The organism is Acinetobacter sp. BSP-28, from assembly GCF_044130285.1.
Classification (GTDB): domain Bacteria; phylum Pseudomonadota; class Gammaproteobacteria; order Pseudomonadales; family Moraxellaceae; genus Acinetobacter.
On sequence record NZ_JBIQOB010000010.1, the window covers coordinates 57,672 to 115,342 of the forward strand.

Here is a 57,671-nt window from a genome sequence, read left to right on the forward strand (position 1 = left end):
ATCACGGCTTTATTATGAATACTGTTCATAGTGTGATATTGAATTAAATCATTTTATTCATAATAGTTTTCGGGTTATGTTGTTGTAAAGATCAGATAATATATATTTTGAGGGAATTGGCCATGTTTGAGTTATCAGCACGTGCACAGGATTATATTGAAAGAACAAAAAAGTTCATTAAGGAAGAAATTGAACCGGTTGAAACCGAGTTTTGGAATGATGTTCATGAGCTCAATCAAGGGGGAGACTGGACAACATGGCAATGGCCCACTCAACTTGAAATATTAAAAAATAAGGCCAAGGCAGCGGGTCTTTGGAATATGTTTTTGCCTGATCCTGTTTTAGGGCAAGGACTTTCAGTTCAAGAATATGCACACATTGCCGAGCTTTCCGGTCGTAGTTTAATTGCGCCAATCGTATTTAACTGTAATGCACCTGATAGCGGTAACATGGAAGTATTATGGCGTTATGGTTCTGAACAACAGAAGCAACAATGGTTAACGCCACTACTTGAAGGAAAAATCCGTTCAGTGTTTTGTATGACTGAACCTGCTGTGGCATCCTCTGATGCCACCAATATGCAGGCGACGGCGGTGATCGACGGTGATGAAATTGTTTTAAATGGTCGCAAATGGTGGTCGTCAGGTTTGGGGGATCCAAATGCCAAAATCATCATTTTTATGGCTCATACTCCTGATGAAAGCAAAGACCGTCATCATCAGCATTCCATGGTTTTAGTTCCGATTGATACAATAGGGGTAAAAATTGAACGCATGCTGCCTGTATTTGGTGATTATGATGCACCACATGGACACGGCGAAATCAGCTTTAACAATATTCGTGTGCCAGTAGCCAATTTTATTGGTGGTGCAGGTCAAGGCTTTGAAATTGCCCAAGGTCGTTTAGGGCCAGGTCGTATTCACCATTGCATGCGTTGTATTGGGGCTGCGGAAAAATCTCTTGAACTGATGATTGATCGTGGAATGAGCCGAACTGCATTTGGCAAGGAAATTTTAAAACTGGGTGGCAACCTGGAACGCGTTGCAGAAGCACGTGTCGCGATAGATCAAGCACGTTTACTTACACTTTATGCTGCTTATAAGATGGATACTTTAGGTAATATGGCAGCATTGACTGAAATTTCAGCAATTAAAGTGGTTGCGCCAAGTGTGCTGGAAAAAGTCGTGGATATGGCCATGCAAATACACGGCGGTGCTGGTGTATCACGCGATACACCATTAACGGGGTTCTTTGCTCAAGCACGTTCACTACGTTTGGCTGATGGTCCAGATGAAGTTCATAAAGGTATGATTGCCAAACTAGAGCTAATGAAACGTGGCTATGGCACACGTCGTAAAAAAGATTAAATTTAGTCATATTGGTCAATACTTCTGAGAACCTGCCTGAAACTTTTGCTGTTCATCAAAAAAAGAATCAGGCATATATAAGTGAATAAAGCAGTCTTTTGAAATTGAAGATTTAGGGAAATAAGAATGTCAGTTATTGATGTGGGTGGAAATGTTCGTAAAGGCGAAGAACTTGACGTCGTTGCGGTCGAAAATTGGCTAAAAGCACAAGGTGTTGATCTACAAGGTCAGGTCGAAGTCACTCAATATTCAGGTGGGGCATCAAACTGGACTTACCGTTTAAAATCTGACAATACGGATCTGATTTTGCGTCGTCCACCGAAAGGCACCAAAGCCAAGTCAGCGCATGACATGGCACGTGAATACAATGTGCAAAAAAATCTGGCACCTTTCTATCCGGTATTACCGGAAATGGTTGCACTATGTCAGGATGAATCCATCATCGGCTGCGACTTTTATGTGATGAAACGCGTTGAAGGTATTATTCCACGTGCCAATTTACCCAAAGAGCTCAACTTTAATGAAGCTCAGGTCCGTGAACTGTGTACCAATGTCATTGATAAACTGATCGAGCTACATCAAGTTCCTTATCAAGGGACAGAGCTGGAAAAATTGGGCAAGGGCGACGGATACTGTCGTCGTCAGGTCGAAGGCTGGGATGCCCGTTATGAAAAAGCCAAAACCTTAAATGTGCCTTCGTTTAAATATGTCCGCAACTGGCTAAAAGACAATATTCCTGCCGATTCAAAAATCTGCGTCATTCATAATGACTGGCGTTTTGATAATGTCATCCTAGATTCAAACAATCCAACGCAAGTGATTGGTGTGCTAGATTGGGAGATGGCAACTTTGGGTGATCCTTTAATGGATTTGGGTTCAGCCCTTGCATATTGGGTTGAAGAAAGTGACAACCAAATTTTTAAAGCCACCCGTCGCCAGCCAACCAATTTAAAAGGCATGTTCACGCGTCAAGAAGTGGTGGATTATTATCTGGAAAAAACGGGCTTGCAACCCCAGAACTGGACCTTTTATGAAGTGTTCGGCATTTTCCGTTTAGCCGTAATTGCACAACAAATCTATTACCGCTACTACCATAAACAAACCAATAATCCAGCCTTTAAGGATTTCTGGGTTGTGATCCATGCCTTGCATATTCGTGCGCTTAAATTAATTGGCCTACAAAAACTTGAGGCCAATGAACTGGCACAAAAATATATTGCTAAATTTAAGGAATTGATGCCAACATGACCACAATTTATCTGATTCGTCATGGACAAGCCTCTTTTGGGGCAGAAAGTTATGACCAACTTTCTCCCAACGGTGAATTACAGGCGAAATTATTAGGGCAATACTTTGACCAGATTCTAAAAGAGGCACCTTATGTGGTGTCAGGTTCGATGCAGCGGCATCAACAGACGGCCAATCTTGCTTTAGAACAATGTTTTCCTGAAGCTGAAATTCAGATCGACAGTGCATGGAATGAGTTCAATCACCAGCAGGTTTTTGCCAAGTACGAGCCACATCTTTTAAAACAGGATGTCTCCAAGGAAGATAATCCGCGTGCTTATTTGGCTAAAATTTTTGAAGGGGCAATCGAGCGCTGGACGGGTGGTGACTATCATCATGAATATGATGAATCCTGGCCACATTTTAAAAACCGGGTGGAAACAGCATTGCAAAACTTATGCGATGAACTGGCCAAAACCAAACCTCGTTATGCCGTGGTATTTACTTCTGGTGGGGTGATTTCCGTGGCTGCAGGAAAATTACTCGAACTCAATGCCAATCGGACTTTTGCCTTAAACTGGGCAATCGCCAATACTAGCATGACCACATTGCGTCTGGTGGGAAATGAACCGCAATTACTGAGCTTGAACGAACATCATTTTATCAAGGCCGAAGACTCCAAGTTACTGACCTGGATCTGATTAAAGAAAAATAGCAAAGGAAAAAACATGGCAAAAACAATTTTAATTACCGGGGCAAGTTCAGGTATTGGTGCAGGTATGGCACGTGAATTTGCACAAAAGGGTTATAACCTTGCCATCTGTGCCCGTCGTCTGGAACGTCTTGAAACTTTAAAGCAAGAACTCGAAAGCAAGTATGGCGTAAAAGTCATTGCAAAAACCTTAGATGTGACCCATTACGATCAGGTATTTGAAGTGTTTCGTGCGTTTAAGCAGGAATTTGGCACTATCGATCGTATTATCGTGAATGCCGGTGTTGGTGAAGGTCGCCGGATTGGTAAGGGTAATTTTGAAATTAACAAAGCAACGGTCGAAACCAACTTCATTTCAGCCTTGGCACAATGTGAAGCAGCAGTGGAAATTTTCCGTGCGCAAAACGCAGGTCATCTGGTGATGATTTCATCCATGAGTGCGATGCGTGGCATGCCGAAACATTTAACCGCGTATGGCGCGAGTAAAGCAGGGGTGGCACATCTGGCTGAAGGTATTCGAGCTGAACTGATTGATACACCCATTAAAGTCACTACCATTTTCCCGGGTTATATCCGTACAGAACTGAATGAAGGTGCGAAAAAACTGCCTTTTGAAGTGGATGAAAAAACCGGTTCACATTTACTGGTTAAGGCCATTGAAAAAGCACCGGTTAAAGCCTATGTCCCGCAATGGCCTTGGTTACCACTGGGTTTAGCAATGAAAGTATTACCGCTTAAATTGGTGAATAAACTGGGTTAATGGAAAGGCTAAATTTTAAAGGGTTTCATTGAGTCTTTAAAATTATGGATCAAATCATCAACTAGTATTCAGTGATTTGATCCATTCGAAATAAATCTAATTAAGCACAAGCCAGACCATTTTCCTGATTCAGACTTTTCACTTATTGATTCCCAAAGAAATGCAGCAAAGCATCCTGTAAAATCACTTGCCAAATGGCATAAGAATGTCCACCGACATAAATTTTATAGCTTACATCATGACCTTTGGCTTTTAAATCCTGTGCCACTATAGGCGAAGTTTCTAAAATACTTAGATCATTATTATTACGTGATGATTCATAACTATTTGCAGAAATATACCAATGCTGCTCAGGCTGGTTGGTTGTCTTGGCAATCAGCTGGCTCATGCCATTAACCTGATCTTCAGTCTTTGGCGCCCACCAAAAAGAACCCGACAAAGGTACAACGTGGCTAATCTGCTGAGGATTTTGCAGCGCCAGATAGGCAGAACTTAAACCTCCCAGACTTGAACCAAGCAATACAGTTTTTTGTCGATCACGTGAGTGAGGCACATGAGCATCGATCCAGGGCAGCAATTCATCCTGAAAAAAGGCTGAAAATTCAGGATTTGGTGTCAATTCATTTGGACGTAGCTGCTCATTGGGTGGAGAAACAAAAATGGCTTGAATCGGTGGAAGTTTGCCTTGTTCTACTAGAATATCCAGAGCTTTGGGGACATTCAGCAATTGGGCATATTGTTCGCCATCAAAGAAAATTGCAGTAATGTAAGCCTGTTTCGAATCTATTCTTCTGGATTGATAAACTTGAATTTTACGTTGGTTTTTTAAGATTTGACTGTTTAAGGTAAAAGTTTCCAGTTTGGGCTGGGCATGATTAGGAAAAAGTTTCGGATTGATATATTGCGGTGCCTGGGCTAAAGCCACAGTATTTTCATTTCTGAACTGGTTTTGAGTTAAATCCGCAAAAAAGCGATTTGGATTATAAGGATCCAGTTTTTGTACCTGTAAAACGGCACGGCGTTGACTACGAGATTCTTTTAGTTTCGGATTCAACTGGGGACAATAATGGCTCAAATAGTCATCAATCATGGGTAAATCCACACCAAAACTATAACTCCCAATAAATGAATCTTGAACAATCGCTTCTTTAAACCAGATATCACTATTTGGTAGACGGGTAAGCCATGCATGATCATTGCTTGGACCACCAATCAGAGGGGAATTATGCGCTGCACCACGCCATAAAAAAATCATGCGGCTACGTTCTGCATCTAGCTTTTCAATATAGGGCGTACCATGCTGTGCAACATCTTTCCAGAAACTGTTTAAAAGCTGTTCTTTTTCTTTAGGCTGATTTTTAAGTTGACCCTGGATTTTTTTCAGTAAGTTACTTTGTGGAATCACAGCTTCGCAGGGCGCGGCATATTGGTGTTGAAGGTGAGTAGTAAATTCCGCCTGAACCCAAGGTGAAAATAAAATGGCAGTACAAAATAGGGGGAAGCAAACAGATTTAAACATGCAGAAGATTAGTTATTTTTAAGTTTTTAAATGATAATGATTATTAATATAAATATCCAGCATTCGTACTGAAAAACTGAAATCGTTTCAAAAATTTAAAGCAGTTGAATTAAAAACAATATTTGCAGTACTTTGAGTATTTGATTAAAGGTGATTTGGTCAATGCTTTTCAAGCCATAACAACATATATTGATCATGACTTCGCAGTGACTTCAATGATTTATGTTATTAAAAATTTCAACCATCATTCTGATTCCATCGCTGATCATTCAAGGCAATGCCGTTAAGAAAAACACTCTACGTTTAGCAGAACCAGAAGGTCAACGTCAGGGGACTGTTGGAACTGGAAAAATGCTGTCTGTTTTAATTTTAGGAGATTCGGCTGCGGCTGGAGTCGGTGTTGTAACTCAGGAAGATGCTTTACTTGGTGCTGTCTTGCAGCAGTTAAAAGATGGCTATGAAATCAGTTATCAACTGGAAGCAACAACAGGTCATACCAGCAGACAAGTGATTCAGACTGTAAAGAATATGCCCAATCAACACTTTGATGTGGTCATTACTTCTGTCGGGGTAAATGATATTACCAAATTGATGCAGCCTAAAGACTGGATTCAAAAGCAGCAGCAACTGTATGCAGAAATCAATCAGAAATTCACGCCTGAATTGATTATTGCCTCTGGTGTGCCGCCAATGAACATGTTTCCTGCATTGCCTAATCCGCTGGCCTGGTTATTTGGACAATATGCGAAAGGCATGAATAAAAATCTTACGAAATTTGTTCGGCAGAACGGCAATATGCAATGGATTGAATATGATCTGCAGCGTTTTAAAAGCCTTAATCTGGAAATGGCAAAAGATGGTTTTCATCCCAGCAAGGAAATTTATACACTTTGGGGTGAACAGGTGGCAGATAAAATTCGTCAAATGTTTTAAATTATCTTCGATATTGATGAATAGATTGTTATGTTGACTGAATCAGAAATTGAAACCCATCCACTGAAACCTTTTTTGCCTGAACATGCCAAGTTGCTGATGATGGGTAGCTTTCCGCCCCCTAAAGCTCGCTGGAAAATGAAATTTTATTATCCCAATTATCAAAATGATATGTGGAAAATTTTTGGTCTAGTGTTCTTTGGCAATAAAGAACATTTTTTAGATATCGCCAATAAAAATTTCAGGGAACAGCAGATCCGTGATTTTTTAATGGAAAAGGGCATCGCAATTTTTGATACGGCGTATCAAATTATCCGTTTAAAAGGCAACGCTTCAGATAAATTTCTGCATATTGCTCAAGCGACTGATTTAGCCAAGCTGCTACAGCAGATTCCTGAGTGTCACAGCATCATGACAACTGGAGATAAAGCCACCGATACCTTGATGCTTTCAATGCCTGAAGCTACGGAAAAACCGAAAATTGGACAGTCCTCCAAAGCTTATTTTGCTGAACGCGAGTTGACTTTATACCGGATGCCATCTTCATCCCGTGCTTATCCACTTGCTTTGGAGAAAAAAGCCGAAGCATATAGTCAGTTATTTAAAGAAATAGGCTTACTATAAGTAAGTTTTAGCAAGTCTATTCTTAAGAGAAGGGCATCATTTTAGGATATTTGACCCATCTAAAAGAATGCACGCTAAAATCACGCACATGGCTAAAATCGGACCAGATGAGCTGACTGCCTTTCGTCCATTTTAGGCTTTGAATACGTCGTGAAATTTGAGCCAGTTCTTCGGTATTGGCAAGACGAAGATCACCTATTTCCACATATAGCCGAACGCCAGGAAAATCACTAAACTCACCTTTAAATAAAGATTTTAACCAAAATAAACGGCTACTATTGACTGCCTGAATACAGGCCTTGCTATTTTGTTGTAAATTCTGTTGCAATGATTCCGTATACGTATCAAAGAAAAAACCGCTTGGATTTTCTCTAAGAAACAAAGTTCCTATCGGAGTTACAGTAGGCTGCAAGTTTGCATCTACCGTAGCAATAGAACAGTGCATGGCAGCTTTTTGAGCGTCATTAACCACTTTACGAATATGTAGCCATTGTTGGGTCGTGATCATTGAAGTTATTATTTTTGTAGTCAGTTCAACTTTAATCTAACAGATTTATCCATTGAAGAATTGACAGAAATAGACTCATAGACGGGCAGAAAAATCAATTTTAACCTTTATCCATCATATTCCACATAATCCCATAAATTTAACCGGGCTTTAATCTCTTTACGGATATTCGGCAACATTGGCAGCAGGGTTCCGTCAATCCACAGGCTTAAGGCCTGAGCAGAAATCACCTGCTGATTGGCATCTATAATTTTTGCGCGTTTGATCATCACCAGAGTTTCTTCACTCGCTGCAGTTTCAATGCCTTTAAACAGGACTTGGAGTTCAAAACCGGTATCTTGAATCAGCCACTCCAGTTCAAGTTGCACATTTTCATTGGATTTTAAAACAGCCTGACCTTCAACGATCTCAGAATCTGACTGACAATCGTGCTCAACCCGAACTTTAGATAAAAACCATTCTTGAGAACCTAAATCCTCAAGCGTTTTATAAGGCGTTAAAATATCACTTAAATTGAATTGACGGCTTAAATCAAAAAATTGCATTACAGATAATCACGATAGGGAGATGTGTGAGTTAAATACTCGAAAAATGGAATGTTAAAGCAAAGCAGAGAGTGAGTAAAACCTTTGCATAGATTGATCGATTTTTGTATAAATAGTCTTCAATAAGCTATAACTCAGCATGAAGAAAAATGTCGATAAAAGAAGTACCGAGTCCAATTGATCTTAGAAACCCTGAAGATGCAGTGCAGTGGGCCAAAGAAGTCAATCTGAAAAGACCGTGGAGAGCCCAGTTTTTTGATTACTACGCTGAGCTGATCCAGCAGCATCAAATGATCGACATTCTAGACATAGGTGCAGGACCGGGAGATTTGGCAAAACATTTATTAGCACGTTGTCCTGATATTCGCTACCACGCTTTTGATTTTTCCGAAGCGATGCATAAGCTGTCTAGAAGTAAGTTACCAGCTCATGAGTTAGATAGAGCAGATTATATTGTGGGTGACTTTAAGCAGTTAGACTGGGCAGATACATTACAACAATATGATCTGGTGATTATCCACCAAGCCTTACATGAATTACGCAACAAAGCTTATGCACAGGATTTTCACAGCACTGTGAAAAACAAATTATTGAAAGCAGGTGCAATCTATTTGGTTTGTGATCATTTGTTTGCAGATGGTGCCATGACGAATCATGAACTTTATATGTCCAAACAGGAACACCTAGACAATTTACAGCAGGCAGGTTTTGAAATTGCCATTCCAATGGAAATAAGAGGCCTCTGTTTATTTCAATGTCATTAATTTGTCATTACATCATCCATTCAATGGGAAGATAGGACACCGCTTGCATGCTAAAACGCTGAAATCTGGTCGATTGGGGATCATGTGAATACTCTGTGCGAGTTCCATCTTTATGATGCTCTATCCAAATCAATTCACCTTGTGGATTAAGTTTTAATTCATAGGCAATAAGCGGTAAGTATTTATCTAAAGAGTCGGAAATTTGTTGTTGTAAGATAGTGGATTCGACCATCAGTCCTACTTCGCTATTCAAATTGGCAGAACGGGGATCAAAATTGGCAGAACCAATAAACACCATGCCATCTATATCCAAAAACTTGGCATGCAAACTGGAGGCATTTTTACCTTTAGCTGGAATGACGTTACCTGTCATCACTTCATACCAGGTCCGTTTATTGCGTTCTATATAGGGCTTAAATTCATATAGTTTTATCCCGTTTTTCAGTAAATCATGGCGATATTGTCTATAAAAGGCATGTACCAGAGGAACGTCATTGGCGAGGAATGAATTGGTCAACACTCGAACATTCACGTTGTTTTGTGCTAAACCCGTTAAATAATCCCTGCCTTTCTTTGTGGGGACAAAATATGCAGAGACCAGTTCCAGATGTTGTTTCGGTTCTCCCATAATCTGGAAGATCTGACGGTAAATCATTTGATCATGAGATGCCTGACCGTGAATTTTATCAGGAGAATCTGCAACAAAGTGTGCTTTTGCCCAATTAATCGGACGATCTTTTAGATGTTCAGTGATCTGTTTTTCAGCCAGTTCAATCCGCCTTTTTAGCTGGTCTTTTTGTAAGGCAGTCAGCTCATAATATCGACGTAATTTGGCAAGCTGTTCTGGACGGCTTTTACCCAACAGCAGGGGTACAGGATAACTTAAATCATCACTCCAAAAGTCCTGAAATACTTTGTTGGCATGTTTCACGGCAGTGCCATAAAACAAAATGTCCATATCGGTAAACTGGAAAGACTCACTGGCTTCAAAGTATTCACGGCTAATGTTGCGGCCACCGGTCACCGCTATGGCACCATCGGCAATAATCAGTTTATTGTGCATACGGTGATTGATCTGCTTGAAACGAAAAACATAATCAAACACGCGTAATTTTCTGGCTCTAAAGGTATAAGGATTAAAGATTTTAATTTCAAAATTAGGGTGCTGTGCCAGTTGTTTTAAGGTTGCATCGAGTTGAGAACCGTTCTGGTCATCAATCAACAAACGGATTTTGACCCCACGATCTGCCGCCTTGAGCAATTCAGCCAGCATCAGATGACCAATCGAGTCATCTTCCCAGATGTAATACTGCAAATCGATATTATATTGTGCTTTATTAATCAGATGCAGCCTTGAAGCAATACTGCTAAAAGCATCATCTAAAGCGAGATAGGCGGTGAGGCCTTGGTTAATTTGTGCATCTACATTGGAACCGTTTAACCAGTGTTCGGCATGAACCTGAATGGGAGACTGCTTTTTTGATTCATTCATCGGCAAACTACACCCCGTCATCATAATGACCGTAAAAGAAAACATGACAGCACGCATGGATGTTCTAATCTGCATAATTGTTATGAAGTCATAAAGTTATAAGTACATATTATCATCATGTTATAGGTTGAATCGGACAATAAAAAGAGGTTACTGTAGCTCATCTGTTAAAGAACTAAACAAAGGATGAATCATTCATGAAATCACGTGCAGCTGTCGCATTTGGTCCCGGTCAACCTCTGGAAATTGTGGAAATTGATGTGGCTCCACCTAAAGCAGGTGAGGTTCTGGTAAAAATTACCCATACCGGCGTATGTCATACCGATGCTTTTACTTTATCGGGTGATGATCCTGAAGGCGTGTTTCCAGCAGTCTTGGGTCATGAAGGTGCAGGTGTCGTGGTCGAAGTCGGTGAAGGCGTAACCAGCGTAAAACCAGGTGATCACGTTATTCCACTGTATACAGCAGAATGTGGTGAGTGTTTATTCTGTAAATCGGGTAAAACAAACCTGTGTGTAGCAGTTCGTGCAACACAAGGTAAAGGCTTGATGCCAGATGGCACTACACGTTTTTCTTATCAAGGCCAGCCAATTTATCACTATATGGGCTGTTCAACCTTTAGTGAATATACCGTGGTGGCTGAAGTGTCTTTGGCAAAAATTAACCCTGAAGCGAACCACGAACATGTCTGTTTGCTAGGCTGTGGCGTAACCACAGGTTTAGGTGCAGTCAAAAATACCGCCAAAGTCCAGGAAGGCGATACCGTAGCCGTATTTGGTCTGGGTGGTATTGGTCTAGCTGTGGTTCAGGGTGCCCAAAAAGCCAAAGCCAGCCGCATTATTGCCATTGATACCAATCCTGAAAAATACAAACTGGCTGAACAGTTTGGTGCGACAGAGTTTTTAAATCCAAAAGATTATGACAAACCGATTCAGGAAGTGATTGTGGAAAAAACCGGCTGGGGTGTTGATCATTCTTTTGAATGTATTGGCAATACCAATGTCATGCGTTCAGCACTGGAATGTGCACACCGTGGCTGGGGGCAATCCATCATTATTGGTGTGGCAGGTGCAGGTCAGGAAATTTCTACCCGTCCATTCCAGCTGGTCACCGGTCGTACCTGGAAAGGCACCGCTTTTGGTGGCGTTAAAGGTCGTTCACAATTGCCGGGTATGGTAGAAGAAGCCATGAAGGGTGATATTCAGCTTGAACCGTTTGTAACTCATACCATGGGACTGGACAAAATTAACGAAGCCTTTGATTTAATGCATGAAGGTAAATCGATTCGTTCAGTGGTGCATTTCGAAGATTAAGGTTTTCAAATAAAAAACGGGCAATCTGCCCGTTTTTTATATCAGTTTGTTCAAGCGGTTGCTTTGATGACTTGGGCAATAGATTCAGCCACATAATCAATATTGCTTAAATTAAGGCCCGCAGCACACATACGGCCACTACGCACCAAATAAATGCCGTATTGATCTTTTAGAATATCGACCTGTTCAGCAGTCAGACCAGTATAGCTAAACATGCCTTGCTGTTTGACCAGATAGCTAAAGTCTCGCTCCGGTAAGGCCTGACTGAGTTTATCTTTTAAAATGTGGCGCATTTTAATAATACGTTCACGCATTTCTTTCAGTTCAGCTTTCCATAATGCTGTCAGCTGTTCATCATGCAGCACATTCTCCACCAATAATGCACCTGTAGTTGCCGGACTTGAATAAATACGGCGTACAGTCGCTTTGAGCTGGCCCAATACTTTTTGTGCAGTGGCCTGATCATCACAGACAAAAGTTAAGCCGCCCACACGTTCACCATAGAGCGAGAAAATTTTAGAGAAGGAATTGCTGACAATAAAATTCATGCCCGCCTGATCGAGTGCACGAATGACATAGGCATCTTCTTCTAGTCCTTGACCAAAACCTTGATAGGCAATGTCGAGGAATGGGATAAGATCCTGTTTTTTCAAGACTTCAATCACCTGATCCCATTCTGCAGGAGTTAAATCTGCGCCCGTCGGGTTATGACAACAAGGATGTAATAACACAATACTTTTTGCCGGAAGCTGGCTTAATTTTTCCAGCATCGCTGGCACATTGACGCCATTGGTCGCTGCATCAAAATAAGGGTAGAAGTGTGAGTGAATACCGGCACCATTAAAAATGGCAATGTGGTTTTCCCAAGTCGGCTGGCTGACCCAGACATCAGATTCAGGAAAATATTTTTTCATAAAATCCGCACCGACTTTCAGTGCACCAGAACCGCCTAGAGTCTGAATGGTGACCGCACGTCCATCACGGCGCGCCGGACTATTTTCTCCCAACACCAGGGCTTGAGTTGCCTGATTATAAGGTTTTAACCCATCCATCGGTAAATACAGCTTGACCTGGTCATTGCTCGCTTCAATATTCTTATACGCTGCTTTAACCGCTTCAAGTTGAGGCACAATATTGTCTTCATTGTAATAAAGCCCAATACTTAAATTCACTTTTTGAGTCCGTTCATCTTTAGCAAATTCTTCCATCAAAGAAAGAATCGGATCACCTGCATACGCATCAACATATTGGAACATGAATACATCCTTCGTTATATGGAGTAAAACAAATCAAGCCTTCGGTATAGAATACATTTTATCTTTTAATGCCAATGGATGGTCTTTTATTTTGATAGAAACTGCTCAGCAGTATTGAAATATTCAAAAATTATCTAAAGCACGTTAACAATAGAAAAGGATTAGATTTTAAGTCAGAAGCCAAGTTTTATTTGTAAACAATGTATAAGTAAAAGTTTAATGATTAATGTCTTTTTATTTTAAATAAAACTATTGTCAAATATGGCAATACAGCGTATTTTAATTTCAAGACACATACTTTTTTGAAGAAATAAAGATGTTAAAGCAACCGATGATCTCAAACGCAACTTATTATTTTTGGCAATTTAGATAATTGCCTGAACGCGTTCGGGCAAGAAAAGGTTGCCCACCAAGTTTATAACCTGATCGGCAACCCTGATCAGGTTTTTTTATGCTTTATTTTTCTTATACTTTTTGGAGTTCACTCATGCAAACATTAAATTATTCATATTTTAGCAACTCTTATTGGTTTTACTTTAGTCAATTGATGACTCTTGCCTTGCAATCCATTAGACCCATAACGCTCAAATAAAAGATCGGACTGAATAGTCCCCAGGAAAAACCAATGAATGCTTTAAATACTGCTTTACAACAAACTCAAACAACTGCAAAAGAAACCCTTTTAACTTTGCCTCAGCAATTGAAGGCGCAATTGCCATTATCGAATAAACTGGCGCAGCAAATTGCTGATCAGCGTCAAACCATTGAAAATATATTAGCAGGCAAGGACCACCGTTTGATGGTCGTAACCGGCCCATGTTCGATTCACGATCCCGTTTCTGCACTTGAATATGCACAGAAATTACAACAATTACAAAGTCAGGTATCAGATCAAATTTTCCTGGTAATGCGTGCCTATATTGAAAAACCACGTACCACCATTGGCTGGAAAGGCTTCCTCTATGACCCAAATTTAGACGGCTCATCCAATATGCAGTTGGGCCTAGAAAAATCACGTGAGTTGTATTTACAAATTATTGAAATGGGTTTGCCGATTGCAGCTGAAATTTTAAGCCCAATGGCAACAGCTTACTTCGATGATTTACTGGCATGGGGAGCCATTGGCGCACGAACCAGTGAATCGCAGATTCACCGTGAAATCTCAAGCCATATGCCATACAGCATCGGTTTCAAAAATGGTACCGATGGCTCCATTCAAATTGCACTGGATGCCATTCAATCTGCATCGCATCCTCATCAATTCTTGGGTATGAGCCAATCCGGTTTACCTTGTATTTTAGAATCGCAGGGCAACCCGAAAGCACATTTGATTTTACGCGGTGCAAATTCAGGACCTAATTACCAGCTGGCTGAAATTGAAAAGATCAAAGAAAAATGCAAAGGTGAATTACCGGCTTTGGTGATTGACTGCAGTCATGGCAATAGCCACAAAGATCCGCTTTTACAGCCCGAAGTACTGCGTACCATTGTGGCAGAACGCAAGCAAAATCATGTTCGAGGCGTAATGCTGGAAAGTCATCTGGTCGATGGTCAGCAAAAGATTTCTTGTGAGATGACTTATGGTCAGTCTGTAACAGATGGCTGCCTAGGTTGGGACAAAACTCAGCAACTTTTGCTGGAGGTGGCAGATTCACTACGTGTTTCTCAGTTAAAACGTAGCGCCTGATTTTCTATGAAAAATTTATAGATCATCAAAAATCTATTCATCATGATGCGAAAAAGCCCCTGAATTTAAGGGGCTTTTTCTTGCTACAGAACTATTTGTGTTATCTGGTTAATTTTAAATCATCTGTTTATTGATGCTGTTTGCAATTTTTATTAATACTTTTAACCAGTTAAAAATAACAAATTTGAGCAGTTTACTTTGTTTATGCACAATAGTGAAAAATAGCAATCAATAAAGCATGAATTGTTTCTTCAACTACTGAGATAAGCATTTAAATCAACAAACCAATCTCAGTATGAGCGAATCATAGGAACAATTTACATCGGGGAAAATATGTATAGTACAGAATTACTGGAAGAAGCACGTAAAATAATGTTCCATATGCTGACCAAGGTAGTGGAATATGGCGGCTCGGATTTATTTATTTCAGCAGATTTCCCACCCAGTATTAAGCATCAAGGCTTAATGAAACCGATTGGCCAACAGGCATTGACGGCAGACAAGACCAAGCTGTTTGCCTATAGTTTGATGAATGAAAAACAGCGGCAGGAATTTGAAACTGAGCTGGAATGTAACTTTGCCATTAGTGTGCCCAATGTTTCGCGTTTTCGTATCAATGTTTTTCAGCAGCAGTTACAAGTCGGTATGGTGATACGAACCATTACCGCAGAAATTCCAAATTTTACCCAGCTCCAACTGCCTGAATCCTTAAAGCATGTGATGATGGCAAAACGCGGCCTGGTACTTGTGGTAGGTGCTACTGGCTCAGGTAAATCGACTTCTTTAGCTGCCATGATTGATCATCGTAATGAAAATTCTGCCGGACATATTATTACTGTCGAAGATCCGGTTGAATATGTGCATAAGCATAAGAAATCGATGATTACCCACCGTGAAGTCGGGGTGGATAGCCATTCATGGCACAATGCCTTAAAAAATACCTTACGTCAGGCACCGGATGTAATTTTGATTGGTGAAATCCGTGATACTGAAACCATGGAACATGCCATTGCCTTTGCCGAAACCGGACATTTATGTTTAGGTACATTGCATGCCAACAATGCCAATCAGGCGCTGGACCGAATCATTAACTTTTTCCCGGAAGAACGTCGAAATCAATTATTGATGGACTTATCTTCCAATATGAAAGCGATTATTTCACAGCGCTTGGTGCGAACTCAGGATGGACGCGGACGTCGTGCAGCGATTGAAATTCTGCTGAATACGCCATTAATTGGCGATCTTATTCTGAAAGGCCATTTTCATGAACTCAAAGAAATCATGAAGAAATCCCGTGAATTGGGTATGCAAACCTTCGATCAGGCTTTATATGATTTATATAATGAGGGGGCGATCAGTTACGAAGAAGCTTTGCGTAATGCTGATTCCATGAATGAGTTGCGCTTGCAGATTAAATTGAAAAGTAACCGACAGGATGAAACGGTTCCAGGTTCAGCTGCATCTTTCAGTATGGTGCAGGACAAGGCTCCAGAAGAGAATCAAGCTCAGACTGACCAAGAAGCCTCTTAATTCAGATAAATCTTTTTATAAAAATAGGCATTAATCGCTTTGGGTTAATGCCTATTTTATTGATTTAAAGCTTTATTTTTGTATTATGCAGACTTGGGTTGATCGATAAAAAACTTATAGAAAACCAGACTCAGTGCGGTGATTGCTGCACAAAGCAGATAGGTAAAACTATAACCTTGATGGGCAATGACAATCCCTAACAAGATTGAACCAATTGCGATGCCAATATCGTAAAAGGTAAAAAAGGTGGAGGTGGCATGTCCAATGCGGTCTTTGGGTGAGCGCTGAATGGAAATGGTTTGTAAGCAGGGTTGAGCCGAACCAAATCCCATACCGACAAAAACTGCAGCCAGCATTAATCCGGTCACTGTATTGACTTGGCTTAAAACCATCAGCCCAATAGCAAATAAGGCAATAGCGGGATAAACCACGTAATTTGCACCTTTTCGATCATAAATTTTACCGGTAATAGGACGTAAACTCATCATCGAAATGGCAAAGATCACAAAGAATAAACTTGCATAAGCCAGTAAATTTTTTGACTCTGCAAAGGTCGAAATGAACGACATAATGCTGGCATAAGAAAAAGAGATGATCATGGCCATAATCGAAACCGGCAAGGCTTTCTTTTCCATAAAATCATGAATGGATAATTTGCGTTTCACTGCTTTAAGCTGCACTTTTGGCATTTTTTGAATTGGAATCAGGAAGCAAAAAGCAAAACCCAGACAAATGATGGCAGCCAAAATAGCAGTCACAGTTGAATAAGAAAATTGCTGAATCAGCGTCAGACCGATTAATGGGCCGAGTACAATCCCCAAATTGATTGACATGACAAAATATCCCATGCCTTCACCCTTACGCTGTGCAGGAATAAAGTCATTGGCAATAGGCACAGTGACCGTGGTTAAAATGCTGAACCAGATCCCATGTAACAGTCGAATGGCTAAAAGCACATTCAGGTTATCGGCAAAAATATAGGCAAAAGAAAACAGACAGAATAGCGTTTCAGAAATATAAAGTGCTTTCTTGCGTCCGATTTTTTCAATAATCAAGCCGCTAAAGGGGCGAACCGCAATTGAGGATGCCATAAACAGGGTCATGGCTAGACCGGCTTGTGCCAAACTGCCATGCAAGTCTTTTAAAATATAAATAGGTAAGATGGTGGTTTGGGCAAAATAAAAGATAAACAAAAATAAATTGTTAGCCAGACACAGAATAAAGGATTTATTCCATAAGGATTGAGTACTTACAGCAGAGGACATAATTTACCTAGATAATCATCAGTGTTAGACGACGCAGCAGACTTAAGGCAGGAATGAGGGTGACTCAGTTTTTTATAGTTATAAAAATAAGTGAGCTGGTCGAATGAATGCTCGAATTTTAGCTAATTTTAATGGAAAAGTATATCTATATAAGAATTAATCGATAAAAAATATTTATTTTTAAATTTATTTTATTGTTAATCTCATATTGTGATTTTTTGTCTTTTTATGCGAAATCTATGTCTCAAGAGTTATTATTTAAAATAAAAAAATCAGCCACAAAGGCTGATTTTTTTATTTAAAGCAGTCTTACAAGCCTGCTTCATATTCATTGCTTGAAAGTAATTTTTCTACATCTGCCATGTTGTTTGGCTTAATTTTATAAATCCAGCCCTTGCCATAAGGGTCATCATTGACAAAATCAGGATCATCTTCAAGTGCTGAATTCACTTCAACCACTTCACCTGAAACAGGCGCATGAATATCGGAAGCCGTTTTAACGGATTCCACCACACCTGCTTGTTCACCGGCAGTGACTTGCTGACCCACTTCTGGCGCTTCAACATAGACCAGGTCGCCCAAAGCATCCTGTGCATGGTCGGAAATACCGGTAATAATCAGATCACCTTCAATTTTGACCCATTCGTGAGTACTGGCGTACTTTAATTCTGAAGGGTGATTCATGGATGACTCCTTTAAAATATTCAAATCATTTTTGCCATGTTTTATACATGTTTTTTGATAAAAACAAAAGTTTATAGATAAGGATCTTTACGCCAATTGCTTGGACTACGCCCACTCCAACGCTTAAATGCACGACTGAAATTGGCGACATCACTGTAGCCAATTTCATCGGCAATCTGTTCCAGAGTGTAATCGGTACGTGAAAGCAGGGACGTCGCATGCCGATAACGCACTTCATCTACCAGCGTAGAAAAAGACGTTCCTTCAGCAGCCAGTTGACGTTTTAAGGTACGATCAGACATATGCAGCCGATCTGCCACATTTTCAATACTTAAATAATGCTGTTCCGAATTGGTCAAAATGTCACGCACCCGCATAGCCAGGCGGCGACGTTCGCCCAAGGCAGACAGTTCCGCTTCGCATTGGTTAATCGCAATCTGGCTGGCAATCGGGTCCGCATTGACCATTTTTAAGCCCAGATATTTTTTATCAAAACTGCTTAATAAATGCGGCTGTTCAAAACGGAATTGATGCGAAGGGAATTTTGCCATATAACGCTCAAAACCGGGCGGTTTGGGAAAATCAAAATCAATTTCCCCGGAGAGATCATCACAACCGGTCAGGGCTTTGGCCATGGTAATAATGCCAAAGGTCAGAGCAATGGCAATTTCAGTCCGTAAAGGTTCAAGGTCAAAATCACATTGCAATTGCAGCGTGGCTTTTTCACCAAAAGTAGAAAAATAAAGCTGTAAAAAAGGCAGACGCAGCTGAATAAAGCGGTTCGCTAGAACTAGGGCATCAGTAATGTCATGCGCTGTCATAATGGCATAACCAATAAAGCCATGAATCGAGATACGCATCTGGGTACCCAAATGGAAACCCAGAGTCGGTTCGCCGGTTAAACGTAGTGCATGTTTGACCAGTTCATTGGCAACTGGCGTCGGAATACGAAAGTTGGGGTCAGCCAATTGTTCACTATTTAAATGAAACGGAGTAAAGAGTGCTTCAGCATTGTAACCCCAACGGGAGACCACATCTAACAGCAGTAGTCCATAAACACCCGGTATGCCTTGATCCTGTCTTGGAGAAATCGTTTTCATGCGCCATCCATTGCATTCATTCGTTTTTCTATTTGCAGATGCCATATTGGCATGAGTTGAAACAGTATGCTATTAAAATTGTTGGACAATATTTTTAAAGCCCGAAAATTATTCAGGCTGATAATCTTTTTTAAAGACCACAATTTTAGTGGTTGAAATAAGCAATACATCATTATTTTGATTCAGGGCCTGGGTCACATAACTGACTATAGCGCGGTCAGTTTTGCTTTTTGATGGCGTAATTGCCACAATTTCGACCTCGACATGAATCTTATCGCCAGGACGTGTCGGACGTGGCCAGCGAAGAGTGGATTCCGAACCAATCAGACCGTAAGCTACAGGAAAACATTCAGTCCATAAACGCATGGTGACGGCACAGGTGTGCCAGCCACTGGCAGCAATACCCTGAAAAACAGGATGTTCTTTGGCTTGAGTTTCATCAGTATGAAAAACTTGAGGATCATAAGCATGCGCAAACTGTTTAATTTCTTCTAAAGTCATTTCATATTCACGGCTAATGAAACGATCACCCACTTTTATATCTTCTAAATACAGCATTAATGCATGTCCTTTTTCTTCAATGCCTGTTGTTCTATCAAAAAACTGCCAGTTTGTCTTTGCCATAAATGTGCATAAATACCGCCCAGCGCAACGAGTTCCTCATGCGTTCCTTGCTCTGCAATGCTGCCTTCATCAAGTACAATCAAACGGTCCATTTGTGCAATGGTGGATAGTCGATGTGCAATGGCAATCACGGTTTTGCCTTGCATCAGCTCATCCAGACTGGATTGTATCGCTGCTTCAACTTCAGAATCTAAAGCACTGGTGGCTTCATCTAAAATCAGGATCGGCGCATCCTTTAAAAACACCCGGGCAATGGCAATACGCTGACGTTGACCGCCAGACAGTTTTACCCCACGTTCACCGACATAGGCTTCATAACCGCTTTTGCCACGCAAATCGGTTAGCTGTGGAATAAACTCTTCCGCCTTGGCTTTGCGCACGGCTTCGAACATCTCTTCATCTGTTGCATCGGGGCGACCATATTTAATATTTTCAGCCACGGTACGATGTAACAAAGAAGTATCCTGAGTTACAAAAGCAATATTTTTACGCAAACTGTCCTGAGTCACATCTTGAATATTTTGGCCATCGATCGAAATACGACCATGGTTAATGTTATAAAAGTGTAGTAACAGTTGAATCAGTGTCGATTTTCCTGCCCCAGACCGGCCGACAATGCCAATTTTTTCACCGGGTTTAATGGTCAAATTAAAATGATCAATCACATTTTTATTCTGATAGGCAAAGCTGACATCTTCAAACTTGATTTCACCATGCTGCACCTGTAAAGGCTGAGCATCTGGTTTGTCCTGAATGTGGACTGGACGCCCTAAAGTCTTCATGCCGTCTTGAATTGTGCCGACATTTTCAAACAGTGCTGATGATTGCCACATCATAAATTCGGCAATACTGTTGAGTTTTAAAATCATGGCCGTAGTTGCAGCAATAATACCGAGTTCAGCCTGACCGTTAATCCATAACCAGATGGCCGTCCCTAAAACCCCAACATATAACACTACACTGAGTAAATTGATGCTGATCTCGTACTGTGCGCCCAGGCGCATTTGCTTATATACTGTGATCATGAAGTCTTGCATGGACTCTTTGGCATATTTGCTTTCACGGCCAGCGTGAGCGAACAATTTGACGGTTTGAATATTGGTATAGGCATCGGTAACACGGCCTGTCATGACTGCACGGGCATCGGCCTGTTGGCTTGAAATTCGGCTTAAACGTGGAATAAAAAAGCAGGCAGCGCAAATAAACAGCACCAGCCACAGCAGCAGAGGCAGAATCAGCAGTGGTGAAATTGCCGCCAACACCAGACTGATGGTGGTAAAGTAGATCAGAACATAGGCCACCATATCGCCCAAAATTACCCAGAATTCACGAACGGCCAGTGCAGTCTGCATCACTTTGGCAGATAAACGCCCGGCAAAATCATTGTGGAAAAAATCCAGGCTTTGCTGTAACAGTAAATTATGGAAACGCCAGCGTAAACGCATGGGAAAAGTACTGTATAAAATTTGATGCTTGATAATGGATTGCATGCTGGCAAATAAAATATTGGCCAGCAAAATACAGGTCAAAATGGTCAAATTTTGCGTATGTGCTGCTAAAAATGTTTCGGGTTGACTCTTGCTTAACCAGTTGACCAGATCGCCGATTTTTGAATAAAGAAAGGCTTCAAAACTCGCAGCCCCTGCGGTAAACAGCACCAGTAACAATAAATAAGGGCGCACTCCGTGAGCCGCCTGCCAAACAAAAGGGAAAAAGCGGGTAGGAAGTGGTTCGTTTAAACCTTTAGATGGATAGGGATCGACGAGTTTTTCAAACCACTGGAACATGCAGATTTCCTTGAGTAAATGCCAATGAGGCTTAATTTTATTGCAACTTTAATATTATAAATAATAATTTAACTAATATCTAAAAGCCTGAGTGAATCCGTAAAACATTTCATTTGAACTGTAAAGCTGGTGAGTTCAGCAAGCAAAAAACAAGTACAGATCCTCTATACGCTGTATGCCTAACAATAGAAGGCTTTGTAAAATATCAGGAAGTATATTTATTTCCTATAGGCGGAAAAGTAAAAAAATCTTTATTTTTCTGTTTGTTTATCAATTTTTTAAAACAAATCAATTTCTAAGAAAGTTGTGATCTATTTTTTTCATACTCTAAAGTTTTTTTATTATCTTGAGAGAACTTTTTCTTATTAAATGAGGCATACAATTGACATTAAAAATGTACAGTAACTATTTATAGATGGTTCAAAGGTATGAATTTACACAATATGTTTTTATAATATAAATAACGAATTTCTTATAAGTAATAATTAACAATTGGATAACAAACAATCTAATTAATTGACTCATTATTTCAAGTTATATTTTAAATTAATTAAATACTGTCTGGAATATTGAAAATGAAAAATACTGCTAATTTTCACATGTTACAGCAAGTGTATAATTTTATCGCTGAGCGACCAGAATTTAAAACCAAAGGAGAACTGGATCTCATGTTAGATTTTTTCTCGGTTATTCATGAAGATGACCAAAAAGGGATAAGACTGGACTCGCCTTCTAAAATTATTGGTAAATTTGGCAGTCGCCATATCGTGAATATTCAACTGGCACCGTCACCGAGAAATAAAAATGAATTTCTTACTTGGGTATATAAGCAGCTACATCGCTAGTCAGAAGAGATATGCTGTTATTTAAAATATTTAAAATATTTAAAAATCTTAAATATGATGATTGGTTCAGATTAAATTAATTGTGGCATTGATTTTTATTTTAAATATTAAATCTAAGTTTTATATAGATAAAAAATGTTTTTGTGGTTTCTTTAAAATTATTTAACCTTAAATATATATTTAAATACATATATGTATATAAATTTAACATTTTTTTAAAAGTGTTTTCCTATAATTTATTAGGCTTGATCACAATAAGAGCGAAAAAATGCCTAGAATACTGATTTTAAAAGAAGTGACTGCAAAAAGCACATGTGGCACCAAAATAATTGTTGAGCAGGTTTTCGAAAAGATTTTAAATCATGAAGGTTTAAGCTGGTTACCATTGCCCAAAATCGTTATAATTAAAAAGGTTATTGATTTAAATGAAGATAATGCTTTTACTCATCCTGGAACCGGGAAAATTTTTGAGGTGATGAAAGAAAAAGAACTATTCAAGTTTAAAAAAATGACTCAATCCTTGTATCAGGCTTAATTTATTTTCAAAATATTAAAGAAGATGAGCTTTTGACAATCCGAAATTATCATTTTAATAGCATTTTATTTTGTTTATAGATAACAACTATTGTCCTTTGTTTATCTAAAAAATAATCTAAAATTGCTGAATTATTTGACCAAGTAAACTTTATTTCAATTAAAAGGATAACAGCTTGAACACTGACTTTGGCTTCTCCTCGGCACTTTAGAACAGCATTCAGCAGAAATGAGTGGTAGATTGCAGTGATTTTGGGTTTAGCCCTGATTGAGCAGGGCAATTCTTTAAGTCTTTCTCAAATCAGATCGCCTTAAAAACCTCTATGGCACGTTTGCGCGATAAATTTAAATCCACGATTGCTCGTGGGTAATGTAATTCTTCCTCATGTTCATATGCATAAGGCTCATGTATTTTTTTTGCGTCCAGATGCGCCAGTTCTGGCACCCATGACCGGATGTAATCACCATTTTTATCAAACTTTTGCGATTGAGTGACTGGATTAAAAACCCGGAAATAGGGCACAGCATCTGTTCCAGTGGAAGCACACCACTGCCAGCCACCATTATTTGCTGCCAAATTGCCATCAATTAAATGCTGCATGAACCATTTTTCACCCAGATGCCAATCAATAAGCAGATTCTTGGTCAAAAACATGGCAGTAATCATACGGACGCGATTATGCATCCAGCCGGTTTGCAGCAACTGACGCATACCTGCATCTACAATCGGGATTCCGGTTTGACCTTGTTGCCAGGCATGCAGATCTTGTTCAGCATTACGCCACTGAATCTTTTGAGTATTGCTTTTCAGGGGTTGATGTTTGGAAACGGCAGGAAACTGATAAAGAATGTGTTGATAAAACTCGCGCCATAACAATTCATCTAGCCAGGTTTGTTGTCCCACATTGTCTATATGGAAATAGCCGTTTTGCTTTCTAAACGCGGCTTGTAGGCACTGCCTGATTGAAACTGCGCCGATATTTAAATACGGAGACAGTTGACTGGTTGAATTGAGATGAGGGAAATCACGCTCTTGTTGATAGTGTTCCAGTTTAGAGTTAATAAAATTGTCCAAAATATCCAGTGCATAATCTTCAGTCACCGGCCAAAGTTGCTGTAGTTGATCTGATACAGGACTTTGCAGATAAGTTGATGCACTGATGTTTGTATTTTCTAGCGCAAAGTCTAGATCTATTTTTTCCTGCTTTGCCACTGCAGGATAACATTGCGGCAGGCTGATACTGAGAAGTTCATAGCAGCGCTTTTTAAAAGCACTAAACACTTGATAAGGCTGATTAGATTTATTTGTGATTGAACCGACAGGAAAAATCGTCTGGTCATGATAAAGCTCAAACGGGATCTGATGCTTTTCCAGTTTTTTTTGCGTCTGAGCATCTCGTTTTAATTCATTCACTCCAACTTCAATATTGGCATGTACAGCGTCAATACCAAGTCGCAGACAAAGCTGTAGCATCTCATTGGGGACATCTTTCCATAAAGGAATATGTTTAATCAGCAATGGGACGTTCAGTCGATTAAGCTGTGCTTCGAGCGTTTCCAGTTGGCGTAAATAAAATATTTGTTTGGCAGGGCTGTCATCATGTCGTTGCCATTGCTCAGGTGAGAGAATCACCAAGGCAACACAGTTGCCAGATTGAGCCGCATGCCAAAGTGCAGCATGGTCTTGTATACGCAAGTCCTGTCGAAACCATATTAATTGCATGAACGGGGGATGCCTTATTTTCAGTTAAATCATTCAAGTACAAATAAGAATAATAGCAATACGTTTTAACTATTGCATCAGCCCGTTTGTTTTAAAGTTCGGCTTGATCTGCCGAACGTGCAGTGAATTGCCTGAAATCCGCACCGGATGGTGCCTGATAAACTCTTAAACCAAATTCTGGGACAATTGCAATCAAATGATCAAAGATATCAGACTGTATTGCTTCATAATCCTTCCATACCGTTGTATTTGCAAAAGCATAAATTTCCAGTGGTAAACCTTCGCTGGTCGGTTGTAATTGTCGAATAATCAGCGATTGATTTTGTGCGATGCCGGAATGCTGTTTTAAGTAAAACTCAACATAGGCGCGGAAGGTACCTAAATTGGTTAAACGGCGCTGATTGTATAAAGATTGGTTCGAGAGTTGCTGGTTAAAGCTTTCCAGCTCGTCATGTTTGCTATTTAAATATTGATCTAGTAATAAAAATTCTTTCAGCTTTTGCTGTTCAGACGGAGTCATAAAATGCACGCTGCTTTGATCAATAAAGATTGATCTTTTAATCCGCCGAGCTCCCGCATAAGCCATACCGCGCCAGTTTTTAAAAGTATCTGTCACCAGTTTATTGGTTGGAATAGTGGTTAAGGTTTTGTCAAAATTTTGCACGGTAATGGTATGTAATGACATATCAATGACATCGCCGTCAGCATTCAGTGAAGGCATCTCTATCCAGTCACCAATTCGCACCATGTCATAAGATGAAATTTGTACTGACGCTACCAAAGAGAGAATGGTATTTTGAAATACCAACATCAGTACTGCTGCCATGGCACCAAAACCTGCCAGCAGGGTAAAGACATCTTTTTTAAGGAAAGTACCTAAAATCATCAAGCCACAGACAATAAAGATAATCAGCTTAACCAGCTGTAAATAACCTTTAATCGGCTTATTTTTTGATTTGGGATTACGTTGATAAACCAGATTGAAAATACTTAAAAATTCACTGATGGCCAAAGCAAGGGTGAGAAAAATAAACGCCTGTGCCGCCATCTGAACAAAAACAATGACTTTTTCTGAAAGATGCGGAACAGTGACAATACCGTTCATAATCACAATAGCTGGCACAATGTTGGAAACCCGGCGGATAACACTATGCTGGGCAAAAATGTCCTGATTGACAAATTTCATCCTGGAAATCAGTTGGCGAATACCGCGGACCACTACTTGCTTGGCAATAAAATTTGCCAGGAGTGCCAGTAAAATTAAAATACTGAGAGAGGTGAGCATTTCTAGCCATGGATATTGATCTGACCAGTCCCGAATATTTTGTATAAATGCCAATTGTTCCAAAAACTTACCCTGAATTTTTTAAATTAAAGAATAGTGTATAGCGTTATTTTTTTATTCTTATAAAGATAACGTTTTATATACATGAACTAAAACAAAATTCACCAGCTAGGCTGATGCTGGAATTGCTTAATTTTTTATTATTATTCTGTTCTTGTAGTCTATGCCAATAAGAATACTGGCATAGTGAAGTACTTCAACTGTTGATGAACTGGACTTACCACATTAAATCATCAGGAATGACGTAAGCTGCATATGGATCGTCTTCATCAGTGGTCTGTTCATTCTTTTCAGAATTATTGACAATAATGAAGCCTTCCATCTTGTCGTTAATGCGCTCTGCCAAGGCTTTAGGCAAAACAGCATAACTATCTGCTTCTTTGGCAATGATTAATGAACCTGCAACCAAAGCATTGTAAATCTGCTGATTGAGATAAATCTTTTTGACTTTACTCTCATCAATAAATTGGTAAGCAACCTCGCCATCGGTATCTTTAATTTTGTGCTGATTGATCATTTGAACAATGGCAGCTTTTAATTCTTTACCTTGTAACAGGCGTTTTTTCTCTAAATCCAGTGCCTGATCGCGAGCCAGTTTTTCTTGCTGGTCTTGAGCAATTTTGGCCTTTAATTCAGCTTCGTTGCTTTGTCCGGTACGTTGCTCATGTACGGCCTGTTTTGACAGTTTTTTAGCCTTTTTATTATCGACTAAACCCGCTTTTAGCAATTGAGCCTGTAATGCATTTTTGACCATAATAAATTCCGATATTACTCTTGAGTCTGCCGATAACGATAATAAATAACCCAATAAATCGAGCTAAGTGTCCAGCTTAACATCACTGGAACAAGGTAGGCATGCAATTTTAAATAAGGATAAATCACGCTGGCAAGTAGACCGCCAATGAAAAATCCAAATAAAATGAGCAAGTGCAGAATAATGCGTCTACGTTCTACCTTTAGTCCCCGTAACCTGTAGCCTAAAGCCAAGCCCAAATCGGTCAAAACACCCGATAAGTGGGTTGTTCGAATAATCGTACCTTTATAATGACTGACCATAGCATTCTGGATACCCATGGCACCACATGCCCAAAGTAAGGCATAACGCGGGAAATAGGGAAGCAAAAGCCAACACAACAGGATAAAAAAAGCCACCAGGCTTAAAGGCAAACCGTAGCGGCTTCCTAACTTAAACTGACTATTTCCCAGTATAAATCCACTATAAAATGAACCAATGACATAGCATAGAATAACCAGAATTAAGTAAAGGATGGTTTCAGGTTGCCACTTGAGTAAGGCCATGGCCAACATGCTGACATTTCCGGTCATATGGGAAACGGACTGATGCAATACGGTCACCAGTCCGAGAACGTTAATCATTCCTGCATTGACTGCAAGAAAAAAAGCCCCTAATTGAACCCAGAGCGGTAAAGTTTGAAAAGGCATAACGTCACAAGAAAATACTTAATAATGACTATCTTAATCCAAACTGCGGTCAACGGCAGCAGTAAATAGCACATCTGTTGAAGAATTTAATGCAGTTTCTGTTGAATCCTGCAATACGCTAATCACCATACCAATGGCTACCACTTGCATGGCGATATCCGAACTGATCCCAAACAGGCCACACGCAACAGGAATCAGCAACAAAGATCCACCGGCAACACCAGATGCACCACAGGCTGAAACGGTTGCAAGCACAGATAAAACCAGCATGGTGGTGAAATCAACCGAAATACCCAAAGTATTGACTGTCGCCAATGTTAAGATGGTAATGGTGACTGCAGCACCCGCCATGTTAATCGTTGCACCGAGTGGAATAGCGACACTCGCTGTAGATTCATTCACGCCTAAACGCTTGGCCAGATCCAGATTCACAGGAATATTGGCCGCCGAGCTTCGTGTGAAGAATGCAGTGATACCACTTTCACGTAGACATTGAAAAACCAGCGGATAAGGGTTAGAGCGAGTAACAAAGGCCACCATAATTGGATTAATGACCAATGCCACAAAAAACATGGTCCCAATCAAGACTGCTAACAATTGTGCATAGCTTTCAAAGGTGCTTAATCCGGCTTCCGCAACTGTAACAGTGACCAGACCAAAAATACCGACCGGGGCAAAATTAATCACCAGTCGAATCACGCTATTGACTGCATTTGCAGCATCGGTGAGCAACACTTTTGTGGTGTCACTGGCATGACGGAATGCAGCACCCAAAGCAACAGCCCAAGCCAAAATACCAATAAAGTTCGCTTCACTAATTGCTACCACAGGATTTGCCACAAAACTTAAAAGAAGGTTTTTTAAGATTTCAATCAGGCTGCCCGGTGGTTGAAGGTCCGCATTTGCGGGGATATCCAGAAATAATGTACTTGGAAAAAAGATACTGGCAATCACTGCACTTAATGCAGCCAAGAACATCCCAATACTATACATCACAATAATCGGTTTAATGTTGGCGCTATGGCCGACTTTAAAATTGGCAATAGACGATAAAACCAGAATAAAAACCAATATAGGTGCAACAGATTTAAGAGCTTTAATAAACAAGTCACCCAATAGGCTTAAATAGGGAGCCACATTAGGGAACAAAACAGCAACACCAATACCTAAAATAATGGCGATAATAATTCGGGAGACTAAACTCAAACGCATTAAAGCAGAAAACATAAAGGTGCCTTGTCACACATACGAGGACTAAAAAAATCACAAAGATATGCGGCATTTTATACCTAAAAGTGATATTGCTAAAAAATAATTTCCATATAAAAACTAACTGTCTATTTTTAAAGTCGATATTTTTAGTTTTTAATCAAAATTTGGCCATTTTTTTAAATATTCAAATAATACAAATGCTTCTGATCATTCTGCTGTGTTGTATTCTGTTAAGCCATTCTATTTTATTTATTTTAATCTTTCATTAAAGCGTAAAAGCTATTTTTGAGAGCAACACCAGAAATGCAGTGTTGCTAACTTTATTTCATTCATCTTAAAAAACCTCTGGTGAAAGTTCTTGCATGGCTTGAAAATGAGACAGATAAATCTGCCCACTTAAGTGCTTCAGCAGTTTTGAATGTTGGAGTTTATCCATCACTGGACCCTTAATTTCGGAAAAATTCAGTTTAATGTTCAGTTTATTTAACTCGGCATTGAGGTCTTCCAGCATTTCCAGCGCGCTCAGATCAATTGCACTAATACTGGAGCAGTTAATGACGACATGCTCTAAATCAGCATACTGACTCACAGCATTAATCAGAAAACCTTTAAATGTATTGGCATTTAAAAAGGTCAGGTTTTCATCTATACGCATGGACAGAACTTTGTTTGAGGTTAGTACCTGATGACGCTGGATATTTCTAAAATGCTGGGTTCCTTCCACCAGACCAATGACAGCAATATGCGGGCGGCTGATACGCCACAGCAGCAGAATAAAGGTAGAAACAATCCCCAGCAGCAAACCGGTCGAAATATCGATGCAGAGCACGCCAAAGAAGGTAATCCACATGGCAATACCATCTGCTTTGGAATAACGCCAGGTTTCTATAAAAGGCTTGAAATCAACCAGTTTCCAGATCGAGACGATGATGGTTGCAGCCAAAATAGCCAAAGGAAGGTCACGGAAAAAGCCGGTAAAATAGAGGCTGACTACCACAATCAGTAGGGATGAAATCACACCTGCCAGCGGGGTTTTTGCACCGGCATCTGCATTGACCACAGTACGCGATAAGCTTCCGGTAACCGGAAATGCTGAACTAAGCCCGGCACTTAAATTGGATAAACCCAACGCGATCAGTTCCTGGTTACTATTTAAATGACTACGTTGTTGTAAGGCAGTCGCTTGTGCAATAGATAAAGACTCGACAAAACTGATCATGGCGATCATGGCTGCACCGGGCAACAAGGTGATGACCAGATCCATATTCCAGTGTGGCATACTCAGCGGGGGAAAACCTGAAGGGATTTCTCCTACCGTTTTAATGCCCACGGCTTTTAAATCTAGAAAATAGACCGCAGCAATTGAAATCACCACCAGACTTAAAGGCAAGGCTTTCGTAATAAAAGCAGTCGAACCTATTCGACTCTGCACAGCATTGGAATGTAAAACTTTAGGAAGATAAATCAGAAAAATGAGCGCAAGCATGCCAAACATCAAAGAGGCGAAATTGCTGTAACTCATATATTGCCAAACGCTGAGTACAAACTCAGGAATATTATTGGCCTTTAAAGGTACATCGACAAGAAATTTAAACTGGCCCAATGCAATCAGCAAGGCAGAGGCAATAATGAAACTCTTGATCACCGGATGACTAATCAGCTGAATCAGAAAGCCAAATCTAAAAATTCCAAGCAGTAGTGAAATGATCCCTACCATCACGGCCAGTAAGCAGGCAGCCTGTATATACACGGGCGAGCCAACCTCAAACAGGGGATTGAGGGTCGCGAAAGTCATCATGGAAATAATCGCGACTGGGCCAATAGAAAGCGTGGGACTACTTCCAACCATGGCATAAATGATCATGGGTAGAATACTGGCATACAGCCCCATAATTGGTGGTAGTCCAGCCAGCATGGCATAGGCCATACCTTGCGGAACCAGCATTGCGATAACAATCAGTGCAGAAAGAAGGTCAGATTTAAACTTGGCTGGATTGTAGGTGCGCAGCCATCGCCAAGCCGGTAATAGCGTTATTAAGCGAGAATTTAAATCTGACATATCTAAAACTAAATCACTATTTTAGATATATTATGCATAAAAAATGCTAAGAAGTCTTGTCAGAAAGAGAGAGCCTATTGACATTTGTTGTGCAAAAAATAGCGAGAACGTAAAATTAAATCGCTAAACCAAATTTAGCAGCAAGTGCAGTAATTTTAGCCCAGCTAGAAAGATGATCTTTTCAAATTCAGGAAGTAAGTGTATAGAAAATTCTTTGATTTTTGGGGGATATGGTGATTTTGTCATCCGTACATTCTTTTAAGAAAGCGGGGCTCCGAGAGTCTCGGTAGGGTTAAAATCGAAATTCATTATTAAATATTTGTTAATTTTATCAATGAATATGTTATAAAATGTAAATATAGTCACACTATTTTAGGATCAGGTTTTTGAAACAGATTCTTTTGGCACTTAAATTAAATCTTCGCAAACTGATCTTGATTTCGACTATCATCAGTGTTTCGTGCTTATTTACTGTTTCTGTATTTGTTCTCAATTATGTGATTAAAGAACAACTCATTGAGACTTCACTTTCAGTGAATGTCAAATATGCTTCAAAGGTTGCCAACAGTGCAGATCAGCATTTCGATGATATGCTCAAAGAGTTAAAGTATAGTGCTGACCTGTTAGGACAAGATTTTTCTAATCCTCAATTAATACAAGAAGAAACAAAACGTCTTAAAAATCAATCCAACAAATTTAATAGTTTATTAATTGTGGATCAGCAAAGAAGAGTCATCTCTTTTGCACCGCAAAGTTTAAATTTGAGTAGCCATATTTCATATAACTCAGTGGGGATTGTTGAATCCTTAAAGCATAAAACGACTTATATTTCTCCTCCTTATTGGTCAGTTAGACATAATCTGGTTGTGCTCCTGTCTCAACCGATTTATGACCAGAATAAAAATTATCAGGGCATGATTGGTGGCACGATTTATTTACAAAAAAATAATCTCATTCAGAAAATGCTTTCAACTGAGTATGATTTTAAGAAAAGTTATATGTATGTCATTGATCAGGATAATCGAATTATTTTTCATCCAGATCCGACAAGAATTGGTGAAAAAATTGTCAATAATACTGGCCTGGACTATATGGTACGTACACGGATGGGGAATGTCAGGTTAATCAATAGTCGGGGTGTCGAAAATTTGGCAGGTTTTGCCTACATTCCGAGTGTGAACTGGATTGTGGTTTCCCAACAACCGACCGAAGAGTTGTTAAAGCAGGCCAATGTGATTCTTTTAAAAGTTTCAGTCGGAATTTTATTTTTTTATATTTTTATATTTTTTATTGTCTGGAGAATGTCGCGCTTTATTTCTTCACCTTTAAATAGCTTGGCAAAAATGGCCAGCATGCTCAATCAGCCAGACATTCAAGATAAAATCAAACAAGTCGATCCTTGGTATTTTGAGGTTTTAAAGTTTAGAACTTCATTGCTGCTCAGTTCTCAAACGTTTAGTGAAAAGATTACTGAATTACGTCAACATGTAAATACGGATCCACTGACGGGTTTATATAATCGACGGGGGATGCAGATCTTCTTAAAAGAATTGGTGAGTTTAGGCAGAAGTTTTGCTGTTCTTGCGATTGATATCGATTTTTTTAAGCAGGTGAATGATAGCTATGGTCATGATCAAGGCGATGTCGTTTTAAAAACCCTAGCCAACGTTATGAAAAATAATTTCAGAGACGAAGATATTTGTTGTCGGATAGGAGGAGAGGAGTTTATTGTATTAATGACTACTTCTGATCCTAAGGTAGCTTACAATGCTGCGGAACGTTTAAGAAAAACAATAGAATCAAGTAACATCAATCCTATGGGACCAATTACGATATCTGTTGGAATTGCATTTTGGCCTAAAAACTCAGATGATGTGACCGAAGTTTTTAAAATGGCTGATAATAAACTTTATCAAGCTAAAAATAACGGACGTAACTGTATTCGTTATTAGAGAGCGAGCGGAACAGTCTTTATTTTCAGACTAATTCTACCAGCTTATAATTAAGCTTGAGCTCCGTAAGGGGAGCCGGTTTAGCAAAATAGTAGCCTTGAAAATAATCACATTCATATTTTCTTAGAAACTGGGCTTGAGCTTGGGTTTCAATACCTTCAGCAATCACTTGTAATCCTAGTTTATGAGCCATGACAATAATCGCTGCTACAATAGCGCCATCTTTCTCATTTTTAGGTAAATGTTCAATAAAACTGCGATCAAGTTTTATCTCATCAACAGGTAAAGTACGTAAATAACTCAGGCTGGAGTATCCTGTTCCAAAGTCATCGACAGAAACTTTGATGCCCAAATCACGAACTGCTTTTAAAATTTCTAAAGAACGGTCAGCACCCGCAATTAACATGGTCTCAGTGACTTCAATCTTTAATAACCCGGGCTGTAACTGTGTATCTGCCAGTGTTTCTTGCAAGTCATGTAAAAAGCCTGTGCGCTTAAATTGTAAGGGGGAAAGATTGACGGCTACACTCAGGTTAGCCCCATTTTTCTTATTCCACTCTACAATATCCTGACAGGCTTGCTGTAAAACCCATTGGCCAATAACGACAATTTGCCCAGTTTTTTCAGCAAATGGAATGAAGTCTGCTGGAGAGATAGAACCTCTTTGTGGATGCTGCCAACGGATTAAGGCTTCAACACTTTTTAACTGGCCTGAGTGAGCATCAATAACCGGTTGATAGACTAACCTAAACTGTTTTTCTTCCAGGGCAACCATTAATTCGTGGCGCATAAGCACGTAATCGATTTTCGGTGTTCGGCTAGAGTTAAAAGCATACCAATGCCAAGTATTTCCACCTTCTTTTTTGGCTTCATTCATGGCATGTATCGCATGATGAAGCAATTGGGTAGCTTTTTCTATCTGAGGGTCATCATCTGCAATGCCAATACTCGCACTCATATGGATTTTATGGCCATCGATATCAAATGGAACTGACAGGCTTTTTAATATTTGCTCTGCAATGACAGCGACCTGTTTTAAATCATGGCATTTATTCAGAAGTATGCCAAATTCATCTGCTGAAAAATGAGAAATGATATCCTCTTCCTGGATGATCTGACGCAGGCGATTTGCTACAGCAATCAGAAGTTGATCACCAATGATATGACCCAGACTTTGATTTAAAGGCTGGAAGCCATCTAAGTCAACATACATGACAATCAGCGATCGATGATTCTCATGTTGTATGCAGAATGCGACATCCAGTAGTTTTTCAAAGGTATGATGATTAATTAACCCGGTTAAACTATCGTGGGTTTGCTGACGGGCGATATACTCGCTATTTGCCCGCTGTTGAGTGATATCTTGCTGAATCCCAATAAAATGTGTGCAAGAATTTTTGTCATCAAAAACCGGTCCTAATATGAGTTGGTTCCAGAACCAGCTCCCATCTTTACGATAGTTTTTTAAGGTGAGCTGGATTTCTTGTTGTTCTTTAAGTGCATTATGTATTTTATTAACTGTTTCCGGATCTGTATCAGGACCTTGCAGAAAACGACAATTTTTACCAATGATTTCTTCTTTTTTATAACCGGTCAGGTATTCAAAAGCAGGGTTAACATATTCAATGGCTTGGTCTTTGGCTGCCTTAGTCAATACAATTCCATGAGGATTGGCATCGACACTTCGTTTAAGCAGACGTAACATTTCTTCGGTTTCATGTCGCTCGGTAATATCACGGGCGATACCAAATACACCAACCACGTGTTGAGCTTGTTTAATGGGTAAATAAGTCAAGTCTAACCAGTAACATTCACCTAAGGCATTCATTGCCTGGATTTCCAGGTGCTGACTATTTCCCTTTAGTGCCTGTTCGAATGCAGTTTGAGCTAGCGATTGAAATTCAGCACAAATAAATTTTGAGAAATGTAAGCCCCGAGCCTGTTCAAGACTAAATTTAGTAATAGTCTCAGAGGCAAGATTTACATCAATCACGATGCCTTCTAGATTATGTTCAAAAATGGCATCGGGATGGTAAGTGAAGAAAGAACGGTATTTATCATTCAGCGCTAGTCTCTGTTGCCGTTCCTCATGCAGATCCATACTTAGGGCAATTAACGATGCGGCATGACGAATTAATTTAATGTGCGTAGATGTTGGACATTTAGCAGAACGATAATAGGTTCCAAAGGTACCGTAGAGTTTTCCTTGTGCGTTAATAATAGGTGTAGACCAACACGCGTGTAAATTCTCTTCTTGAATCAGGGTGTTGAAAGCTTCCCAGTTCTGATCAGTGGCTAAATTTTCACAAATCACGAGTTTTCGGTGAAAAGCTGCCGCACCACACGCACCCACATCAGGTCCTATTTTTAGACCATTGATAGCTTCTTGATATGGGGTTGAAAAATGTTTGGTACCACTCATCAGGCTTAAAGTTTGTTCTGTCTCTGAGTACAACATAATGGATACCATTGAATCAGATATCCGGGCTTCTAACCATTCACTGACAGTCTGAAATATGATTGTTAAGTCGGCATGTTGCCCAATTAAATTAAAGATAGATTGAGTATCTAAATAACTCGCTGTTTGACTCATATAGCCGACCATCCTTGAGTTGTATTGCGCATTTTGGACAGATTCTCAACCGAAATTTTGTGTAAGTCAGATCTAAATATTAATTATTAACCTCACTTAAATACTATAACAAAAATGCGAAAATCTTCACATATAATTATCTGAAAGTCTTATAGATAGTGGGATTTAGCTCAAATAAATTGCAAAATGGTCATTCCCCTAAAAATAATAGCTATTCAAAGTAGAATGATTTCTTAAAAAGAGTAGGTTACGTATTCATGCGATTGCATTTCAATGGCATATTGTCCTGAAAATAGGGCCTGCTAATTGTTTCAAGATAAAGTCTATAATCGAGAGATTAATAAAAGAAGAAGATCAGTTGAGCATGTATTTGGCACTCTAAAAAATTTCAAGAGCCTTACAGAGTATGATTGAAACAGAGGAAAAGATTGTTGCTGAGATTCCGCTCAATTGCCGGGATTTATCATATGGATGGGTATTTATATAGAATCAAAATGCATTGGCAAGATTAAAGCCATTTGAGATATTGCAACTCGATATGACAAGCTAAAGCAAAACTACAAAAGTTGTTGCCCTAACTTGTATCTTTATCTGCTTACCATTATGAAATGTCAACGACTCTAATATCTTCTCAATTTTCTTTTATTTATATGATTAAATTAAATTTTTAGGGCAATACAGTTGATATAAGGTATTCAGCACCTGAACCAGTTTTTCATCTTTAATAGAATAAAAAATCTGTTTGCCATCACGGCGTGTGGTCACGACATCGCTTTTACGTAACATCATCAGTTGCTGTGATAATGTAGGTTGGTTAATTTGTGTCATTTGTTCGATTTGTGAGACATTTAATTCTTGTTTGGCAAGATGACATAAAATAAGTAAACGATCTGTATTGGCTAATGATTTTAATATTGTGACAACAACATCAATAGACTCATGCATAGAAGCAATTTCAAGATCGGTGTTCATACAGCATTTCCATACTACGCAACAGTAACCTAGGCAGTATACTGCCTGATTAATCTCATATAGGATGAAAATGTAACATTTTCAATGGTTTTTTATGAAAGTAATTATCAACTATTCTTATATCAATTAAAACAAGGCATTTAATCGAAATTAAATGCCTTGTTTTGGTGAAAATATAGCTTATCAATTTTTATGGGTTTGTTTAAATCCTTTTAATTCTTTTTCATTAAAATGAACGGCTTCAGTAATTGCCTGACGTGTTTCAGGATTATACCAGTTAAAAATTGCAGACATTTTTTCTTCAAAATCATCACTAATGACAAAATGATCCTCTTGAGTACTTATTAAACCATTCTGTTTAAGAATGGCAATAAAGCTTTTTAAGGTTGCACTGTCAAAATAATAACCACCCTGAATCTTTTTCGTTTGCGAAAGCTTGTTCAGTACAACTTTACCCATCCTCTCCAGTTCTTTCAGGCTAAGTGATTGCAGCGGAGCATACTGCTGAAGTAATGCAGCAATCATCGTCATGTTATTCAGGCTGGAAGCAGATAAATGAGCCAATGCCAAAAGCTGGTTTTGAGCCTGTTCATCAGACGAAAGAGCAATGGTCTGGTCCTGATGCTGGGTAATCCAGCCGAATTGCGCCAAACTTTCGATAATTAATGCAATTTCCTGATCTAATTCATCACTGTTCCATTTCAGGAAAAATTCTTCTTTAAAATATGGATAGATATTTTTAATGGTATCGATTAAATAATGAGTCGATATTTTTTTATAACTTTGAATCAGCATTGCAATTAATGCCGGTAGAATAAAACAGTGCAGAATATTATTACTAAAATAACTTAATAGAATCTTTTGACTTTCAGCGACGCGTACCCAATTTTGATTATTTTGGCTAAAGGTTTCAATTTGCTTTAATTTTTCTGCATACCGAATAATCTCTGTACTAGATAATTCTGTCATGATCATTTTGGAATCATATTGGGTCATTTTTAATAAATGACGATATTGATCTATTTTGGAGATTAAATCATTTTCAGTTAAAGCATGATAATCTGCATTCAATAAAATAAGTGAAATTAAAGCAATTGGATTAATTACCACTGCTTTATTAATATTTTCCAAAATAGAATTTGCAACTTGGTTCACAGTTTGAATAACAGGCTGGGGTAATTCATCGTTAATATTGAGTTTAATTTGCTTGGCCTGATGCTCAGATAAAACCTGATCCAGAAAAACCGGTTCACCAAAATTGACGTGCACCTGGCCAAAAACTTTTTCAATTTTACGGACTGAACTCAAAATGCCCCAGATCGATTCGGCTTCTTTGGGTTTACCATTCAGTTCATTTAAATAAGAGGTACCTTCAATCAGTTTTTCATAACCAAAATAGGTAGGAATAAAGGCAATTGGCTTGGTTGCACCACGTAAATGACTTTGTACCGTCATCGACAGCATGCCTTTTTTCGGTGGTAACAGCAGACCGGTACGTGAACGTCCACCCTCGATAAAATATTCCAAAGGGGTATTACGCGACAATAAACTATGCAAATATTCTTTAAATACAGAAGTATATAACTCATTTCCACTAAAAGTACGACGGATAAAATAAGCACCACCACCACGCATGATCTGACCGACCACAGGCAAGTTAAGGTTAATTCCTGCGGCAATATGCGGCACCATCAAGCCACGGTTAAAAATCACATAAGACAGCAATAAATAGTCGATATGACTGCGATGGCATGGGGTATAGACAATTTCGTAATCTTTGGCCAGCTCGCGCACGGTATCGAAATTATGCACTTCAATGCCGTCATAAAGTTGTGTCCAAAGTTTGGTCAGGGCCAGTTCCGCAAAACGCAGGGTAGAATAGGAGAAGTCCGAAACCACTTCGGTTAAATAACCTTTGGCACGATTCTCCGCTTCAAACATACTGATTTTATGATCAATGCTTTCTTTACGAATCGCATCCTGAACCGTTTCGGTTTTCATTAACTTATTAATGAGATTACGACGGTCGGATAAATCGGGACCTAAAATGGCTTCTTTGTATTTATTAAAATTCGAATTTAATTCTTTCACTACCGAATGTGCCGGAGAAAAGTTCGGATATTCCATCTTGGAATGTTCAATTGCTGATTTAAGAGAAATCGGTTTGTGAAATTCAATATAATTTTCACGGCTGTATAAAGAAATATTCAAGGCTTGTTTTAATTTGGAAGGTGTCGCCCATGCATCTGCAAATAAGGCTTTAAACCAGGAATTTTCATATTCGGGTGAGCGGCCCCATAAAACGGTTACCGGAACCAGTTCGATGTCGTATTCGGGATATTTTTCCAAAGCTTCAATCAGTCGAATAAGCTTTGCCGAATAATGATAGGCCTCATTTTTTGAGTTGGGTATATTCAAAGCCAGAATGGAATCATCTTCTTGAAATTCCTGAATGCTTAAAGGTGCAAAAACTGAAGGCAGTTTGCGTGCTTTGGCTTCGGTATCAATCAGGACTGTGTTGCTTAAGGATGCATCCTGTAATACATAACAAATAATTTTTTTATCTAACTGATTTTGTATATTTTTTTCTAATTCTTCAGTATTACCTAAGACTTGAGGAGTCACGATTTTATCGAGGATTTTCTGTGTAAATTGTCGATAGAACCGGCTATAACTCTTATGAGACATGTGATTCCCTAAATCAGTTTTCATTTGCTGGATATTGTGTGCAATTGCATGAATAAATACAAACTTTATTGATGACAATTACGTCATTTAAGTGGTAACTCTTTTGTCAATATTACAAGCTTATCGGTTTAAAAAGCATTGTTTTTTAGATTGAAATCACAACTTAAGTTGAATAAGCATAGCAATAGAAAAACTTATCTTGAAAGTCTAAATGGCTTATGATGAGCGCATGACTTTAAAATCAAAAGACAGCTCAAGGAGTTAAAATGAGTACTGATTCTGCTTTTCCAGCACCGAACAATTTAGCCATAGCGGTTTATAGTGATAATGCTGAAGCGATTGGCAATACACCTTTAATTCGTATTAATCGTGCCATTTCATCCAATGCAACCGTATTGGCAAAAGTTGAAAGCCGTAATCCGGCATTCTCGGTGAAATGCCGGGTAGGTGCCGCTTTAATTGCAGATGCTGAAGAAAAAGGTTTGCTTAAACCGGGCATGCATATTGTCGAGCCAACCAGTGGCAACACCGGTATTGCACTGGCATTTGTTGCAGCTGCCAAAGGTTATGACATTACCTTAACCATGCCGGCAAGCATGAGTGTTGAACGCCGTAAGGTATTGAAAGCTTTTGGTGCAAATCTGGTACTGACTGAACCGGCTAAAGGCATGAAAGGTGCGGTAGATGAAGCAGTACGTTTAGCGACTGAACAACCGGATGTGTATTTTTTACCGCAACAGTTTGAAAACCCGGCCAATCCTAAAATCCATGAACAAACTACAGGTCCTGAAATTTGGGAAGCCACAGGCGGTAAGGTCGATATTCTGGTGTCTGGCGTTGGTACGGGCGGTACCATTTCCGGTATTTCACGTTATTTTGAACAGGTAAAAAATCAGCCGCTTTATTCCGTTGCTGTTGAACCTGCGGAATCACCAATTATTGGTCAGGCGAAACGCGGTGAGCCTTTGACTCCAGGACCGCATAAAATTCAGGGTATTGGTGCAAATTTTATTCCGAAAAACCTGGATTTGGATTTGGTGGATGAAGTGATTGCCATTGAAAGTGCTACGGCTATTGAATGGGCACGCAAAACAGCCACCCATGACGGTATTCTAGTGGGTATTTCAAGTGGCGCAGCCATGGCAGCAGCCGCTCAATTGGCAGCACGTCCTGAAAATGCCGGTAAAAACATTGTGGTGATTTTACCTGATGCGGGTGAGCGTTATTTATCTTCTGTATTATTTGAAGATATTTCAGCAGAATAATTACTCACACGTTAAGGTTTTACTTAAATTTGAGAGGTTCAGGTTTAAGTCAAACCGTTTGAGTGATTTGTTTCTTTAGCGTTCTTTTATCATTCCTTTTATTTCTCTTGTGCAGACTGGAAATACATTTCAATACAGCTCAGGGAGAAAAATAAAGAAGATATCAACAATGATGAAAGAGATTTTTTTTGTGTGGTGATTTTTATTTATAGAATTTATTTTGTAAGATTAAGATTATTCGCACGACATGCTATTTTCGGTATAAATGGACATTGGAAATAGCACTCAAAAGGCAGATGATGTATTGCCTCTACAAATTAAAGATTTAGGGATTTGAATCGGTGTTTGAGCTCGACTGTAAATTACTCAGTGTTTTTCTTTATATTTATAAATATAAAAGTGTTTCTGTCGCGGCTGAATATCTGGCCATGAGCCAGCCCACAGTCAGTAATATCCTGAATAAAATCCGCCAGCATTATAATGACCCGCTTTTCTTAAGAATCGGCAATGAAATGGTGCCGACTGAACTGTCGAAACAGCTGTTCCCACTGGTCAGTGAAGCCTTAAGTAAAGTCGAAATCATCAATAATTTCACCGTTGATTTTGACCAGACTACCTCACAACAGAAATTTACCATTGCTATGACCGATGTGTCGCATTTGGTGTTATTACCTAAAATTTCCCAATATTTAAAACAGCATGCTTCAAATATCCGTTTAAATGTTCGCGCCATTACTTCTGAAACCAGTTATCAAATGGCCAATGGAGAAATTGATCTGGCGATTGGTTTTTTACCCCATCTGGAAAACGGTTTTTATCAGCAAAAACTGTTTGAGCAATATTATGTGGTGATTGCTTCGAAAAACCATCCACGACTCAGTGAAAATAGCTTAACGACCGAACAATATATCAGTGAACCCCATATCGATATTGATGCCGGAATGGGGCATTATCATATTGAAAATGAATTGTTAAATTTAGAACTGAAGCGCAATATCTTGATGCGCTTGCCCAGTTATCTGGGCGTTGGTCTGGTGGTACAGGAAACCGATGCAATTGCGACCGTACCTTATTATTTAAGTGAGGTGTTATTGTCGCGCGGCAATTTACAGATTTTTGATGCACCGATTACTTTTCCCACCTATGCAGTCAAGCAATATTGGCATATGTCCTGCCATCACAAGACCAGCCATCAATGGCTGAGACAGATGTGTTATGAATTATTCTCGAAAATGAATGACCTGGATGACCCTATGCATAAAATCATTCATCAATAATTGATTTATTGAAACCCGGACATCAAGAAATTTTATCAGGGGTCATTAAGGCCTGGTTAATATACAGTTTAATCAGGCGTTCACGTGAACCAATGGCTTTCTGGTAATGGGTTGAATTAAGCAACAAGGAAGCACCATAGGTGACCGTCCAGATATAAGACAAATAATCGCGAATCGACATGGCACTATTAAAGGATTTCAGATATTCGTCGGTCATGTCCTTAATTTCAATAATCCGCTCTTCACGTACCCGATAAAGCTGTTCAAATAATTCTTTCAGCTTGCGTTCATTATTGGTTAAGCGTTCTTCAATAACATGCAATAAAATGGTCCGGTTGGAATTTAACATGTTGTAGAGCATGTACTGTGAAACATAGGTTTTAATATTATTTTTATACTTTTTTGAAATTTCCAATAATCTTTTTTCATTCAAGATGATCAGTTCTAAATAGAGCTGATTCTTGCTCTTAAAATGTTTATAAATGGTCCCTTTGGCAATATCCAGCTCACACGCAAGTTCTGCAAGGGTAATGTCCTGATTATTATCCAGCAACAGTGTTTCTGCCATGGCTAAAATTTTCTCTTTGCGTAATTGAAAATTTTGTTGGCGTACCGTATTCATCGCAAGTCCCAGAAAGACATAAAAAAAGCCAATTTAAAATATACCGATATCAAGTCTATGACAACCCAACTAATGTCTGATATGAGCTAAAAACAAAGCACTGCTTTGTTTTTGACTCAAGAGAAAATAGAGCTCAATTATTCTCCGACTTGAATTAAATTCGGTTTAGATTTGCGATGGCATAGCCAAAATTAAAAGTCAATCAATGAGAACCTGAGAGGTCAATAATCATCAATAAAATTCCAATTGGACCATAATTATTTTATTGTCTTTTTGCGTTGAAAAAAGGGACTAACCCATAAAACGCAAAGAGCAGATATGCTGATTTAACCGTATATCATTCACGTATTTAAGCTTCAGTTTGATGGTGAATGGTTCAGTTTAAAGTGATTTACAGAAACCATGTTTTATTGGTTGCTCATACGAGTGATGATGAAATGATTCTTGACACTTGAGCTGATGAGTAAAGTGTTGAAACCCGGTTTTCGCTGCATTCATTTCTCCTCATGGATATTGAAAACCACGTGAATACCCAGATTTTACTTAGAGAGATGTACGTTGGAATAAATCCGTTATTTCAGTATAGGTTCTTACAACTTTAAAAAGCACTTCAATATTTTTAATGCGAAGTCTTCACATAAGGAAAGCAATATGCCTATTTATAACGCCCCCCTTAAAGACATGGAATTTATTTTAAATGATGTATTTAAGGCGGATGAATTCTGGCAGGGCAATGAAAACCTCGCTCATTTAGATATGGCAACGGCGAATGCGATTTTAGAGGAAATGGCGAAGTTTTCTAAAAATGTCATTCTGGATTTGAATCGCTCAAGTGATGAAGAAGGTGGTGCACAGTTCAATAATGGTGTGGTGACTACACCTAAAGGATTTAAAGAAGCATTTAAACAGTTTGCTGAGGGTGGCTGGGTAGGTTTGGGTGCATCTGAAGAATGGGGCGGTCAGGGCATGCCTAAAATGCTGACGGTACTGGCTGATGAAATGATCTGGAGTACTAACCCGTCATTCATGTTGTACCCATTACTCACTGTAGGTGCAGGTATGGCCATTAATGACCGTGCTTCTCAAGAACAAAAAGAAACCTATCTGCCAAAATTCTACACTGGTGAATGGTCAGGTACCATGTGCTTGACAGAGCCACATTCTGGTACTGATTTAGGCATTATTAAAACCAAGGCTGAACCGAATGAAGATGGTTCGTTCAATATTACCGGGACTAAAATCTTTATTACCAGTGGTGAACATGACCTGTGTGAAAACATCATCCACCTGGTACTGGCAAAAACACCAAATGCACCTGCAGGTTCACGCGGTATTTCCTTATTCATCGTGCCGAAATTCCATGTCAATGCAGATGGATCGGTCGGTGAGCGTAATGCCGTATCTGCCGGTTCCATCGAACACAAGATGGGGATCAAGGGTTCTGCGACATGTGTCATGAACTTTGATGGCGCTAAAGGCTATATCGTCGGTAAAGAAAACGAAGGTCTGGCAGCCATGTTCGTGATGATGAACTACGAACGTTTATCAATGGGTATTCAAGGCATTGGCGCGGCTGAATTTGCCTACCAGAATGCCGCGCAATATGCGACGGATCGTTTGCAAGGCCGTTCGGCTACTGGTGCAAAATCTCCAGAAAAACCGGCAGACTCAATTCTTGTACACGGTGATGTACGCCGTATGTTACTGAATGTCCGTGCCAATAATGAAGCTTCGCGTGCTTTTGCTGTGTATGTGGGTCAACAGCTCGACATCACCAAATACTCAACCGATGCTGAAGCAGTACGTAAAGCCAATGACCGTGTTGCACTTTTAACCCCAATTGCAAAAGCCTACTTAACCGACAAGGCACTTGATTCAAGCCTGGAAGCGCAAATGGTGTTTGGTGGTCATGGTTATATTCGTGAATGGGGCATGGAACAATGTATTCGTGACTTGCGTATCTCACAAATTTACGAAGGCACCAACGGTGTTCAGGCCATTGACCTGATTGGTCGTAAGACCATCAAATGTGGTGGTGCATACGTTGCTGAATACATTTCTGAAATTCGTGAATTTGTGCAAGGCCTGGATGATGCCTTGTCGATTAAAGCCGCTGTATTGGATGTGTGTACACAGGTTGAAGACATTACTACCTTCATTGTAAACCAGGCTAAAACTTCACCAGACTTCAGCAATGCAGTTGCTGTAGATTATTTACATGTGGTGGGATTACTCAGCTTTGTTTATATGTATGCCCGCATTAGCCAGGCCGCTCAACCTAAACCAGAAAGCTTCTTCCAGAACAAACTAGTCTTGGCAGACTACTATGTAGCCAAAGTCTTACCTGACCTGGCAGCACGTGTACAACGTATTCAAGCCGGTGCCGATGTGGTGATGCAGTTACCGGAAGAATATTTTACTGCTCAATCTTAAGATTGAGCACCTGAGTTTAACAAAGATGGAAATGACATGGGCTAAGTGTATAGCTCATGTCAAACAACAAGATTTATAAATTAGGATGGAAAAAATGATTGTTATCGTAAATGGTGTTCGTACTGCAATGGGTGGTTTCCAAGGCGCTTTTTCTTCATGTACAGCACCAGATTTAGGTGCAGCAGCAATTAAAGAAGTTGTTACGCGTTCGGGCTTGCAACCAACCGATATTGATGAAGTGATTTTTGGCTGTGTACTTCCGGCCGGTTTAAAACAGGGTCCGGCACGCCAAGCCATGCGTCAGGCAGGTTTACCTGACAGCACGGGCGCAACCACCATTAATAAAATTTGTGGTTCAGGTATGAAAGCGGTGATGCAGGCTGCCGATGCAGTAAAAGCTGGCTCAGCAGAGATTGTGGTTGCTGGCGGTATGGAATCGATGAGTAATGCGCCATATCTACTGGACAAGGCGCGTGCTGGTTATCGTATGGGACATGGCAAAATTACCGATCACATGTTCCAGGAAGGTCTGGAAGATGCTGAAACCGGTTTGTCGATGGGTATTCTTGCACAAGAAATGGCAGATAAAAAAGGCTATACCCGCGAACAGCAAGATGCCTTTGCGATCAGCTCATTAAATAAAGCAGTCACTGCCATCAACAATGGTTATTTTAAAGAAGAAATCGTGCCTGTAACCGTGTCTTCACGTAAAGGCGATGTAGTTGTTGAGCAAGACGAACAACCGCTGAATGCCAAGGCCGATAAAATTCCAACTTTACGTCCTGCATTTAAAAAAGACGGCACCATTACCGCTGCCAATTCCAGCTCGATTTCAGATGGTGCTTCGGCATTAGTCATCACTTCAGAAGAAATTGCGGCAGAGCGTGGTTTACAGCCTTTAGCGAAAATTGTTGCCTATGCTTCAAACTCGCAACATCCTACAGAGTTCAGTATTGCACCGGTCGGCGCGATTGAAAAAGTGTTGAAAAAAGCTAGCTGGGATGCTCAGGAGGTTGACCTCTGGGAAATCAATGAAGCCTTTGCCATGGTGGCGATGGCAGCTATGGATGCTTTCAATCTGGATGGCGCAAAAGTGAATATCAACGGTGGTGCTTGCGCATTGGGTCATCCACTCGGTTCATCAGGTTCACGTATTATCGTGACTTTATTGCATGCCCTCAAACGTACCGGTGGTAAAAAAGGCATTGCGACTTTATGTATCGGTGGTGGTGAAGCAACCGCTGTTGCAGTCGAGCTGATCTAAAAAGTCTCTATCAGCGTAGAGCGATAAGTAACAAATTAGAATTTAATAAGCAATAACAACTACCATTCCAGCACGCCGGGATGGTGGACAACAATATGTTTATTTTTGAGATTTTTATTATGAATGGTTTAGATCGCATTCGCTTAGTCTCCCTTCGCGACAAAGTTATGTCTGCTGAACAAGCGATTAAATTGATTCAAGACGGTGCTGTAGTCGGTTTAAGTGGTTTTGGTGGTGCAGGTGAGGCAAAAGCAGTACCGTTGGCTCTGGCTGAATATGCCAAAGAGCATCCCTTGAAAATTACCCTGGCGACAGGTGCCAGCTTGGGCAATAAAATTGATGGCCGTTTAAATGAAGCCCATGCAATTGAGCGCCGTTATCCTTATCAGGCTGATCCCGGTCTGCGTAAATCCATCAATGCTGGTGAGGTGATGTATATCGATCAGCATTTGTCTGAAATGGCAGATAACATCCGTCATCACAACTTGCCATCGATTAATGTCGCGGTGATTGCAGCAACGGCGATTACTGAAGATGGGCAGATTATTCCAACTGGTTCATGCGGTAACTCGGCCAACTTTGTGGAAATGGCAGATCATGTGATTGTTGAAATTGATAACACCATTAATCCGGTGCTGGAAGGCGTACATGACATTTATGTACCGAAAGCCCGTCCGAACCGCGCACCGATTCCGTTGATTCATGCGGGTGACCGGATTGGAACGGTTGGGATTCAGGTCAGTCCGGAAAAGATTTCAGCGATTGTACTGAATGACATTCCAGATACCTCTTTCAATATGGACGAACCGGATCAGGATACTTTAGCCATTGCCAAGCATCTGATTCAGTTCTTTGAAGGCGAAGTGGCTGCAGGGCGTTTACCGGAAAATTTAGGCCCATTACAGTCTGGAGTCGGTTCGATTGCCAATGCGGTTTTTTCAGGTTTTGAACATTCCAATTTTCATGACTTGGAAATGTATTCGGAAGTTTTACAGGACTGTACCTTTGAGTTGATTGATTCAGGCAAAATGACCTTTGCTTCAGGCTGTTCAATGACCCTGTCAGATTCTTGTGCACAACATGTGATGCAGAATTTTGAACAATATAAAGACAAGATTGTGCTGCGTCCGCAGGAAATTTCCAATAATCCTGAAATCATCCGCCGTTTGGGGATCATTGCCATCAATACCGCACTGGAGTTTGATATTTACGGCAACGTGAATTCTACCCATGTCACTGGCACTAAAATGATGAACGGTATTGGTGGATCAGGTGACTTCACCCGTCATGCGCATTTAGCAATTTTTGTGACCAAATCTGTGGCCAAAGGTGGTGCGATCTCTTCTGTAGTGCCAATGGTGAGTCATACTGACCATACCGAACACGACATCGATGTTTTGGTGACAGAAAACGGTCTGGGAGATTTGCGTGGTCTTGCACCGCGTGAACGTGCCCGCAAAATTATCGATTTATGTGCACATCCAGATTATCGCGATGCCTTAAATGATTACTTTGATCGTGCTTGCCAGCGTGGTGGACAAACACCGCATCTTCTTGAAGAAGCCTTGTCCTGGCATGCAAAATTTGAAGAAACCGGAAGCATGCATAAAACCGCATAAACGGTACTGAATGCATAAGAGAGAACCCATCATCGGATGGGTTTTTTGATTTTATGAATAAAATGTGGATACGAATTTCAAAAAATCACTAAAGCAAAACAGATGCAGTACGGCTGAAACGCTTTGTCAACAAGATCTGGCTTAACCTGAATAGGGTTCTTTCTATAATGACCGCATCGTAACACTCAAGGTCTTAAGTTTTGAAATATCTTCAATATTTTTCAGCAATCCCATTATTACTGTTATTAACTGCTTGTACTACTGAAGCACCGGATTATCAAGGAACCTGGAAAAACACCCTGGAAAACCCCAAAATTGAAAATTCGCTCGTGATTGTCAAAAATGGTGACAATTACTTCATTACCAATACCTTAAAAGATAAAGAGACGGGTAAAACTGAAAAGAAAAATCCTGTTCCAGCTTCAGTTGGAAAGAATGGTTTCCTTGAGGTAAATGCAGGTGCAGGCATCGTGGATTTTGCAATTGACGAAAAAACTGGCAATCTGGTGGGTTCAGGCTCAATCTATAAAAAAGCAAAATAACGCATAAAAACAATAATTAACAAAACAATGTATCCCTACAGAAGATGTCATGAAATCTATGATTCATGACATCTTTTTTTAGTTTAGAGAACTTAATAACGCTGCAAAATCTTCTACATAATAATTCGCTTTGGATTTGATCAGGTCGCTTTCATGGGCAGAATATTGATCATAGAGTGCAACGACATCGATGCCGGCATGATTTGCAGCTTCCACCCCAATCAGTGAATCTTCAACAATCAGACATTGTTCTGGCTTTAGATCAAAATGTTGCAGTGCCTTTAAATACACTTCTGGATGTGGCTTGATGTTGTCGACATTTTCACGCGTTAACATCAATGCAAAATCGTTGCTGAAATCAATTTTGCTATTGATGAGTTTATTATTCTCTTGATAACGCTGGATATTATATAAACTCGTCGTGGTGGCTAGCACCAATTGAATACCACGTTGTTTCAACGCCTGAATCAAATTTTCTGCTTGCGGTTTTAGCTCCACGACATGATCGAGAAAATGCCGTGAAATGGTATAACGGCGTAACTTTACTTGTTCTTTTGTTAAATTAAAACCATACAATTCATTCAGATAAGCACAATATTCCAGATAGGGATCAGCAGACTGTCGAAACTTATTCAGCTGGGTATCACGCTGCTGCTGAATGCTATGATGATCAATATCAATTTTTGCTAACTGTTGAATCAGGGCTGCATCCACTTGATTCCAGATGCCTACGGAATCAATCAAGGTACCATCCAGATCGAAACACACCAGTTTTTTATCTTTAAACATGCCGAATCCATTTTATTGCTGGCCGCATTATCAGGCTTTATCTGGCAGATAAAAAGTCCAGTTTAGGTGCAAATACGGCATCGGATTTCGATTTCACAACCAAGATGATCTCTTTTTGCTCATTTTTAGTATTACAACTATGTAAATTCGTAATACTGTTTTGGCACAGCCTTTGCATTTATTAACACAATCATAAAGTGATCTAGGGTTCCGGCAGTTATTTTTTAAAAGACTGTGTCTGAGACCGAGAGTTCACGGCTAGGTTTGTTAAAACCCAAGCTACACGGAGGGATAAAAGCCCGGGAGGTTGTAATTTAAACCTTAAAGAGGTCATGCACATGGGCGCAAAAGATAACAAGTACCATAATAATCAATCACTTTGGACGGAACTATTACCGGGTGGGCACCATTGGTCTGCACGCATTCAGCGTGGAGGAGTATTACAACTTAAAGCATTAGGTGAAAATGCCAATGTTTCACTTTTTTGTGTCAATGCTGAAGATAAGCTTGAAGCCTATAACATGCCAGACAGTCTAAAAGCACAGCACACGGCATTTTTAAGTACAGGGCATATTTTAGCGTCAGATCTTGGACGTGCCATGATCTCGATTGTCAAAGATGACCACGGTTGGAATGATGCTTTCTGTGCACCAAGTACAGCAGGGCAAATTGAAGCACAATTCGGCACCAAAACCTTCCAAGATGCACGCAACGACATGTACCGCAATGGCAAAGACAGCTTACTGTTAGAGATGACCAAGTTTGGTTTATCTACAACCGATCTCAGCAATACACTCAATTTATTCTCAAAAGTTCAACCTGATGACAACGGTAACTTGTCTTATGTGGTATCAGACAATACTGACCAGATTATTGAACTGCGCTTTGAAATGGATTGCTTGGTGTTTTTATCCAGTGCACCACATGCCTTAGATAACAGCAAAGAATATGCACCAGCAGATATTCAATTGTCATTATTTAAAGCATTGCCTTTGGGCGAAACGGATGTCTGCCGTGATTCATGCCCGCAAAATCAGCGTGCGTTCCAAAATAATAACCGCTACTACGCTTTAACTGCTTAAGGGGAATAATCATGACTGCATTAGTAAACCTAGAAAAATCAGTACTCAGCGAAGTATGTCCTACCGGTGAAGCGTGGATGTGCGAAGTCAAAAAAGGGCAGTATTTCCGTATTGTTGACCTTGAAGGCAACCAAGCGGTAGATACCTTATTTATTTCTGCACACAACCCTGAAGAGCGTTATAGCGCCACTGATACTTTAGCAATAAACCGTCAAATTTACCTTGAGAAAGGTACAACCTTATATACCAATTTCGGTAATAAAATCGCCACCATCCATGATGATAACTGCGGTCGCCATGACACTTTAGGCGGTGCATGTTCATGTGAAAGTAATACCGTGCGTTATGCGCATAACAAATACCCAATGCACAGTTGCCGTAATAATTTCATGATCGCGCTGTCGCAACATCCAATTGCCAAAAAGCATGGTTTAAACGTGCGCCACATTGGGCCAAACATTAATTTCTTTATGAATGTACCTGTAACTTCAGACGGTCACCTGAAATTTGATGATGGCATTTCTGCACCGGGTAAATATGTCGAAATCAAAGCAGAAATGGATTTGATCGTGCTGATCTCTAACTGCCCACAGCTAAATAACCCATGTAATGCCTATAACCCAACCAAAATTCAATTGATCATCCGTGAAGGCGAGGAATAAGCCATGTTTAATAAAGTTCTCATCGCCAACCGTGGTGCAATTGCTTGTCGTGTCATTCGTACTTTAAAAAAATTAGGCATTCAATCGGTTGCCGTATATTCAGAAGCAGATCGCGATTCTCTACATGTCACTTTAGCCGATGAAGCAGTCTTTATTGGTGATGCACCTGCCAGCCAAAGTTATCTGAATGTCGAGAAAATTCTAGAAGTTGCCAAACAAACCGGTGCGGAAGCGATTCACCCGGGTTATGGTTTCCTGTCTGAAAATGCCGAATTCTGTAATCTATGTGAAGCACAAGGCATTGTGTTCTTAGGGCCAAATGCAGAGCAAATGAAAGCCTTTGGTTTAAAACACACCGCGCGTGAACTTGCGATTCAAGCCAATGTGCCGTTACTTCCGGGCAGTCAGTTATTGGCAGATGAAGCGGAAGCACTGCTTGAAGCTGAACGGATTGGCTATCCTGTAATGCTGAAAAGCACCGCAGGCGGTGGTGGTATCGGTATGCGTTTGGTGTGGAATGCAGAAGAGCTGAAAGATGCCTATGCAACTGTGTCCTATTTAGCGCAAGCCAACTTCAAAGATGCAGGTTTGTACCTTGAGAAATTCGTTCAAAATGCCCGTCATATCGAAGTGCAAATTTTTGGTGATAGTAAGGGTTTAGTCTTAGCACTGGGTGAGCGTGATTGTTCGGTGCAACGTCGTAACCAAAAAGTGATTGAGGAAACACCTGCACCACACCTCAATGATGAACAACGTGCATATCTGCAAAATGTCGCGATTCAATTGATGCAATCGGTGAATTACCGCTCGGCAGGTACGGTTGAATTTGTGATGGATACCGACACACAAGAATTTTATTTCTTGGAAGTGAATACCCGTCTACAAGTGGAACATGGCGTGACTGAGCAAGTCTTTGGTGTCGATCTTGTTGAATGGATGGTGACTTTAGGCAGTGGTGATTGGAAAGCACCAACTTCACAACTTGAGTCGCAAGGTCATTCGATTCAAGTTCGTCTCTATGCCGAAGACCCAATTAAAAACTTCCAGCCAAGTGCAGGACTTTTAACGCATGTTGAGTTTGATGAAAATGCGCGTAATGAAACATGGGTAGAAACGGGTTCAAACGTTTCATCATTCTATGATCCGATGATTGCCAAAATCATTGTGACAGCAGATGATCGTGATTCGGCGATTCAAGCCATGGCTGATACGCTCGCTAAAACCCAAGTGGCAGGCATCGAAACCAATCTTGAATATCTACAAAACATTATCGACTGTGATGTATTTAAAGCAGGTACGCAAACCACACGCTTCTTAAATACATTCGAGTGGAAAACGCAAAAGATTGAAGTGTTGCAAGCCGGCATTCAAACCGCCGTGCAAGACGTTACAGGTCGTTTGGGCTATTGGGATGTCGGTGTGCCACCATCGGGTGCGATTGATCCGCTATCATTAAATGTGGCGAACCAACTGTTGGGCAATGCACCGAATACCGCAGGTCTGGAATGTACGCTTCAAGGTCCAAGCTTGAAATTCCATTGCGATAGCCAAATTGTACTGGCTGGTGGTGATATGCCATCGACTTTGGATGGTGTCGCTGTACCAATGTGGCAAACCGTGAATGTGCGTAAAGGTCAGGTGCTGAAATGTGGCAAGATCGCCACAGGTTGCCGTACTTACATCGGCATTAAAGGCGGTCTAAATGTACCTGAATATTTAGGCTCACAAGCGACCTTTACTCTAGGTCAGTTTGGCGGTCATGCAGGGCGTAACTTGCTGATTGGCGATATGCTTCCAATCACGGCATTTACATCAGAGGAAGTCAAAGCCTTAACAGAAGATCAAACCCCATCATTCTCAAATTCTTGGGAAATTGCGGTGATGTATGGCCCACATGGCGCGCCTGATTTCTTCACCAAAAATGATATTGATACCTTTTTTGCCAATGAGTTTGAAATTCACTTTAACTCAAGCCGTACCGGTATCCGTTTGATTGGACCTAAACCTGAATGGGCGCGTCAGGATGGTGGAGAAGCAGGTCTGCATCCATCCAATATTCATGATAATGCCTATGCCATAGGTGCGATTGATTTCACCGGTGACATGCCAATTATCTTGGGTCCAGATGGTCCAAGCCTAGGTGGTTTCGTTTGTCCTGCGGTAGTGATCAATTCTGAACTTTGGAAACTCGGGCAGCTCAAAGCCGGTGATAAAGTCAAATTTGTGCCTGTCAGCTACCACCAAGCAAAACTCTTGAATGAAAAATATCATGCACAGTTGGCATCTGCAGATACGCAAAATGTGACTTTTGATGAAGCATTCTATCCTGAAATCAGCACCTTAAAATCAGCTATTTTGGATACTTTAAAAGGTCAAAATGGTACGCCTGATGTGGTATATCGTCCTGCGGGCAATAACTATATGCTCGTTGAATATGGCGAGTTGGTTTTAGATTTAAACCTGCGTTTCCGTATTCATGCACTGATGCAATGGGTCAAAGATCAAAACATCCAAGGCATTATCGACCTGACACCGGGTATCCGTTCGCTGCAAATCCATTTTGATTCGACCCAGCTCGATCAGATTGATTTACTGCGTATGCTTCAAGTGGCGGAAGAGCAATTACCTGATGTCACAGAAATGCAAGTGCCATCCCGTACCGTATATTTACCACTAGCTTGGGAAGATTCACAAACTCAGCTTGCTACTGAACGCTATATGCAAACCGTGCGCCCTGATGCGCCATGGTGTCCGGACAATATCGAATTTATCCGTCGTATTAATGGCTTAAAAGACAAACAAGCTGTCAAAGATGTGGTCTATAACGCGAGTTATTTGGTCATGGGCTTGGGTGATGTGTACTTGGGTGCGCCCGTGGCGACCCCGCTTGATCCGCGTCAGCGTCTGGTCACTACCAAATATAACCCGGCACGTACCTGGACACCTGAAAATGCCGTCGGTATTGGCGGTGCGTATATGTGTGTGTACGGTATGGAAGGTCCGGGTGGTTATCAGTTTGTCGGTCGTACGTCGCAAATGTGGTCACGCTACCGTAAAAATCCTGATTTTGAACAAGGTATGCCGTGGTTATTGCGCTTCTTTGACCAGATTAAGTTTTATGAAGTGTCTGAAGCTGAGCTTATGCACATGCGTGAGGACTTTAAAGCAGGTCGTTTAAAACTGCGTATTGAAGAAGGCGTACTCAACCTGAAAGAATACAATGACTTCTTAACCGAAAACCAAGAATCCATTTCGGCATTTAAAGCGGTGCAACAAGCCAACTTTGATGCGGAACGTCGTCGCTGGCATGAAGCAGGGCTTGCAGAATATGTCTCTGAAAGTCTTGATGCTGTGGATGATGGTGAAGGCGTTGAAATTCCAGACGGTGGTTGTGCAGTTGAATCGCATATGCCAGGCTCAATCTGGAAAATTGAATGTCAGTCGGGCGATATTGTGGAAGAAGGTGCAACCTTAGCCGTGATTGAAGCGATGAAGATTGAGATTCCAATTATTGCGCCTGAGCGTATGCGTGTCGATGCGATTACGATTGAAAAAGGGCAAACAGTTAAAACGGGGCAAGTTTTGTTTACGTTGGCGCCAGTGGCTTGAAGTAAATAATTTGTATTAGGGAGTAGTTTCTACTCCCATTTTTCATTATAAATGTGTAATCAATTAAGTTAAATAATTTATACAATATATGTTTGATTACCAAAATGATTTCCCTTTATTAATTAATTCTTTGCCTGAACGTCTTCAGAAATTATTGCGTTTAGAGTCTATTGATAATCCTTCAGCTGAAATTGAAGTTGCAACAAGGTTTGAAAAAAATAAATATGAGGATGGTTATGAATACGTCCATATGATTATGGCTTGTGTACCAGAAACTGACTTATCAAAAATCACCGTGTTTGGTGAAACAGCATCAGGACTAGTTAAAGAAAGTACCCCCGCCATAAATAGTAAAGGTGGGTTAAAAGACATAACATTAGATGTCTCTGGATATGACTATATAGTGGCATCTTGGGGAGATGGTTCCAGATATAGTTATAACTTAGCGGAAAAAGTATGGATGACATTAGGCCTGACTCCTCGGCTAATTGGTAATACTGATCAAAGGATTATTTATGATGATTTGGCATCTCCGGTATTGAATATTGCGAGTGGAGATGTTTGTTGTGAATATGAGTTTATCCAGTCTAAAAATATAAAATGGACTATGCGGAATGACTACTTAAGAAATTTTTTATGGATGAGAAATTGCTATGCTTTCAGAGTTTTCTACTATGAGAGTTACATTGAAGTAACTAACGAAGTTAATCAATTATTAGGTAATGAAGATTTTTATAATAAAAATATTTCCAATTGGGGAGAGCTTTGCATTCGCCGTATCGAAGATAGAGTGTTAATTCAGCTTCATGCAGTAGCATGTGCCGTAGAGCCAGATAAGTGTGATTCAATTAGTGCTGATAAACTTATATGGCCAAATCAAACTCAACCTTTTACAAGACAAGAACTCGCGGACTATGCAACCCAAAAATTTGTTTATGTAAAAGATGAATTTTTAGAAAAATATGAGAAAGATGCATTGTATGAAGCAATCCCATTTAAACAATATGGCGATCATTTTTACTGTTCACCTTCATATAAAGGTCAATGGTCATTTCAAAATTGTTTAAGAGAAGGACGTAATTTAGTTAGATTATCCTTATACGAATTATATAAAAACGTACCTGACGAAGAAATATTTCATGTATATCAGTACACATTAACGAATACAGAGACAAAACAATTTAATTTGGCTGAAGAGCATATTGTGAAAAAGACTGAAAGGTTTTTATTACAGTTATGTAAATTAACTACTAACTTGGCTGAAATAGAAAGAATTTTGACGAGTAGCTATAATCCCTATAGTTTTTCAGAATATATAATAGATAACTATAAAAATGAGGGTTTTAGAGCATTTCCTATTTTGGCAAGGTTATACCAAGTCGCACCTATTTACATGTACGAACAAGATTTTTTGAGTAGATGTAAAACAATTAACGAAATCTTAATGCGACTGAAACCAGGAAGCATAAAAAGTTTGTTAGCAAAAATGGGGGTAGATAGAAAACAAATTAATGATTTCAAAACTCTAAAACTATTGCAAGTTTTATTAAATTTAATGGAAACACTTGATAATGATCATGAATCAAAAGAAACTTTGATTGGTTACTCCATAGATTTTAATGTATTAGAAAGCAATCCTAAAATGGCACCATTATTTATAAATAATGATTTAAGAAATGCCGAAGCTCATGAATCAGTTGGTGAAGCATTAGAACATCTAAAGAAATTAGGTTTCGACTCTTCTTCAGTACAAGATGGTTATGGAAAAGCATTGGATTTTATGTTTGATAAAATTATAGATACTTTAGATACATTGAATCGTCATATTGAAAATATTTTAAATAGATAAGCTTCGATATGAGACCAATTTAGAGGTCTTTTAAAAGCTCATTAAATTGGTCATCATTTCACTATTGTTTGCATATCTAGGACATTGCCAAGATGAACAATATTATCTACTCACGCTTTGTCGCAAGCATATCAGACTTCAAAAATAATCCAGTGGAAGTGGAACGGCTTTGGTGAAGCAGTTGCTATCCTAAACCGTAACAATCCAGCATTCTATTGCGTTCCTGCGGACATGTATGAACGTCTGATGGATCTGATTGAAGACAAAGAACGGCTCAAACTTGCAGAGGAAGCTGAAACTGAAGAAACCGTAAAGCTAAGTATTGATGACCTACGAGCTAGAGTTCACAAAAACTGCGTTTAAAAAATTTGATAAGCTCAGCCACCCTTTGATGCACGAGTGAACCCCAATGGTGCAATCTGGTACATTTTTTAAGCATATTTAAAGTGGGTAAATCACCCTCGTATTGTCTCACTAGGCTTTGGTGAGGCTTTTTATATGCCATTGCGACTTAATTCAATTAATTTTAAATTTTGGCACGCTTTCTGCTTTTATTTAGATACAGCATAACTAGAGGAGAGCAACCCACTTGATTACTCAATCACAAACATCGGTTAATTCCAACATGTATAAAAAGAATAACCAGGACATGAGCAATAAAAATGGAATAAACCAGTGAAACACTCAACTAACTCTGCTTTTAAACAAGCCCCATCTCAACCTAGTGGGGCTTTTTTTTGCCATTTTATTCAAGTTTATTTTCAAAATCCCAATAGCTAAAAATTGGCATGCTTTCTGCATCCTCCAAGGTAATACAAAACATAATTTTCGTAATACTGAAGGAGATGCATATGAATACGGTTCAAGCTAAAAAAAACCTGCATCCGTTTAAAAAGTTCCTGATCGAATTACTCAGCGTACGCGCTGGCTTATACATCAAACAAGACCCAACTTTTAAAGGATCAAACCGTGCCTAAACAAAAATTGGCACGAATCAGTGTGACTGTGCCGGAATCGACCCTGACGGCTTTAGATCAGCGCATTGTTGAAGAACACTATGAAAACCGTTCTCAGGCCATTGTCGACATGATTAACAAGCATCTGATTGAAGACCTGGAACAGCGCAATGAAGTCATGGTGGGGACTTTAACTTTGTTATATGACGTGAGTTTGAAAGTACTTCGGACGCAATTGATTGATTTACAACAACAGTTTTTAAGTCAGGTGATCAGTTCACTGCATATTCAGCTTGATGATAACAAGGTGATGGAAGTCATGCTGATACAAGGCTTGAGCTCAGATCTCAAACACATTGGCCAGCAATTTACCGCATTAAAAGGGGTCATTAAAGGCCATCTGGAATTAATGGATGCCGTCATGCCTCCCATTCCACAAAATGAAAATAAAGCAGGAGTTTAGCCATGCATAGCTTATGGACAATTCAAGATTGGCAGCAGGCTTATCAGCAGCAACAGATTCAGATTCAAGACTTGCTGAACTATGTGGCAGCTTTTGAAAATGAAGACCATGCCTGGATTTCAATTGCCACAGCTGAACAATTACAAGCGCAGATTGATGCCTTAAACGGTCAATCA

The 57,671-nt window shown here is 39.8% G+C and carries 48 protein-coding genes, 1 pseudogene and 1 riboswitch (2 of these 50 cut by a window edge); of the genes and pseudogenes, 27 read left to right on the top strand and 22 right to left on the bottom strand.

The features are described 5' to 3' along the window. A protein-coding gene (locus ACE01R_RS09150; protein ID WP_395550608.1) for a LysR family transcriptional regulator crosses the window boundary here: on the bottom strand, positions 1-29 show its start. It extends 889 nt beyond the left edge of the window; 29 of the gene's 918 nt are visible here — the first part of the coding sequence; it begins with the start codon at positions 27-29; the stop codon falls past the left edge of the window. A gap of 93 nt (positions 30-122) precedes the next feature. On the opposite strand from ACE01R_RS09150, the gene ACE01R_RS09155 reads away from it, so the two are divergent. From ACE01R_RS09155 to ACE01R_RS09170, 4 genes are all read left to right on the top strand, one after another. Then, entirely contained in the window at positions 123-1,367 is a 1,245-nt protein-coding gene (locus ACE01R_RS09155; RefSeq protein WP_395550609.1) for an acyl-CoA dehydrogenase family protein, read from the top strand. A gap of 126 nt (positions 1,368-1,493) precedes the next feature. Next, positions 1,494-2,615: a phosphotransferase family protein gene (locus ACE01R_RS09160; RefSeq protein ID WP_395550610.1), complete on the top strand. Its 1,122-nt coding sequence runs from the start codon at positions 1,494-1,496 to the stop codon at positions 2,613-2,615. Beyond that, positions 2,612-3,295, top strand: coding sequence for a histidine phosphatase family protein (locus ACE01R_RS09165; protein ID WP_395550611.1), 684 nt, complete (start codon positions 2,612-2,614; stop codon positions 3,293-3,295). The genes ACE01R_RS09160 and ACE01R_RS09165 overlap by 4 nt, the downstream gene beginning before the upstream one ends. A 27-nt stretch (positions 3,296-3,322) precedes the next feature. Further along, entirely contained in the window at positions 3,323-4,066 is a 744-nt protein-coding gene (locus ACE01R_RS09170; protein WP_395550612.1) for an SDR family oxidoreductase, read from the top strand. A 142-nt stretch (positions 4,067-4,208) separates the two neighbouring features. Here ACE01R_RS09170 and ACE01R_RS09175 read toward each other — a convergent pair whose 3' ends face one another. Beyond that, complete coding sequence (locus tag ACE01R_RS09175) at positions 4,209-5,585, bottom strand: alpha/beta hydrolase-fold protein (protein WP_395550613.1); 1,377 nt, start codon at positions 5,583-5,585, stop codon at positions 4,209-4,211. Positions 5,586-5,807: 222 nt separating this feature from the next. Here ACE01R_RS09175 and ACE01R_RS09180 point away from each other — a divergent pair, with 222 nt between their 5' ends. Both ACE01R_RS09180 and ACE01R_RS09185 read left to right on the top strand, forming a co-directional pair. Next, the gene (locus ACE01R_RS09180) at positions 5,808-6,518 is read left to right on the top strand and encodes an SGNH/GDSL hydrolase family protein (protein WP_395550614.1); all 711 of its coding nucleotides are present in this window, start codon (positions 5,808-5,810) and stop codon (positions 6,516-6,518) included. A 30-nt stretch (positions 6,519-6,548) separates the two neighbouring features. After that, positions 6,549-7,142, top strand: a complete 594-nt coding sequence (locus ACE01R_RS09185) for a uracil-DNA glycosylase family protein (RefSeq protein ID WP_395550615.1) — start codon at positions 6,549-6,551, stop codon at positions 7,140-7,142. Positions 7,143-7,164: 22 nt separating this feature from the next. On the opposite strand, the gene ACE01R_RS09190 is transcribed toward ACE01R_RS09185, so the two are convergent. Both ACE01R_RS09190 and ACE01R_RS09195 read right to left on the bottom strand, forming a co-directional pair. Next, positions 7,165-7,650 carry a pyridoxamine 5'-phosphate oxidase family protein gene (locus ACE01R_RS09190; protein ID WP_395550616.1) on the bottom strand — a complete coding sequence of 162 codons (486 nt, stop codon included), beginning with the start codon at positions 7,648-7,650 and terminating at the stop codon, positions 7,165-7,167. Positions 7,651-7,757: 107 nt separating this feature from the next. Then, positions 7,758-8,195, bottom strand: coding sequence for a hypothetical protein (locus tag ACE01R_RS09195; protein WP_395550617.1), 438 nt, complete (start codon positions 8,193-8,195; stop codon positions 7,758-7,760). A 149-nt stretch (positions 8,196-8,344) separates the two neighbouring features. Between ACE01R_RS09195 and ACE01R_RS09200 the strand changes: the two genes are divergently transcribed. Continuing rightward, a complete protein-coding gene (locus ACE01R_RS09200) occupies positions 8,345-8,959 on the top strand; it encodes a class I SAM-dependent methyltransferase (RefSeq protein ID WP_395550618.1) in 615 nt (204 codons plus the stop codon). Between the two features lie 7 nt (positions 8,960-8,966). Here ACE01R_RS09200 and ACE01R_RS09205 read toward each other — a convergent pair whose 3' ends face one another. After that, the gene (locus ACE01R_RS09205; protein ID WP_395550620.1) at positions 8,967-10,526 is read right to left on the bottom strand and encodes a phospholipase D family protein; all 1,560 of its coding nucleotides are present in this window, start codon (positions 10,524-10,526) and stop codon (positions 8,967-8,969) included. A gap of 122 nt (positions 10,527-10,648) precedes the next feature. On the opposite strand from ACE01R_RS09205, the gene ACE01R_RS09210 reads away from it, so the two are divergent. Next, positions 10,649-11,764 (top strand): S-(hydroxymethyl)glutathione dehydrogenase/class III alcohol dehydrogenase, encoded by a 1,116-nt coding sequence (locus ACE01R_RS09210; protein ID WP_395550621.1) that lies wholly within the window; start codon positions 10,649-10,651, stop codon positions 11,762-11,764. A gap of 50 nt (positions 11,765-11,814) precedes the next feature. Here ACE01R_RS09210 and ACE01R_RS09215 read toward each other — a convergent pair whose 3' ends face one another. Continuing rightward, on the bottom strand, positions 11,815-13,020 hold the full coding sequence (locus ACE01R_RS09215; protein ID WP_395550622.1) for an aromatic amino acid transaminase: 1,206 nt from the start codon (positions 13,018-13,020) through the stop codon (positions 11,815-11,817). Between the two features lie 625 nt (positions 13,021-13,645). Between ACE01R_RS09215 and ACE01R_RS09220 the strand changes: the two genes are divergently transcribed. Both ACE01R_RS09220 and ACE01R_RS09225 read left to right on the top strand, forming a co-directional pair. Then, the gene (locus ACE01R_RS09220; RefSeq protein ID WP_395550623.1) at positions 13,646-14,707 is read left to right on the top strand and encodes a 3-deoxy-7-phosphoheptulonate synthase; all 1,062 of its coding nucleotides are present in this window, start codon (positions 13,646-13,648) and stop codon (positions 14,705-14,707) included. Positions 14,708-15,040: 333 nt separating this feature from the next. Further along, a complete protein-coding gene (locus tag ACE01R_RS09225) occupies positions 15,041-16,237 on the top strand; it encodes a PilT/PilU family type 4a pilus ATPase (RefSeq protein WP_395550624.1) in 1,197 nt (398 codons plus the stop codon). Between the two features lie 83 nt (positions 16,238-16,320). On the opposite strand, the gene ACE01R_RS09230 is transcribed toward ACE01R_RS09225, so the two are convergent. From ACE01R_RS09230 to ACE01R_RS09250, 5 genes are all read right to left on the bottom strand, one after another. Continuing rightward, positions 16,321-17,502, bottom strand: coding sequence for an MFS transporter (locus ACE01R_RS09230; protein ID WP_395550625.1), 1,182 nt, complete (start codon positions 17,500-17,502; stop codon positions 16,321-16,323). Between the two features lie 309 nt (positions 17,503-17,811). Beyond that, positions 17,812-18,186 carry a glycine cleavage system protein GcvH gene (gcvH, locus tag ACE01R_RS09235; RefSeq protein WP_395550626.1) on the bottom strand — a complete coding sequence of 125 codons (375 nt, stop codon included), beginning with the start codon at positions 18,184-18,186 and terminating at the stop codon, positions 17,812-17,814. 71 nt (positions 18,187-18,257) lie between these two features. Continuing rightward, entirely contained in the window at positions 18,258-19,286 is a 1,029-nt protein-coding gene (locus ACE01R_RS09240; RefSeq protein WP_395550627.1) for an AraC family transcriptional regulator ligand-binding domain-containing protein, read from the bottom strand. A 108-nt stretch (positions 19,287-19,394) separates the two neighbouring features. Beyond that, entirely contained in the window at positions 19,395-19,844 is a 450-nt protein-coding gene (locus tag ACE01R_RS09245; protein WP_395550628.1) for a MaoC family dehydratase, read from the bottom strand. Continuing rightward, on the bottom strand, positions 19,844-21,697 hold the full coding sequence (locus ACE01R_RS09250) for an ABC transporter ATP-binding protein (protein ID WP_395550629.1): 1,854 nt from the start codon (positions 21,695-21,697) through the stop codon (positions 19,844-19,846). The genes ACE01R_RS09245 and ACE01R_RS09250 overlap by 1 nt, the downstream gene beginning before the upstream one ends. Before the next feature lie 575 nt (positions 21,698-22,272). Here ACE01R_RS09250 and ACE01R_RS09255 point away from each other — a divergent pair. Both ACE01R_RS09255 and ACE01R_RS09260 read left to right on the top strand, forming a co-directional pair. Continuing rightward, positions 22,273-22,542: a hypothetical protein gene (locus ACE01R_RS09255; RefSeq protein WP_395550630.1), complete on the top strand. Its 270-nt coding sequence runs from the start codon at positions 22,273-22,275 to the stop codon at positions 22,540-22,542. 268 nt (positions 22,543-22,810) lie between these two features. After that, positions 22,811-23,077: a hypothetical protein gene (locus ACE01R_RS09260; protein WP_395550631.1), complete on the top strand. Its 267-nt coding sequence runs from the start codon at positions 22,811-22,813 to the stop codon at positions 23,075-23,077. Positions 23,078-23,377: 300 nt separating this feature from the next. On the opposite strand, the gene ACE01R_RS09265 is transcribed toward ACE01R_RS09260, so the two are convergent. The 6 genes from ACE01R_RS09265 to ACE01R_RS09290 form a co-directional block, all read right to left on the bottom strand. Further along, complete coding sequence (locus tag ACE01R_RS09265; protein WP_395550632.1) at positions 23,378-24,799, bottom strand: cryptochrome/photolyase family protein; 1,422 nt, start codon at positions 24,797-24,799, stop codon at positions 23,378-23,380. 91 nt (positions 24,800-24,890) lie between these two features. Beyond that, the gene (locus ACE01R_RS09270; RefSeq protein WP_395550633.1) at positions 24,891-26,147 is read right to left on the bottom strand and encodes a mechanosensitive ion channel family protein; all 1,257 of its coding nucleotides are present in this window, start codon (positions 26,145-26,147) and stop codon (positions 24,891-24,893) included. A gap of 214 nt (positions 26,148-26,361) precedes the next feature. Further along, entirely contained in the window at positions 26,362-26,898 is a 537-nt protein-coding gene (locus ACE01R_RS09275; RefSeq protein ID WP_395550634.1) for a DUF2058 domain-containing protein, read from the bottom strand. Between the two features lie 14 nt (positions 26,899-26,912). Next, positions 26,913-27,587, bottom strand: a complete 675-nt coding sequence (locus tag ACE01R_RS09280) for a YoaK family protein (RefSeq protein WP_395550635.1) — start codon at positions 27,585-27,587, stop codon at positions 26,913-26,915. Between the two features lie 33 nt (positions 27,588-27,620). After that, the gene (gene sstT, locus ACE01R_RS09285) at positions 27,621-28,814 is read right to left on the bottom strand and encodes a serine/threonine transporter SstT (RefSeq protein ID WP_395550638.1); all 1,194 of its coding nucleotides are present in this window, start codon (positions 28,812-28,814) and stop codon (positions 27,621-27,623) included. A gap of 319 nt (positions 28,815-29,133) precedes the next feature. Continuing rightward, positions 29,134-30,858, bottom strand: coding sequence for a SulP family inorganic anion transporter (locus tag ACE01R_RS09290; protein WP_395550642.1), 1,725 nt, complete (start codon positions 30,856-30,858; stop codon positions 29,134-29,136). 386 nt (positions 30,859-31,244) lie between these two features. Between ACE01R_RS09290 and ACE01R_RS09295 the strand changes: the two genes are divergently transcribed. Further along, positions 31,245-32,810 carry a diguanylate cyclase gene (locus ACE01R_RS09295; RefSeq protein ID WP_395550656.1) on the top strand — a complete coding sequence of 522 codons (1,566 nt, stop codon included), beginning with the start codon at positions 31,245-31,247 and terminating at the stop codon, positions 32,808-32,810. Between the two features lie 25 nt (positions 32,811-32,835). Here ACE01R_RS09295 and ACE01R_RS09300 read toward each other — a convergent pair whose 3' ends face one another. From ACE01R_RS09300 to plsB, 3 genes are all read right to left on the bottom strand, one after another. Continuing rightward, positions 32,836-35,403, bottom strand: a complete 2,568-nt coding sequence (locus ACE01R_RS09300; protein WP_395550673.1) for an EAL domain-containing protein — start codon at positions 35,401-35,403, stop codon at positions 32,836-32,838. Between the two features lie 654 nt (positions 35,404-36,057). Continuing rightward, on the bottom strand, positions 36,058-36,375 hold the full coding sequence (locus ACE01R_RS09305; protein ID WP_395550675.1) for a metalloregulator ArsR/SmtB family transcription factor: 318 nt from the start codon (positions 36,373-36,375) through the stop codon (positions 36,058-36,060). A gap of 183 nt (positions 36,376-36,558) precedes the next feature. Continuing rightward, entirely contained in the window at positions 36,559-39,063 is a 2,505-nt protein-coding gene (gene plsB / locus ACE01R_RS09310; RefSeq protein WP_395550682.1) for a glycerol-3-phosphate 1-O-acyltransferase PlsB, read from the bottom strand. A gap of 266 nt (positions 39,064-39,329) precedes the next feature. Here plsB and cysK point away from each other — a divergent pair, with 266 nt between their 5' ends. Then, positions 39,330-40,328, top strand: a complete 999-nt coding sequence (gene cysK / locus ACE01R_RS09315; RefSeq protein WP_395550697.1) for a cysteine synthase A — start codon at positions 39,330-39,332, stop codon at positions 40,326-40,328. A gap of 341 nt (positions 40,329-40,669) precedes the next feature. Then, complete coding sequence (locus tag ACE01R_RS09320) at positions 40,670-41,605, top strand: LysR substrate-binding domain-containing protein (RefSeq protein ID WP_395550708.1); 936 nt, start codon at positions 40,670-40,672, stop codon at positions 41,603-41,605. 22 nt (positions 41,606-41,627) lie between these two features. Here ACE01R_RS09320 and ACE01R_RS09325 read toward each other — a convergent pair whose 3' ends face one another. Continuing rightward, entirely contained in the window at positions 41,628-42,227 is a 600-nt protein-coding gene (locus ACE01R_RS09325) for a TetR/AcrR family transcriptional regulator (protein WP_086196960.1), read from the bottom strand. A gap of 651 nt (positions 42,228-42,878) precedes the next feature. Here ACE01R_RS09325 and ACE01R_RS09330 point away from each other — a divergent pair. From ACE01R_RS09330 to ACE01R_RS09345, 4 genes are all read left to right on the top strand, one after another. Next, a complete protein-coding gene (locus tag ACE01R_RS09330) occupies positions 42,879-44,660 on the top strand; it encodes an acyl-CoA dehydrogenase C-terminal domain-containing protein (RefSeq protein ID WP_395550734.1) in 1,782 nt (593 codons plus the stop codon). A gap of 94 nt (positions 44,661-44,754) precedes the next feature. Next, complete coding sequence (locus tag ACE01R_RS09335) at positions 44,755-45,924, top strand: thiolase family protein (RefSeq protein WP_395550747.1); 1,170 nt, start codon at positions 44,755-44,757, stop codon at positions 45,922-45,924. 119 nt (positions 45,925-46,043) lie between these two features. Then, positions 46,044-47,543, top strand: coding sequence for an acetyl-CoA hydrolase/transferase family protein (locus tag ACE01R_RS09340; protein ID WP_395550748.1), 1,500 nt, complete (start codon positions 46,044-46,046; stop codon positions 47,541-47,543). A 200-nt stretch (positions 47,544-47,743) separates the two neighbouring features. Continuing rightward, positions 47,744-48,085 (top strand): hypothetical protein, encoded by a 342-nt coding sequence (locus tag ACE01R_RS09345; protein ID WP_395550749.1) that lies wholly within the window; start codon positions 47,744-47,746, stop codon positions 48,083-48,085. 78 nt (positions 48,086-48,163) lie between these two features. Here ACE01R_RS09345 and ACE01R_RS09350 read toward each other — a convergent pair whose 3' ends face one another. Next, positions 48,164-48,874 (bottom strand): HAD family hydrolase, encoded by a 711-nt coding sequence (locus tag ACE01R_RS09350; protein ID WP_395550750.1) that lies wholly within the window; start codon positions 48,872-48,874, stop codon positions 48,164-48,166. A gap of 191 nt (positions 48,875-49,065) precedes the next feature. After that, a riboswitch (guanidine-I (ykkC/yxkD leader) is annotated at positions 49,066-49,182 on the top strand. A 30-nt stretch (positions 49,183-49,212) separates the two neighbouring features. Here ACE01R_RS09350 and ACE01R_RS09355 point away from each other — a divergent pair. From ACE01R_RS09355 to atzF, 8 genes and pseudogenes are all read left to right on the top strand, one after another. After that, positions 49,213-49,956: an urea amidolyase associated protein UAAP1 gene (locus ACE01R_RS09355; protein WP_395550753.1), complete on the top strand. Its 744-nt coding sequence runs from the start codon at positions 49,213-49,215 to the stop codon at positions 49,954-49,956. An 11-nt stretch (positions 49,957-49,967) separates the two neighbouring features. Beyond that, entirely contained in the window at positions 49,968-50,618 is a 651-nt protein-coding gene (locus ACE01R_RS09360; RefSeq protein WP_395550765.1) for an urea amidolyase associated protein UAAP2, read from the top strand. 3 nt (positions 50,619-50,621) lie between these two features. Further along, positions 50,622-54,227, top strand: coding sequence for an urea carboxylase (gene uca, locus ACE01R_RS09365; RefSeq protein ID WP_395550766.1), 3,606 nt, complete (start codon positions 50,622-50,624; stop codon positions 54,225-54,227). 88 nt (positions 54,228-54,315) lie between these two features. Then, a complete protein-coding gene (locus ACE01R_RS09370; protein WP_395550768.1) occupies positions 54,316-56,076 on the top strand; it encodes a hypothetical protein in 1,761 nt (586 codons plus the stop codon). A gap of 92 nt (positions 56,077-56,168) precedes the next feature. Beyond that, positions 56,169-56,439 (top strand): annotated as a pseudogene (locus ACE01R_RS09375) (type II toxin-antitoxin system Phd/YefM family antitoxin). A 488-nt stretch (positions 56,440-56,927) separates the two neighbouring features. Next, a complete protein-coding gene (locus tag ACE01R_RS09380) occupies positions 56,928-57,053 on the top strand; it encodes a hypothetical protein (protein WP_395550769.1) in 126 nt (41 codons plus the stop codon). Beyond that, positions 57,046-57,495 carry a CopG family ribbon-helix-helix protein gene (locus ACE01R_RS09385; RefSeq protein WP_395550771.1) on the top strand — a complete coding sequence of 150 codons (450 nt, stop codon included), beginning with the start codon at positions 57,046-57,048 and terminating at the stop codon, positions 57,493-57,495. Before ACE01R_RS09380 ends, ACE01R_RS09385 begins: the two co-directional genes overlap by 8 nt. A 2-nt stretch (positions 57,496-57,497) precedes the next feature. Continuing rightward, positions 57,498-57,671 carry the 5' end (the start) of an allophanate hydrolase gene (gene atzF / locus ACE01R_RS09390; RefSeq protein WP_395550773.1) on the top strand. Its footprint extends 1,638 nt past the window's final position, so 174 of the gene's 1,812 nt are visible here — the first part of the coding sequence; its start codon is at positions 57,498-57,500; its stop codon lies beyond the right edge, outside the window.

Coding starts and splice junctions, on each gene's coding strand:
- ACE01R_RS09330 (WP_395550734.1), top strand. CDS start 42,879: ATGCCTATTTATAACGCCCCCCTTAAAGACATGGAATTTATTTTAAAT.
- ACE01R_RS09355 (WP_395550753.1), top strand. CDS start 49,213: ATGGGCGCAAAAGATAACAAGTACCATAATAATCAATCACTTTGGACG.
- ACE01R_RS09325 (WP_086196960.1), bottom strand. CDS start 42,227: ATGAATACGGTACGCCAACAAAATTTTCAATTACGCAAAGAGAAAATT.
- ACE01R_RS09380 (WP_395550769.1), top strand. CDS start 56,928: ATGAATACGGTTCAAGCTAAAAAAAACCTGCATCCGTTTAAAAAGTTC.
- ACE01R_RS09275 (WP_395550634.1), bottom strand. CDS start 26,898: ATGGTCAAAAATGCATTACAGGCTCAATTGCTAAAAGCGGGTTTAGTC.
- ACE01R_RS09305 (WP_395550675.1), bottom strand. CDS start 36,375: ATGAACACCGATCTTGAAATTGCTTCTATGCATGAGTCTATTGATGTT.
- ACE01R_RS09195 (WP_395550617.1), bottom strand. CDS start 8,195: ATGCAATTTTTTGATTTAAGCCGTCAATTCAATTTAAGTGATATTTTA.
- gcvH (WP_395550626.1), bottom strand. CDS start 18,186: ATGAATCACCCTTCAGAATTAAAGTACGCCAGTACTCACGAATGGGTC.
- ACE01R_RS09225 (WP_395550624.1), top strand. CDS start 15,041: ATGTATAGTACAGAATTACTGGAAGAAGCACGTAAAATAATGTTCCAT.
- ACE01R_RS09230 (WP_395550625.1), bottom strand. CDS start 17,502: ATGTCCTCTGCTGTAAGTACTCAATCCTTATGGAATAAATCCTTTATT.
- ACE01R_RS09290 (WP_395550642.1), bottom strand. CDS start 30,858: ATGTCAGATTTAAATTCTCGCTTAATAACGCTATTACCGGCTTGGCGA.
- ACE01R_RS09240 (WP_395550627.1), bottom strand. CDS start 19,286: ATGAAAACGATTTCTCCAAGACAGGATCAAGGCATACCGGGTGTTTAT.
- ACE01R_RS09335 (WP_395550747.1), top strand. CDS start 44,755: ATGATTGTTATCGTAAATGGTGTTCGTACTGCAATGGGTGGTTTCCAA.
- ACE01R_RS09280 (WP_395550635.1), bottom strand. CDS start 27,587: ATGCCTTTTCAAACTTTACCGCTCTGGGTTCAATTAGGGGCTTTTTTT.
- ACE01R_RS09165 (WP_395550611.1), top strand. CDS start 2,612: ATGACCACAATTTATCTGATTCGTCATGGACAAGCCTCTTTTGGGGCA.
- ACE01R_RS09155 (WP_395550609.1), top strand. CDS start 123: ATGTTTGAGTTATCAGCACGTGCACAGGATTATATTGAAAGAACAAAA.
- ACE01R_RS09340 (WP_395550748.1), top strand. CDS start 46,044: ATGAATGGTTTAGATCGCATTCGCTTAGTCTCCCTTCGCGACAAAGTT.
- ACE01R_RS09350 (WP_395550750.1), bottom strand. CDS start 48,874: ATGTTTAAAGATAAAAAACTGGTGTGTTTCGATCTGGATGGTACCTTG.
- uca (WP_395550766.1), top strand. CDS start 50,622: ATGTTTAATAAAGTTCTCATCGCCAACCGTGGTGCAATTGCTTGTCGT.
- ACE01R_RS09215 (WP_395550622.1), bottom strand. CDS start 13,020: ATGTTCCAATATGTTGATGCGTATGCAGGTGATCCGATTCTTTCTTTG.
- ACE01R_RS09250 (WP_395550629.1), bottom strand. CDS start 21,697: ATGTTCCAGTGGTTTGAAAAACTCGTCGATCCCTATCCATCTAAAGGT.
- ACE01R_RS09260 (WP_395550631.1), top strand. CDS start 22,811: ATGCCTAGAATACTGATTTTAAAAGAAGTGACTGCAAAAAGCACATGT.
- ACE01R_RS09360 (WP_395550765.1), top strand. CDS start 49,968: ATGACTGCATTAGTAAACCTAGAAAAATCAGTACTCAGCGAAGTATGT.
- ACE01R_RS09185 (WP_395550615.1), top strand. CDS start 6,549: ATGTTGACTGAATCAGAAATTGAAACCCATCCACTGAAACCTTTTTTG.
- ACE01R_RS09160 (WP_395550610.1), top strand. CDS start 1,494: ATGTCAGTTATTGATGTGGGTGGAAATGTTCGTAAAGGCGAAGAACTT.
- cysK (WP_395550697.1), top strand. CDS start 39,330: ATGAGTACTGATTCTGCTTTTCCAGCACCGAACAATTTAGCCATAGCG.
- ACE01R_RS09190 (WP_395550616.1), bottom strand. CDS start 7,650: ATGATCACGACCCAACAATGGCTACATATTCGTAAAGTGGTTAATGAC.
- ACE01R_RS09170 (WP_395550612.1), top strand. CDS start 3,323: ATGGCAAAAACAATTTTAATTACCGGGGCAAGTTCAGGTATTGGTGCA.
- ACE01R_RS09205 (WP_395550620.1), bottom strand. CDS start 10,526: ATGCAGATTAGAACATCCATGCGTGCTGTCATGTTTTCTTTTACGGTC.
- ACE01R_RS09210 (WP_395550621.1), top strand. CDS start 10,649: ATGAAATCACGTGCAGCTGTCGCATTTGGTCCCGGTCAACCTCTGGAA.
- ACE01R_RS09255 (WP_395550630.1), top strand. CDS start 22,273: ATGAAAAATACTGCTAATTTTCACATGTTACAGCAAGTGTATAATTTT.
- ACE01R_RS09300 (WP_395550673.1), bottom strand. CDS start 35,403: ATGAGTCAAACAGCGAGTTATTTAGATACTCAATCTATCTTTAATTTA.
- ACE01R_RS09180 (WP_395550614.1), top strand. CDS start 5,808: ATGTTATTAAAAATTTCAACCATCATTCTGATTCCATCGCTGATCATT.
- ACE01R_RS09370 (WP_395550768.1), top strand. CDS start 54,316: ATGTTTGATTACCAAAATGATTTCCCTTTATTAATTAATTCTTTGCCT.
- ACE01R_RS09175 (WP_395550613.1), bottom strand. CDS start 5,585: ATGTTTAAATCTGTTTGCTTCCCCCTATTTTGTACTGCCATTTTATTT.
- ACE01R_RS09200 (WP_395550618.1), top strand. CDS start 8,345: ATGTCGATAAAAGAAGTACCGAGTCCAATTGATCTTAGAAACCCTGAA.
- ACE01R_RS09265 (WP_395550632.1), bottom strand. CDS start 24,799: ATGCAATTAATATGGTTTCGACAGGACTTGCGTATACAAGACCATGCT.
- ACE01R_RS09245 (WP_395550628.1), bottom strand. CDS start 19,844: ATGCTGTATTTAGAAGATATAAAAGTGGGTGATCGTTTCATTAGCCGT.
- sstT (WP_395550638.1), bottom strand. CDS start 28,814: ATGTTTTCTGCTTTAATGCGTTTGAGTTTAGTCTCCCGAATTATTATC.
- ACE01R_RS09220 (WP_395550623.1), top strand. CDS start 13,646: ATGAATGCTTTAAATACTGCTTTACAACAAACTCAAACAACTGCAAAA.
- plsB (WP_395550682.1), bottom strand. CDS start 39,063: ATGTCTCATAAGAGTTATAGCCGGTTCTATCGACAATTTACACAGAAA.